Consider the following 55,912-nt stretch of genomic DNA (forward strand, 5'->3'; position numbering starts at 1 on the left):
TCGGGCTCGGCCTGATCAGCGAGATTGGCTTCGATCCGGGCGCGGACTGCCTCGCCCGGCATGTCCAGGTGGAGGATCTTCAGCATCGCAATCGCTCGCCCGGCGACCACGCAGTGCCAGTCCGCCTCCGCGTCGTAGTCGGCGGCGGTCAGGCCGGTCTCCTCCTCGATCTCGCGGACGACGCTGCCGGGGATGTCGAGCGCGCCGTCCCTGACATCGTCGAGGTCGGGCGTGCCCGAAGGGAAATAGATGCGGCCCGCATTGGCCGTATGCTGCCCCATCTCGCCCATCACGAAGGCGCCATCGGTTGCGCGGAGCGCGCCCATGCCGAAGCCGTTGAACACGCCTGCGTCGGGAAAACCCCAGTCGCGCCAGGCGAGGAAGCTGGCAAAGTCTGTCTCGAAATAGGTTGCGGCGAAATGGCCGTCCGAGAACACGGGATCGCGCCCAAGCAAGACGCGGCCGTTCCATATCTGCGGCCGCTCGCGCTGCTTGTCGGCGAAATGCGCATCGATCTCGGCGCGCCGCTCCTGCGCGAACGGCCACGGAAGCGGACGCACGGCAAGATCAAGCGTCGTGACGCGATGAATGACCAACGATGTCATGACGGATCGACTAGCACGCCTTCACGTCAGTTATTTGGCATTCGCTCCGGTCGTCTTCTTGGCCTGGTCGACAAACTTGTTGGTGAAGGTCTTGCTGACGTCGATCTTGGCGTTCGCCACCTCCGGCGAGCCGACGCTGAATACCGCGAGCACCGCGTCGGCGCCCTTCGGGTCCATCTTGCCGGTTTCGGAGAACATCGGGATCGTGTTCTTGAGCGCGGCGAGATAGAGATCCTTGTTCTTGCCGACCATCTCCTCCGGCATCTTCGCCATGACCTCCTCCGGCGAGTGCGAATGGATCCAGGCGAGCGTGCTCAGGATGGCATTGGTGAGCGCCTGCGTCTCCTTCTCGTGGCCGGTAACCCAGGCCGCCGTCGAGTACAGCGCGCCGCCCGGATATTCGCCGCCGAACGTCTCGAGCGTATCCTTTTGGGTGCGGGTGTCGCTGAGGATGCGCAGGTCCTTGTGGCTGCCTTGGAGCACGGTCACGGAGGGGTCGAGCATCACCGCCGCATCGATCTGCCCCTGCTCCATCGCGGCGACGGCGGTGGCGCCGAGGCCGACACCGATCACGGCGGTGCCGGCAGGATCGAGCCCGTTCTTCTTCAGGAGATACTTCAGGAAGAAGTCGGTGGAGGAACCTGGCGCGCTGACGCCGACCTTCTTGCCGGCGAGATCCTTGACCGACTTGATTTCGTTCGTGTGCGAGGGCGCGACCACAAGCACGAGGCCGGGATAGCGGTCATAGACCACGAAGGCCTGCAGTTCCTGCTTCTTGGCCGCCAGATTGACGCAATGGTCGAAATAGCCGGAGACCACGTCGGCGCTGCCGCCGAGCACGGCCTTGAGCGCATCCGAGCCACCCTTGAGATCGACCAATTCGACATTGACCCCGGCCTTCTCGTATTCGCCGAGCTGCTTTGCCAGCACCGTCGGCAGGTAGCACAGGCAGGCACCGCCTCCGACCGCGATGGTCACCTTGCTTTGCGCTGCGGCAAGACCGGTGGTGAGCGTCAGCGCAAGCAGCGCGCCCGCGAGCCGGGCTATCGTGTTCTTCATTGGTTTCCTCCGTTCGGCTGCGGCACCATAGAGCAGCGCGACAGGCTTGAGAAGCGCCGGACGGCGCACTGTGTCCACGGCTCGCATCGATTCATTCAAGCCTTGTCACTTCTAGGCTCGCCCGTCCGCAGCCGCCGGCCGCCACACCAAAAGGCGTCGTTCCACCAGCGTGACGCCCATATCGATCAGGATGACGAAGGCCGACAGCACGAACATCCCGGCGAACACGCCGGCGACGTCGAACACCCCCTCGGCCTGCTGGATCAGATAGCCGAGGCCCGCCGCCGATCCCAGATATTCGCCGACCACGGCGCCGACCACGGCGAAGCCGACGGAAGTGTGCAACGAGGAGAACATCCACGACAATGCGGACGGCCAATAGACGTGCTGCATCAACTGCCGCTCGCTCATGCCGAGCATGCGGCCATTGTCGAGCACGGTGCGACTGACCTCCTTCACGCCCTGGTAGACATTGAAGAACACGATGAAGAACACGAGCGTCACGCCGAGCGCGACCTTTGACCAGATGCCGAGGCCCAGCCACAGCGCGAAGATCGGCGCCAGCACCACCCTCGGCAGCGCGTTGGCCATTTTCACGTAGGGGTCGAACACCGCGGCGACCAGCGGCTGGCGCGCAAACCAGAAGCCGACCAGGACGCCGCCGAGCGAGCCGATCACGAAGGCGAGGATGGATTCCCAGAGCGTGATTGCGAGATGCTTCCAGATCACGCCGCTCGCAAACCACTTCACGATCTGGCTGAACACGTCGACCGGGTTGGAGAAGAAGAACGGCGGCAGGAGGATCTTGCCGAACACGGGCACAGTCGACAATACCTGCCACAGCGCGATGCAGACGATCGCGACCAGGACTTGCAGCGCCAGCAGCGTCACACGCGACATCAGACCGCCTCCGCCGCTTGGGTGGATTGCGCGTAGCCCTTCATCACCTCGTCCTTGAGCACGCTCCAGATCTCGCGATGGAGTGCGTGAAACTCCTTGTCCAGCCGCACCTCGAAGATGTCTCGGGGGCGCGGCAGCGTCACGCGCCAATCGCCGATGATGCGTGAGGACGGCCCCGCCGACATGATCACGACGCGGTCGGCGAGGGCGATCGCCTCTTCGAGGTCATGGGTGACGAACAGCACGGCCTTGCGATCGGCGTTCCAGAGGTCGAGCAGCAGATTGCCCATTACCTGCCGGGTCTGAGCATCGAGCGGCCCGAACGGCTCGTCCATCAGGAGGATTTTTGGATCACGGATCAGGACCTGCGCCAGCGCGACGCGCTTGCGCTGGCCGCCGGAGAGCATGTGCGGATAGCGGCCCGCGAACGCCCCGAGGCCGACCGATGCGAGCCATTTCTGCGCGCGCGGCAGCGCCTCAGTGCGCGGCGTGCCCTTGATCTCGAGCCCGATCGCGACGTTGTCGAGCGCCGTCTTCCAGGGGAACAGCGCATCGGCCTGGAACAGGTAGCCGGCATCGCGATTGAGGCCACCCAGCGGCCGGTCGAATATCTTGACGCTGCCGGCGGCCGGTTTCAAAAGGCCTGCCGCAACGTTGAGCAGCGTGGATTTCCCGCAGCCGGTCGGACCGACGATGGCGACGAACTCGCCCTGCGCCACGGTGAGATGGGCCTTCTCCACCGCGGTATAGACCCGCCCGTCTCCCAGCCGAAATGCAACCTTCGCATTCTCGAGCGCCACCGCCGTGGGCGTTGTCATGTGTGTCCTCCGAACCTCGATCGATGGCTTAGCCTCTCGCGCGGCCAAGTTCAATCAAGCCGCCAGGCGTGGTACGCATAAGGCTCGTCATTCCCTCCCTTCCAGGGCGGGTTAGCGAAGCGAGTCTCGCCAGATGCCCTCCAGGCCCATGATCGGCTATGCGCACGTCACCAAGAGCTTCGGCCCCGTCACCGCCGTGGACGGCGTCTCGCTCGACATCGCCGAGGGCGAGTTGGTGGCTGTTGTCGGCAGCTCGGGCTCGGGCAAGACGACGCTGCTTCGGCTGGCCAACCGGTTGATCGATGCGAATGGTGGCACGATCACGGTCGAGGGCGAGGATATCGGCACGGTCGATCCGGTCGCGCTGCGGCGGCGGATCGGTTACGTTTTCCAGAGCGGCGGGTTGTTCCCGCACTTGAGCGTCGCGGATAACATCGGGATCACGCCGAAACTGCTGGGCGTGTCGGCGCCGGAGATCGCATCGCGCGTCGATGAGCTGATGGGGCTCGTGCAGCTCGACCGCGGCGCCCACCGCGACCGGCTGCCCGAAGCGCTCTCCGGCGGCCAGCGCCAGCGCGTCGGCGTGGCGCGGGCGCTCGCGGCGCGGCCCCGCATCGTGCTGATGGACGAGCCGTTCGGCGCGCTCGACCCGCTGACCCGCGACGCGCTTGGCGATGACTACCGGACCCTGCATCAGAAGCTCGGGCTGACCACCGTCATGATCACCCATGACATGACGGAGGCGATCCTGCTCGCCGACCGCATCGCGGTGATGCGCGGTGGAAAGCTGCTGGCGCAGGGCACGCCAGCCGAGCTTGCCGGCAGCGGCGATGCCTATGTGCTGGAGCTCCTGCGCACGCCGCGGCGCCAGGTCGAGCGGCTAAACGCGCTGTTGCCACACGGCGGTGCGGCATGAGCCTGCTCACAGATCCACGCTGGGGCGAAGCGCTGTCGCATCTGCCCGACTATCTCGGCAACCACGTCCGGGTGAGCCTCGCCGCGCTGGCGCTGGGGCTGATCGTCAGCCTGCCGCTGGCGATCCTGACGCGCAACCGCCCGGCGCCGCGCGGTGTCCTGCTGGCGCTCGCCAGCATCGTGCAGACCGTACCCGGACTGGCGCTGCTGGCGCTGTTCTATCCGCTGCTGCTTGCGGCTGCCGCCGTGACGCTCGCCTGGTTCGGCGTCTCCTTCTCGGCCTTCGGCTTCCTGCCGGCGATGCTGGCCTTGGCGCTCTATTCGATGCTTCCGGTGCTGCGCAACGGCATCACCGGGCTGAACGGCATCGACCCGGCTCTGCTAGAGGCCGCCAAGGGCGTCGGCATGACCGCGCGACAGTCCCTCGTGATGGTCGAGCTGCCGCTGGCGCTGCCGGTGATGATGGCAGGCATCCGCACCGCCGCGGTGTGGGTGATCGGGACGGCGACGCTGTCGACCCCGATCGGACAGACCAGCCTCGGCAACTACATCTTCGCCGGGCTGCAGACCCAGAACTGGGTGTTCGTGTTGTTCGGCTGCTTTGCTTCTGCACTGCTGGCGCTCGCCGTCGACCAACTGCTCGGCCTGATCGAGAGCGGCCTGCACAACCGCAGCCGCCTGCGCGCCGGGCTCGGCGGCGTCGGCCTTGCGGCGCTGGTGGTTGCGACGCTGGTGCCGTCGATGGGGCGCTCCTCTTCGAGCTATGTCGTCGGCGCCAAGACATTCGCCGAGCAATATGTCCTGTCGGCCCTCATGAGGCAGCGCCTCGAGGCCGCAGGCCTGGCTGCGGCCTCGCGCTCCGGCCTCGGCTCGAACGTGATCTTCGAGGCGCTGAGGGCCGGCGACATCGACCTCTATGTCGACTATTCCGGCACGCTCTGGGCCAACCAGTTGCACCGGACGGATATCAAGTCGCGCGGGGAGCTGTTGTCGGAGTTGAAGACGGCGCTTGCGAGAGACAACATCACCCTGCTCGGCGAGCTCGGCTTCGAGAACGCCTATGCGCTGGTGATGCCGAGAAAGCGCGCCGAGGCGCTTCATATCCGCACCATCGCCGATCTCGCCGCGCATGCGCCGGCCATGTCGATCGCCGGCGATTACGAATTCTTCTCACGTCCGGAATGGGCAGCGCTGCAACAGGCTTACGGACTCACCTTCCGCGCCCAGCGCCAGATGCAGCCGGACTTCATGTACGCGGCTGTCGCAAGCGGCGAGGTCGACGTGATCGCCGGCTATACCAGCGACGGACTGATCGCGAAATACGACCTCATCACGCTCGACGATCCCAGGCATGCGATCCCGCCTTACGATGCCATCCTGTTGCTCGCACCGAAGCGCGCCGGGGACGAACGGCTCAAGGCGGCCTTGAAGCCGCTGATCGGCAAGATCGACATCGCTACGATGCGGGACGGAAACCTGCGCGCCAGCGGCAATGATGCGAATTCGTCGCCCGAGGCGGTGGCGAAGTGGCTGTGGGAGAAAGTCGGGACGAAGTAGTGTAGCCCCAAATCCAACTCTCTCCGTTCCCTCCCCCCTTGCGGGGGAGGGAGCCGCAGTGTGCTCAAGGCGCGCTTTCATCGCGGCACACTTCAATCGTGCACACAGCGTCGCAGACGGTCCGCTCCGCGCTCCCTCACGCCCTCACCTCCTGTCGCTGGAACAGCACGTAGCCGAATGCAAACAGCACGATGGTGCCGGCGATCAGGCCGACGGTCTGCGGCCAGGCGATCATGACGCTTTCGCCGAAAGGCAGCGGCGCACCCATGACGGCGCCACGGAGCTGGTCGAGGAAGACCGGGCCGAGCGCGCGCGTGGTCGGCGACAACACCGCGAGCATGGCCTCGCCGAACAGATCGTTGGGCGACAGGCGGAGCAGCTCCTGGGTCCAGACCGTCGTCGCCGGATCGTTCAGGCCAAGCAGCGCGTAACGCGGATCCGCCGGTGCGATCGCCTGCGCGACGGCGGGGGCGAGCATCGGCCAGAGCACGGTCAGGAACAGCCAGATACCGAGCGAGACCAGCGCCGCCGTCGCAGGCGAGCGGAACACGATCGAGAGCAGCATCGCAAGCGACAGCCAGACGCCGGCATAGAAGATCGCCACGACCAGGAACACCAGCGAGCGCGCAATCTCCTCGCCGCCGGGCGGCACGCCGAGGAAGATCAGGCCGAGACCGATCACCAGCAGCCATAATGCGGCGAGGCTGATGCCGATGGTGGCAAGGGCTGCCAAAAACTTCCCCATCAGGAGCGCATCGCGATAGATCGGCTGCGCCAGGATGCGCGACAGCGTCCGCCGGTTGTGCTCGCTGTTGACGGCATCGAAGCCCAGCCCGATCGCCATCAGCGGAATGAGGAATCCGAGCACGGCGACAAAGGACGGCAGCGGCGCCTGATCGATGGTGAAGAGCCGCAGCAGCAGGAAGGGATCTTCGGCGGTGTTCTGGCGCAGGCTGTTAATCGCCTCATACAGCGCGGCGAGCGCCGTGAAGACGATCAAGAGCTCCAGCATCAGCATGCGGATGCTGGAGACGTGATCGGCCAGCTCCTTGACGAACACGGTGGACAGACCCTGGAACGGAGATCCCTCACGCCGCATGACGCACGTCTCCCGTGGGCTGGGCCTGGAAATAGCGTGCGTAGATCGCTTCCAGGCTCGGCTCGTCGACCGACAATTTGCGCAAGGCTCCATCGACGGCGACGACGGCCCGCGCCGCATCCGGCCGCACGTCGCGCTCCGCGGTCATGCGGAAGCGATCGGTGGCGAGCGTCTCGACCTGGGTCACGCCGGGGATCATCGCGAGCCGCCGGGCGATGCCGAGCCCTTCGGCCTCGACTTCGACGACAAAGCTCGCACCGAGCACCTTCACCGCGAGCTCCGGCACCGCACCCATCAGCACGATGCGACCGGCCTTGAACAGCGCAACGCGATCGCAGATGCGCTGCACCTGGTCGAGCATGTGGGACGACAGCAGCACGGTGATGCCTTCGGCCTTCAGCTCCCCGATCAATCCGAGGAATTCCTGGGTCGCCTGCGGGTCGAGCCCGGAGGTCGGCTCGTCCAGGATCGCGATCTCGGCGCGCTTCATGATGATCTCGGCCAGTCCCAGCCGCTGCCGCATGCCGCGCGAGAAAGTCGCGACCCGCCTTGAGGCAACGTCCGCAAGGCCGACGCGCCACAGCGCCTGCTCGATCCGGCGCGCGCGCTCGGTGCGCGCGAGGCCCATCAGCTTGGCGGTGTAGGCGAGGTTCTCGGCGGCGGTGAGCTGGTCATAGAAGCCGACCGCATCAGGCAGATAGCCGGCGCGCCGTTTGACCTTCAGCGGCTCGCGCGCCGGATTGAAGCCGAGCACGCTGACCTCGCCCGATGAAATTTCGGTCAGGCCGAGCATCATCAGGATGGTCGTGGTCTTGCCGGCGCCGTTCGGGCCGAGCAGGCCGAACACCTCGCCTCGGGCGATGTCGAGGTCGATGGCATCAACGACCGCGGTGTTGCCGTAGCGCCTGGTCAGGCTATGCGCGCGGATGACAGGAACGCGCGGCGGACTCTTGGTCTCGCTCTGTTGCTCGCTCATCGCCGTCCGAACCTCGCGACTGCGCCCAGCATCAACAACAGCGCGACGCCGATGACGCCGGCGCCCGCCACGCCCCACACCGTCGAGGTGCCGACGGTGATCCGGAACTGGCTCGAAGCGTTTTCACCCTTCGAGGTGGCGCGGATGGTGGTCTGGTAATCGCCGGCCAGCGACTTTTCGCTGGGCGTGAGCAGCGCCTGCACCTCGCTGTCCTTGCCGGGGACAAGCCGATCGATCGTCGCCGGCTCGAACGTCACCTTCCATCCGCTCGGCGCGGTGCCGGCCAGCGCAATGTTCTCGGCCGGCGCCGTGCCGGTGTTGGTCACGACGATCGGGATCGAGCTCTGCTTTCCCGCGACCGCGCGCGCGCTCAACAGACCGTCGCGGCCGGAGATCTGGAGCTGCGGCTCGCCGACCACATCGAGCGCGAGTTCGGTCGAGGCCGAGGCATCCTCCGCCTTCACCGTCACCTTCACCGGGAAATGTCCGGCGTCGACCGTGCTGGGCGGACGCACTTTCAGCTTGATGTCCTTGGACTGACCGGCATCGATCGGAATCGAGGACAGCTCCTGCGTGCCATAGGCTTCGGTGAACGAGGTCTCGAAATTGGCCGGCGCTTCGGCGGCGAAGCTCGTGACGAGGTTGCGGCCCGAATCGTTCTTGATCGAGAGCGTGTAGTCGAAATTGGATTTCGGGCTGCCGCGCAGCGACGGCAGGCTGGACTTCACGGTCAGCTTTGCGGGCAGCTCCTTGGCGAGCGACACCGCGATCGGAAGCTCGGCGGTCGTGCCCTGCCCCTCGGCCTTGACCGTGAGCGTATGCCCGCTGAGATCGCCGCCGGCGGGAACGTCGAGCCTGAGCTGGAGTGCGACGCTGCCATCGGGCGCCGGCATCGCAGCCCCGACCGGCTGGCCGCCGCCGAGCACCGTCGCGGTCCAACCGCTCGGCACGCCTGCGACCGAAAGCTGGTAGCGCTCCGGCGCGAGACCGTAGTCCTGCAGGCGCAGCGAAATATTGGTGGTGGTCCCCGGCCGCACCGTGACCGCCGGATAGTCGGTCATGAGATAGAGGCCCTTGATGTCATGCGCCGGTTCGGCGGCATGGACGGCGGGGCCGAGCAGCATGAGGGCAAATGCAAGACGCGCAGCATCAAGCGCTCGCATGGATGATACTCCTGCAAGGAAAGGTGGACCAGGACGGACAACGCGCCGCCGAAAAGACGAAGGTGACGGCGGGTCGGATGATGGAAGCAATCGTGACAAAGTTTGGGAAACGAAGCGCCGCGCCAATTACAAGTCGGTGATTTCAGGCGCTTTCGCCTCAGACTTTAGTTTGAAATCAGGCCATGCGGCCGGCAGATTAAAATATCGTAATACGATATAATCCGCAGTGGACGCGAGGGGCTAGAGCCCGTGGATCATGCCGGCGTCGATCAGGAGGCGGTTGAGGCGGCGCGCCTCGGTGCCGCCATTGCAGCCGTAGAAAAGGCCGTTGCAGCGGAGCATGATCTCTTCCTGCTCGGCAAAGGACGGTTCGAGCGGAATGCCGGCGGCCTCCTGGATCACCAGCGGCAGATACGCACCGTCGATCGTGTCCATCACGGCCTTGCTCTTCACCGGCTCGAAGTTGACGGCATCGATCGCGTAGTAGGTCGCGTAAAGACGCGGATCATAGGCGTCGAGCTTCTTGCCGATGCCGCCTTCGTCCAGGCCGGGCTCGAGAATCTGCGGCGCGAATTCCGGCTGATGGTCGCCGTAACGCACGATCAGGAAGGGTTCGCCCGGGAACGTCTTCTTGAGGCCAGCAACGAAGGTCTTGTACTGCTCCGCGCTCATCGCCTGCCGGCGCAGATATTCGTCGATGGCCGGCGTATTGCCCGGCGCTCGCCAGTTCGGCATCAGGTCCGGACGGAAGTGCGTCTCCCAGGGGAAATGATTGGCGCCGAGATAGATGAAGGTGAACAGCGGCTTGTTCGGTGGCCGCTCGCCCATCAACTGAAGCGCCTTGTCGTAGAAGAAACTGTCGGGCTCGACGTCCCTGGCGCCGAGATCCTTCGCATCGTAGAAGCGCTCGATGCCGGTCGTAAGCTGGAAGCTGCGCGCGCTCATGAAGGCGCCGAAGGCCGGATAGAGCGACATGGTATCATAGCCGCAGCGGCGGAGCGCCAGCGGCAGGCCGCGCTCGACGCGGCCGGATGCGAGGCGGGTGACGAAGTAGGCGAACCGGCCGAACGAGCGCGAGGAGAGGCCGGCAAGCACGTTGTACTCGGTGAACCAGCTCGGCCCGCCATTGCTCTCGGCAAGGAAAGTACGCTCCTTGCCGTCATAGGATTTGAAATGGCCGCCATAGCCGGGCGGCACCTTGATGCCTTGCGCGGCACGAATGTCGAAGCTCGATTCATCATGGATCATGATGATGTTCGGCCGCCGGCCCGCGGGATGACAGGCGTCGACCAGCGGCATGTTGAGCCGCTCGCTGGTCGCGCCGGCCGACTCCATGAAGCCGTATTGGACGAAGTCGGACACAGCCGTAACGCCGGAGCGGAAGAACTTCGAGAGATAGCCGTCGTCGTAGTAACCGCGCCAGGCTTCATCGGGATGGCTGACCGAGTAGCCGACCAGTGCTGCGAGACAGGCGAGCTTGCAGGCGAGCGCCGGCAGGCGACGGATGCGGAACGGATCGAGCCACCACAGCGCATACATCAGCGGCAGCGTGACGAGGCCGGCTCCGATCACCGACCAGCGCAGGTTCGGAAAGATCGTGAACAGGAACGCGACGGTGTCGCGGTCGATCATCATCAGGTCGATGAAGTTCACCGTCATCTGCACGACGTCGTGCTTGAGCCGTGACAGCAGCACGAGCACGACGACCAAGGTCAGCGACAAGGCGCCCGACAGCGCGGGGCGCCGTAGCAGCGTGATCCAGAAGAAGTTGAGGATTCCCCAGGCGAGGACGAAGGAGAGCCGCGAGCCGAAATCCGACTCGGTTTCGTACATCAGCGCAAGCGCTGCGAGATGTGGAGCGGCGACCGCCAGCAGGCGCCAGATGCCGAGTGCGGCGACGCTCGCCAATACGGCAGTGGCGGCGGAAGGACCTGGATTGGGCGCGGACGCCATCGACACACGCTGAACACGGTCCGGCGCGGTGATGCCCCCTCTAGCCGGCCTGCTGACCGCCAGGGCGTCCGGCGCAGCCGGAGCGCGCCGTGTCATAAAACTGTAATGGAACGATCAGGGAGAGGCAACGCAGGCAGCCCTGCGACCTTCGCTTAATGTGAACGGGCGGCGAAGGGCCGCATACCTCGCGCGCCCGGACCCACTCTATCCCCCCGCCATCCTCTCACCCTGAGGCGCCCGCGAAGCGAACGTCTCGAAGGGCGAGGCCCGGATCGGCAGTCACGGCCTGCATGGCTCCAGCGGCGATGCGAACAGTGGGCGAAGTAGCTGATCCCGGCCGGCTAGAGCGCTCGCTTTACCGTCGCAGCAGGCCGAGTTGCTTGCCGATGATCTGGTCGAGCGCGCGCTTGGGCAGCGTCGCACCCATCAGGTGTCGCATCGGGTCCGGCGTGATCTGGTATCGCACCTTGGGCCTCGCGGCGGTGAGCGCCTCAAACACGATTTCGGCGATCCGCTCGGCCGGCAGGCCGTTTTCGGCGAGCTTGCCCAATCATGCAGCGGAAAGGGAACCGGGCGCAACGCTGCCCGCCGCTGGGTGAACCGGATGCAGACCCTCGCGCGTCCGCAACCAAGACCAAGAAGCGCGATCGAACGTCAGCTCTTAAGATGATGAGCCGCACAAAGCCGCCTTCGCGCACTTCTTGCGCACGATCACGGCGAAGATGAAGAGTCGAATCCTAGACACTGAAGTCGCTGATCTTTTAGGGATTCTAGAAGTGAGGCAAAGGCCTCGGAAACAGCGCACGACCAAGAATGTGCTTTAAGCGTCAGTTCTTGATCTTGAGGATGCGCTTCAACATCGAAGAATTTGATTGAAGCACCAGCGCTTATGCCGGGAAGGAAGCGCGAGACCGTGGTCTGCGATCTCGCGCCGGTTGTAGTCGCGAAGACTTAAGATTTGGTTTGGCGAGTGAAGCTCTTGTTTCACCCGTCATTCCGGGCCGCGACGCAGTCGCGAACCCGGAATCTGGAGAACGTGGAGCGAGATTCCGGGCGCGCTTCGCGCCCCCGGAACGACGGCGTGGCCGTTAGTTCTTGCTCTTGTCGACCAGCGCGCCCTTCTTGATCCAGGGCATCATGTCACGCAGCTTGGCGCCGACTTCCTCGATCGGGTGGGCGGCGAGCTTGGCGCGGGTCGCCTTGAACGAGGTCTGGTTGACCTTGTTCTCGAGCATCCAGTCGCGCGCGAACTTGCCGCCCTGGATGTCGGCGAGAACGCGCTTCATCTCGGCCTTGGTCTCCGCGGTGACGATGCGCGGCCCGGTGACGTACTCGCCATACTCGGCGGTGTTGGAGATCGAGTAGTTCATGTTGGCGATGCCGCCTTCATAGATCAGGTCGACGATCAGCTTCACCTCGTGGAGGCACTCGAAATAGGCCATCTCCGGCGCGTAGCCGGCCTCGACCAGGGTCTCGTAGCCACCCTTGATCAGCTCGACCAGGCCGCCGCAGAGCACCACCTGCTCGCCGAACAGGTCGGTCTCGCACTCCTCCTTGAAGGTGGTCTCGATGATGCCGGCGCGGCCGCCGCCGATGGCGGAGGCGTAGGACAGGCCGAGGTCATGGGCGTTGCCCGAGACGTCCTTGGCGATCGCGATCAGGCAGGGCACGCCGCCGCCGCGCTGATATTCCGAGCGCACGGTGTGGCCGGGGCCCTTCGGGGCGATCATCAGCACGTCGAGATCGGCGCGCGGGTCGAGCAGGTTGAAATGGACGTTGAGGCCGTGCGCGAAGACCAGCGCTGCGCCCTTCTTCATGTTGTCATGCAGGTGCTCGCGGTAAATGTCGCCCTGGAGCTCGTCCGGGGTCAGCATCATGACGAGGTCGGCCCATTTGGCGGCCTCGGCGACTTCCATCACCTTGAAGCCGGCGTTCTCCGCCTTCTTGGCCGAGGCCGAGCCCTTGCGCAGCGCAATCGCCACCTCCTTGACGCCGGAGTCCTTCAGGTTCAGCGCATGGGCGTGGCCCTGGCTGCCGTAGCCGACGATGGCGACCTTCTTGCCCTTGATCAGGTTCAGGTCGGCGTCGCGATCGTAATAAACACGCATAGTCGTTTCCTCATTGGGGGCCGGAATCGGCCGTTGGTCAGGTCTCGGACGGTGAAATTTGCGGATTTCGGGGGCTGTCTAGAGCATTTTGGGGCCCCTGGGAAACCCGTTTCTGCATGGACAAGTGCGGCATCATGCATCCATGAAGACAGGGTAGAGCGAAGCCAGCAGCAGGACCGCCATCAGGATGTTGAAGGCGCGAACCAGCCGCTCGGAGGTCAGGACCGGCCGCAGTGCGGTCCCGAACAGGGCCCAGACCACCGTCGAGGCCGTGCCCACGAGCAGGCTGATCAGGGTCTGGATGGCGATGTTGAGCGGAAACTGGGCGATGGCGGCATAGGCGGTGATGGTGCCGATCACGATCACCCAGCCCTTGGCGTTGATCCACTGGAACATGGCCGCGCCCCAGAAGGTCATCGGGCCGCGACCGCTCTCCTCGCCCGGCTTGGCCGGCCCGGACAGCGCGATCGCCGCGGCGAGATAGATCAGGTAGGCAGCGCCGGCATATTTCAGGATGATTTGGAGGATCGGATAGGCCAGGAACACGGTGCCGAGCCCGAGACCCACCGCGCCGACCATGAAGGCGAAGCCGATGGTGATGCCGGCGATGTGCGGGATGGTGCGACGGAAGCCGTAGGTCAGCCCCGACGACAACAGCATGATGTTATTCGGCCCCGGCGTGAAGAACATCACGACGGCGAAGATGATGAAGGCATAGAGCAGCGACTGGGACATCTGCGCCTCACGCTGTCTTCGGCAGATTCTGCGGACGCCCGGCCAGCAGCATCACGGCGATGCCGCCGATAACGGTAAACATGCCGGCGAGGCGCAGCGGTCCGAATGTCTCGCCGAATGCGATGCTGGAGGCCGCCGAGCCGACGAACGGCACCAGCAACGCGAACGGTACCACCTGGGCGGCGGGATAATCGCGCAGCAGCCGGCCCCATAGCCAATAGGCGATGCTGGTGGAGATGGCGCCGACCATCAGCAGGCAGACGAGGCCGGTCAGCGACATATGAATCAACGACTGCCAGGTCGGCACCGGCCCGTTGACAACCAGGGCGAGGGCGAACAGCGGCACCGCGGAGGTGAGACACAGCCAGGCGAACAGGTCGAACATCGGCACACCGCGGGCACCACGCAGCAGGAGATTGCCAACGGCGAAACAGATCGGCGAGATCATCAGCACCGCGAAGGCACCGACGCTGAAATCATAGCCGACGGTGCCGCAGATCATCAGAAGGCCCGCCGCGGCGATGCCGACGCCAAGGGCCTGCATCGGCGTCGGCCGCTCGCCGAACGCGATCGCGGCAAAGCCGATGGTGAACAGCGCCTGGCTCTGCACGATGACGCTGGTCAGCCCCACCGGCACGCCATGGGCGATGCCATAGGCCTGGGCAAGGAACTGGCCGAGGAACAGCGTGAAGCTGATCGCGATCAGAAGCGACCAGGCGATCTTCGGCTTACGAACGAACAGGCACGGTACCGCTGCGATGATGAAGCGCATCGCCGTCATCAATTCCGGCGAAAACTCGTCGAGCGCGATCCGGCTCGCCAAGAAGGCAAGGCCCCAGATAATCGCCACCAGGACGGCGATGAGGATGTCGGCCGGCTTCATTGTTCTTGTTCTGCTCTGTCGCGCCGCTGTGTTGTGCTCGTCCAGGCTTATTCGCCGGCCATTACGTAGAAGAATTGGGTTTGCTCAGGAGATAGGTGCCGTGCATGGGGGCGTGGTAGTCGGCCGAGACCAGCGTGAAGCCGACGTCGGTCAGCATCCGCTCCATGACCCAGCCGAAGGTGGAATATTCGTCGCGCATATGCGTTACCACACTCTCGCGCGAGAAATCGTGGTTCTTGATCTGGAAGTCGGCCCATTGCTCGACGTCCCGCTCGAGCGCATCAGGCGTCGAAGCGAAGACGATGTCGCGCAGATAAAAGCTCGCGCCCGGCTTCAGTGCACGATAGATCCGCGATATCGCCACCGCCTTCCAGAAATCCGGCAAATGGTGCAGCGTGAACTCGCTGACGATCAGGTCGTAGGATTCCGGCCGGTAGGAGAAGCTGAGCAGGCCCGCCGATTGCGTCGCGACCTTTACCTTGCGGTCGCGGGCATAGATCTCGGCGAGCGCCAGCATCGCCGGCGAGATGTCGATGGCGTCGACTTCCGCACCCATCAGCGCGGCTTCGGTCGCGAGCACGCCGTTGCCGCAGCCGATGTCGGCGATCCGCCAGCCCCGCTGTACCCCGAGCATTTTCAGCGCGGCGCGCGCGCGCAAATCGGCATCGTCATGACTGTCATAGATCGAAGCCACCGCGGGCTCGATGCCCATCCGGTTCCGCTCGTTGTAGTACCAGTCGCGCGCCAGCATGGTTCACATCCCTTCAGGCCCGCGACCGATCGCGGCAACGCCGGTGCGCGACACCTCGACAAGGCCGAGTGGACGCATCAGGTCGATGAATTGATTGATCTTGTCCGTGTTGCCTGTGATCTCGAACACGAAACTCTCGGTCGTCGCGTCGATCACCCGGGCGCGGAACGCGTCCGCCAGCCTGAGCGCCTCGACCCGGTGCTCGCCCTGCCCACGCACCTTCACCATCGCCAGCTCGCGCTCGATCGAGCGCTTGGTCAAGGTCATGTCGACGACGCGATAGACCGGGATCATGCGGTCGAGCTGATGCTTGATCTGCTCGATCACCATCGGCGTGCCAGTGGTGACGATGGTGATGCGCGAGAGATGCTTCTGGCTCTCGGTCTCCGAGACCGTGAGGCTCTCGATGTTGTAGCCACGCCCCGAGAACAGGCCGATGACGCGCGCGAGCACGCCGGGCTCGTTCTGCACGAGCACCGAGAGCGTGTGCGTCTCGTTGGGATCGTGACGATCCTCGATGAAATAGGCGGATGCGGGCTGGTTCATTGTCGTCCCCTCTATTCTTTCTCGTCATGCCCCGCGAAAGCGGGGCATCCAGTAATCACCGGCGCCAGAGATTCTCACGACCGCCGCGGCGTACTGGATCGTCCGGTCAAGCCGGACGATGACAGCGGAATTCCTGCTGAGTGCTCGGCTCATCATGCAACCACCCTTTGGCTCGCCGTCGACTCCGCCATCACCCACCGCTGGAACAGGTCGAAATCGATATTGCCGCCCGAGAGCACGAGACCCACCCGCTTGCCCCCGAGCTTGCTCTTTTCCTGCAGCGCCGCGGCGAGCGCGGCCGCGCCGGCGCCTTCGGCGAGATTATGCGTGTCGGTCCAGTAGGCGCGGATCGCGGCGGCGACCTCGTCGTCCGTGACCTCTACGATGCGCGCGGCGCCCTTGCGGATCAGCGCCAGCGCCTCCGCATCCGGAATGCGCGTCGCCATGCCGTCGGCCAGCGTGTTGCTGGTTTCGGTCGTCACGATCGTGCCGGCTGCGAACGACAGCGCGTAGGACGGCGCTTCCGTCGACTGCACGCCGACGATCTCGGTCTTCAGGCCTAGGAGGTCGCGGGCCATGATGCAGCCGCAGATGCCGGAGCCCTGCCCGATCGGCACGTAGAGGATGTCGAGATCAGCCGCGGCCCTGAACAGCTCGAGCGCATAGGTCGCCACGCCCAGGACCAGGTCGGCGTGGAACGACGGCACCATGTGCAGGCCGGCGAACTGCGCGCGGCGCTCGGCCTCCTCGCGCGCGGCCTGGAAGTCTTCGCCGTGCTCGACCAGCTCGGCACCGAAGGCTTTCATCGCCCGGTTCTTCTCGACCGAGTTGCCGCGCGGCACGTAGATCACGGCCGGCACGCCGTGCCGGCTTGCCGCGAACGCAAGGCTCTGGCCGTGATTGCCGCGCGTCGCCGAGATGATGCCGGGTGTATTCGGCCGTTCGCGCTTCAGCCGTTCGAGATAGACGAGGCCGCCGCGCACCTTGAAGGCGCCGATCGGCGTATGGTTCTCGTGCTTGACCACGACCGGCGTGCCGAGCCGCTGGCTAAGCAGCGGCCAGGCATGCGCCGGCGTCGCCGGCACCGCCTGTCCCACGATCGCATGTGCGCGCTCGAGCTCGCGGAGATCAAACATATTGGCTTCCCGTCGGCCTTCTCCCATTCTGGTCATCCCCGCGAAAGCGGGGATCCAGAATTCCAGAGACGCCCGAGATCGATCGAGACGCCGCGGCGTACTGGATCGCCCGGTCAAGCCGGGCGATGACAGCGGAATTTGTGTCAGGCCTCATCACACCAGCGCCTTGCCGCCGGCGAACGCGGTCGCCGTGGCTTCGTCGTTCGCCTGCTCCGGCAACAGCATCTCGTTGTGCGCCTTGCCGGAGGGAATCATCGGGAAGCAATTCTCGAGCGCGGCGACGCGGCAGTCGAACAGCACCGGGCGCTTGACCGAGATCATCTCCTTGATGGCTCCGTCGAGATCGGCGGGCTTGTGCGCCCGGATGCCGACGCCGCCATAGGCTTCCGCGAGCTTGACGAAATCCGGCAGCGCTTCGGAGTAGGAATGCGACAGCCGGTTGCCATGGAGGAGCTGCTGCCATTGCCGCACCATGCCCATGTACTGGTTGTTCAGGATGAAGATCTTGATCGGCAGCTCGTACTGGACCGCCGTCGACATCTCCTGGATCGTCATCTGCACCGAGGCATCGCCCGCGATGTCGATGACGAGGCTATCCGGGTGGGCCACCTGCACGCCGACCGCAGCCGGCAGGCCGTAGCCCATGGTGCCGAGACCACCCGAGGTCATCCAGCGGTGCGGTTCCTCGAAGCCGAAGAACTGCGCCGCCCACATCTGGTGCTGGCCGACCTCGGTCGTGATGTAAGTATCCTTGCCGCGCGTCAGTTCGAACAGGCGCTGGATCGCATATTGCGGCAGGATGACGTCGTTGCTCTTCTTGTAGAACAGCGAGTTCCGGGCGCGCCACTGCGCGATCTGCTGCCACCACGCCTTGATGTCGGGCTTCTTGGCCTCAGCCTTGAACACCTGGAGGATGTCGCCGAGGATGTTGCCGCAGTCGCCGATGATCGGCACGTCGACGCGGATGTTTTTGTTGATCGAGGACGGGTCGATGTCGATGTGGATCTTCTTCGAGCCCGGCGAGAACGCATCGACGCGGCCGGTGATGCGGTCATCGAAGCGCGCGCCGACGCACAGCATGACGTCGCAATCATGCATGGTCATGTTGGCTTCGTAAGTGCCGTGCATGCCGAGCATGCCGAGCCAGTTCTTGCCCGACGCCGGATAGGCACCGAGGCCCATCAGCGTCGAAGTGATCGGAAAGCCGGTGACCTCGACCAGCTCGCGCAGCAACTTGGTCGCCTCGGGACCGGAATTGATGACGCCGCCGCCGCTGTAGATCACGGGACGTTTGGCATTGGCGAGCAGCGCGACCGCTTTGCGGATCTGCGTCGCATCGCCCTTCACGCGCGGCGCATACGACCTGTGCACGTCGGACTTGCGCGGCGGATGATAGGTACCGGTCGCGAACTGCACGTCCTTCGGCACGTCGACGAGCACCGGACCGGGGCGGCCGGAGGTCGCGACATAGAAGGCCTCATGCAGCACCTTTGCGAGATCATTGACGTCGCGCACCAGCCAGTTGTGCTTGGTGCTGGGACGGGTGATGCCGACGGTGTCGCACTCCTGGAACGCGTCGTTGCCGATCAGATGGGTCGGCACCTGGCCGGTGATGCAGACCAGAGGGATCGAATCCATCAGCGCGTCGGTGAGCGGCGTCACCATGTTGGTGGCGCCGGGGCCGGAGGTCACCAGCACCACGCCCGGCTTGCCGGTCGAGCGCGCATAGCCTTCGGCGGCGTGGCCGGCGCCCTGCTCGTGGCGGACCAGGATGTGCTGGAGCTCGCTCTGCTGGAAAATCTCGTCATATATCGGAAGCACCGCGCCGCCGGGATAGCCGAAGATGTCCTTGACGCCATGATCGATGAGCGCGCGAACGATCATCGCGGCGCCGGTCATCTGGTTTGGATCGTGGCTCTTGTCGGTCATTGGCTTGCTCCGGATGCGCTGTTGTCAGCGGCTTCTTTCAAGTCTGGTTCGGGAAATAAAAAAGGCCCCGAAGAGGGCCCATGCACACCGCCTGTCTTGTGGATGGCAGCTAGCCACCCCCGGCGGTGTGCCTGGGTACGACGGCGATAAGGAGTACGGTAATAATGTTACGCATGGCAGGCGCTCAACTTCCCAAAGGTTGCGCGAAACATAGCGGCCAAAGCCTGGATGTCAAGGCAAAGCGGCCATTCACGCGCGATTTTGGCAGTGTAGCGGCGTTCTTGCGGTTCGGCGAGAGGTAAATTGTGGCACCGCCAACAATCCTGCGTCATTCCGGGGCGATGCTACGGGTTAGCGCGACGCGCGACGCCGGAGCACCCAGCCAGGAGTTCATCACCACGGTCGCTGATGGGGCGCGCGGGCGGCGTCGTCGCTACAACCGCATGGGGTTTCGGGCTCGCGCTGCGCGGGCCCCCGGCACGACTTCTCTCAATTCCCGTCCCGCGCGGATTTGATGGCCGCGGCGAGCCAGCCCCTCGCCTCCTCCGGCTTCACCCACTCGAATTCCGGGAGCTGGTGCCGGAACCAGGTGAACTGGCGCTTGGCGTAGTGACGCGTGTCGGCGCGGCCGATGCTGGCAGCCTCTTCCAGGCTGAGCTCGCCGCGCAGATGTCTGATTAGCGCCGGCACGCCATGCGCCTTCATGGCGGGCAGCAGCGGATCGAGGCGGCGAGCGGCGAGCCGCTCCACCTCCTTGAGCGCGCCGCCGCCCAACATGGCATCGAAGCGGGCGTCGATGCGGGCGTAGAGTTCGTCGCGTTCGGGCGCGAGAAACACCGCGCGGAAACTGTCCTTGGGCAGCAGCGGCGGATGGCCCTCGTGGTGCCAGTCGAGCAGCGAACGGCCGGTCGCCTCGACCACCTCGAGCGCGCGCGCAATGCGGGTGCGGTCGCGGACCTTCAATCGCTCCGCCGCGCGGGGATCGCGAGCCGCAAGTTCCGCATGCAGGGCCTCAACGCCGTTCCGCTCCAGCCGCGCGCGCACATCCTCGCGCACTTCGGCGGGGATCGGCGGCACCACGGAGAGCCCCGCCGTCAGCGCCTTGAAATAGAGCCCGGTGCCGCCGATGAAGATCGGCAGGCGGCCCTGCGCCTGCGCTTCTTCAAGGACCTTCGCCGCATCGGCCACCCAGGCGCCAGCCGAGAAATTCACGGCCGCGTCGACATGGCCATAGAGGCGGTGCGGAGTGCGCGCCTCGTCGCTCCGCGTGGGCCGCGCCGTGATGATGCGCAGGTCGCGATAGACCTGCATGGAATCGGCATTGATGACGACGCCGCCGCCGGCAAGCGCAAGCTCGAGCGCCAGCGCCGACTTGCCGCTGGCGGTCGGGCCTGCGATAAGCACGGCCTTGCTCGGATGCTCCTCGCTCACGAAAACCTCAAATGTCCCTCGTCGCCACGCTGATCTGCAATCCCGCCAATCCCGCGCTCGACTCCACCATCGTCGACGGCGCCCGCGCCGTGCTGCCCAGGGCAGAACCGGCGCACTGGTTGTTCGACGGGGTCGCGGTCGACATTCCCTTCGGCGCCGACAGTAACCTCGAACGCGACCGTCACGCCATCGAACAGCGGTTGCGCGAAATCCGCGGCGACCTCCCCATCGACATCGTCGTGCAACCGGTCGGCTTCCGGCGCAAGAAGCTTTTTCTGGCCGACATGGATTCCACCATGATCGGCCAGGAATGCATCGATGAGCTCGCCGATCTTGTCGGAGTGAAGGCGCATGTCGCCGGCATCACCGAGCGCGCGATGCGCGGCGAGATCGAGTTCGAGCCGGCGTTGCGCGAGCGCGTCGCGCTGTTGAAGGACCTCCCCGCCAGCGTGGTCGACGAGGTCCTGGCAAAGCGCATCACGGTGACGCCGGGCGGCAGCACGCTGGTCGCGACCATGCGCGCTCATGGCGCCTATACCTGCCTCGTCTCCGGCGGCTTCACGCTGTTCACGCGCGCGGTCGCCGCCAAGATCGGTTTCCAGGAGAACCGCGCCAACGAGCTGGTCGTGCGCGACGGCAAGTTCACCGGCGAGGTGAAGGAACCGATCCTGGGCCGCGCCGCAAAGCTTGCGACGCTGGTGGACTTGATGGAGTCGTTCGATCTCGACGACATCGACTCGCTGGTGGTCGGCGACGGCGCCAACGACCTCGCAATGATCCAGGCGGCGGGGCTGGGGGTTGCCTATCATGCGAAGCCTGCGGTCGCCGCTGGAGCGGCCGCGCGGGTCGACCACGGCGATCTCACCGCGCTCTTGTATGCGCAGGGGTATCGGCGGGACGAGTTTGTGGAAGCCTGACGCCCCCTCCGGCGTCGTCACCCGCGAAGGCGGGTGATCCAGTATTCCAGAGACAGTGCGAGATGTTGAGAGGCCCCGGCGTACTGGATGCCCCGCTTTCGCGGGGCATGACAGTGAGTATGGGGCTGAGCGCCTTCCCTACTGCACGCTCAGCGCGACGAATCGCAGCTCGCCGTCGCCGTTGGAGACGAGCAGCAGCACCGACTTCTTGCCGTCCTTCTTCATCTGGTCGATGCGCTTCTGGACGTCGGCGCCGCTCGACACGGCCTCCTGCGCCACTTCGACGATCACGTCGCCGGCGGAAAGCCGCTTGTCGGCGGCATCCGAGTTGGCGTCGACATTGGTGACGACCACGCCCTTCACGCTGTCCTTGATCTTGTAGCGCGTGCGCAGATCCTTGCTCAGCGTCGCAAGATCGAGGCCGAGCGCCTTCTGCGTCACCGGCTTCTCGGGCGGCGGCTCCTCGGTCTTCACCGCGGCCTGCACCTTTTCCGGATCCTGAAGGCGGCCGAGCGTGACCTTCTTGGTGTCTTCCTGGCCCTTGCGGATGATGACGACGTCGACCTCCTTGCCCACCGCGGTGTCGGCGACGACGCGCGACAGATCCTTCGGGTCCTTGATATCCTTGCCGTCGAACTTGACGACGACGTCGCCCGGCTCGATGCCGGCCGGCTTGGCCGGACCCTTGTCGTCAACGCCGGCGACCAGCGCGCCGCGTGCGGGCTTGATGTTGAGGCTCTCGGCGATCTCGTCCGTCACGCTCTGGATGCGCACACCGAGCCAGCCGCGGCGCAGTTCGCCGAACTGGCGGAGCTGGTCGACCACGCCTGCGACCGTCTTCGACGGCACTGCGAAGCCGATCCCGATCGAGCCGCCGGAGGGCGAGATGATCAGCGTGTTGACGCCGATGACCTCACCCTCGAGGTTGAACAGCGGGCCGCCGGAATTGCCGCGGTTGATGGCGGCGTCGGTCTGGATGTAGCTGTCATAGGGGCCCGAGGAGATATCGCGGTTCTTGGCCGAGACGATGCCTGCGGTCACGGTGCCGCCGAGGCTGAACGGATTGCCGATCGCGACCACCCAGTCGCCGAGACGCAGCTTGTCGGAGTCGCCGAACTTCACCGCAACGAGCGGCTTGGTCGGCTTGAACTTCAGCACGGCGAGGTCGGTCTTCTTGTCGACGCCGACGAGCTCGGCCTTGATCTTGGTGCCGTCGTTGAGAATGACGTTGATCTCGTCGGCATCTGCGATGACGTGGTTGTTGGTCACCACGATACCTGACGTATCGATGATGAAGCCCGAGCCGAGCGAATTGGTCTTGCGCGGCGGCCCGTTGTCGCCGCGCTCGCCGCCCTTGCCGGCACCTGGGCCGCGGCGGTTCTTGAAGAAGTCGTCGAAGAATTCCTCGAAGGGCGAACCGGGCGGAAGTTGCGGCATGGTGTTGCTGCCGCCGCCTTTGGCTTCGACGGTCTGCGAGGTCGAGATATTGACGACCGCGTCGATCACTTTTTCGGCGACATCGGCGATGCCTTCCGGCCCACGTGCGTAGGCCGGCGAGCCGAACGCGCTGAAAGCGCCGATGGCGAGCGCGGCCAGCCCAAGTCGCACGCAATGGCGCAAGCGGGTCGGGGCAATGGTGGCAGCGGTCATTGTGATCTCCAGAGAAAGAATTCGGCTCCAGACTGCGCTCGAACGGGGGGACGGCGCAAGCACGGAGGTTAGCGGGCTTCAAGAGCCGGATAATACGGCGAAAAGCCGACCCAAGGCTTCACTTTGGCGTTGGCGCGGAGCCTAAATGGGACGTCGCATAACCCAGATCAGGATCAACCCGGCCACCGCCGAAGCGATCCCGACTGCTCGCAGGATATGGTCGGGCGTGGCTAGCGCACTCTTCATGGCCTTGCGCATCCAGGCCGGACTTGCCGCGAACAACAAGCCTTCGAGCACGAACAGGATGCCTAAGCCGATGAGGAAGTCGGCGAACGCAATGGACCTCATCGGATTGGAACCTCCCCGCGTGCTGTTCTTGCTTCGACGAAGGGCAGCAGCCGCACCGCCCTTCGGCTTGCTCAGCCTTTAAGGTTTCGCCGGCGCCGGCGCCTCGCCACTCGGCTTGCCGCCCGGACTACTGAAGTACCGGAAGAAATCCGAGTCAGGGCGCAACAGGAATCGGGTGTCGTTGGAACGCAGCCCGTTCTCATATGCCGTCATCGACCGGTAGAAGGCGAAGAAGTCGGCATCCTTGCTGTAGGCCTCGGCAAACAGGCGGTTGCGCTCGGCATCGCCCGCGCCCCGGATCTGCTCGGACTGCGAATTGGCGTCGGCGACGATCACGGTCACCTCGCGGTCGGCCTTGGAGCGAATCTCCTGCGCCTTCTGACCGCCCTGCGCGCGGAACTCGGCAGCTTCGCGCTCACGCTCGGTCTTCATGCGCTGGTACACCGCCTGGCTGTTCTGCTCCGGCAGATCGGCGCGGCGGATCCGGACGTCGACGACCTGGATGCCATAGCCGTCGGCTTCGTGATCGAGCTGGTCGCGGATGCGCAGCATCAGCTTCTCGCGATCGTCACGCACCACGTTGATGAAGCTGACCTCGCCGAGCACGCGGCGCAGCGCTGCGTTGAGCAGCGTGGTGAGCTGGAGGTTGGCGGACTGGATCGAGCCGACGCTCTGATAGAAGCGCAGCGCGTCCTTGATGCGGTAGCGCGCGAAGGCGTCGACCACCAGGCGCTTCTGGTCGGAGGCGATCGCCTCCTGCGATGGATTCTCGAGATCGAGAATCCGCTTGTCGATGTTGATCACCGAATTCCACGGCGCCTTGAAATGCAGGCCGGGCTCGGTGACGACGTCGACGGGTTTGCCGAACTGAAGCACGATAGTTTGCTCGGTCTGCTGCACCGTGAACAGCGACATGTAGGCCACGATCAGGACCAGGAGCAGCCCGAGCAGCGAGACGATGCCTGTAACCGGAGACCTCATCGGGTGCCTCCGCTCGACTGCTGGCCGGCGGTGGGCGCCCGCTTGGGCGTCAGCTCGTTGAGCGGCAGGAAGGGCACGACGCCCTGGCCCGAGGAGCCGCCGTCATAGACCAGCTTTTCCGAGCCGCCGAGCACGCGCTCCATCGTCTCCAGATAGATCCGTTCACGCGTCACGTCGGGCGCCTTCTTGTATTCGTCGTACACCTTCAGGAAGCGCGCACTCTGGCCCTTGGCCTCGGCGACCGCCTGCTCCTTGTATCCTTCGGCGGCCTGCAGGATCTGCGCCGCGCGCCCGCGCGCCTGCGGCACGACCTGGTTGGCATAGGTCTGCGCCTCGTTCTGCAAGCGCTCGGAGTCGGAGCGCGCCGCCTGCACGTCGCGGAAGGCGTCGATCACCTGCGCGGGCGGATCGACCTTCTGCATCTGCACCTGGGTGATGAGGATGCCCGAGCCGTAGCTGTCGAGCGTCCTCTGCATCAGCTCCTGCACGTTCTGTTCCGTGACGTTGCGGGCGCCGGTCAGGATCGGCTGGATCTGCGAGCGGCCGATCACCTCGCGCATCGCGCTCTCGGCAACCGCCTTCACGGTGCCTTCGGGATTCTGGATGTTGAAGAGGAAGTCACCGACACCGTCCGGCTTGATGCGCCAGAGCACGGTGAAATCGACGTCGACGATGTTCTCGTCGCCGGTCAGCATCAGGCTCTCCTCCGGCACGTCGCGGATCGAGCGGCCGCGCCGCGTCGGATCGTCGATCAGCGTCATGCCGATGGAGATGGTGGAGACGCGCAGCGCCTTCGGCAGCAGCACGGTCTCGATCGGATAGGGCAGATGATAGTTGAGGCCCGGCTGCACGGTGCGGACATGCTTGCCGAAGCGCAGCACGACGCCGAGCTCTTCGGACTGCACGCGGAAGAAGCCCGACAGCAGCCAGAACGCGAGGACGATCAGGAGGATCAGCGTAATGCCGACGCCAGAGAAATAGCCGCCGGGCAGAAGCTGCTGCAGGCGGTCCTGGCCGCGCCGCAGAAGGTCTTCCAGATCCGGTGGCCTCGGCCCGACCGGTTGCGGGCCTGAGCCCCATGGCCCTTTCGGACCCGAGCCCCACGGGCCACCGCCCTGATTCTTCCACGGCATTCGACAGTCTCCTCGGCGGGCCGGGACTAGAACTCATCCGGCCGGCATTTGTCCGGTCCGGCTTTATAGGGGACCGGCAGGCCCCTTACAACGCGCCCCTGACTGCCCCCCGAGCTATGCTTGGGCGCGGAAAAGTCAATGTAAACATTGGCGAATGCAGTTAATCTCGGGACCGCCGACGATATGTCACATAGGAGAAGTCGGCGCTGTCGTCGGCTCCCGCCGGATGGCGGACGCGGCTCGTTTCCTCCCACTGCGCCTTGTCGATCTCGAAACAAGTGTCGCCCGCCGGCCGCGCGTGCACCTCGGTGATTTCGAGGCGGTCGGCGCGATCGAGCCATTGCCGATAGATCTCGGCGCCGCCGATCACGGCGATTTCGGCGGCGGAACGCCGCAGGGCATCGCCGCGTGCGACCGCGCCTGCATCCGCCGCCGACGTCGTGACGATGGCACCTCGGGCGCGATAATCCGCATCGCGCGTGATGACGATGTTGGTGCGGTTGGGAAGCGGCCGGCGTAGCGATTCAAAGGTCTTGCGGCCCATGATCACGGGCTTGCCGATCGTGAGCGCCTTGAAGCGCTGCATGTCGGATTTCAGCCGCCAGGGGATCGCGCCACCAGCACCGATGACGCCGTTCTCCGCTATGGCGACGACGAAGACGATCTCCATCACGGCGCCTTCCCTGCAAGCTTTGCCAGCGCAGGCCCGGTGACGCGGCACAGCGTCCAGTCATCCATCATGACGGCCCCGAGCGATTTGTAGAACGCAATCGACGGCGCGTTCCAGTCGAGCACGGTCCATTGCAGGCGCGACCAGCCGTTCTCGACGCATTCCTGCGCCAGATAAACCAGCAGCGCCTTGCCGAGGCCCCTGCCCCGATGCGACGGCCGCACATAGAGATCCTCGAGATAGATGCCGTGGCGGCCGCTGAAAGTGGAGAAGTTGAGGAACCAGACCGCGAAGCCGACCGGTTCGCCCTCCCATTCGGCGATCGCGCAATAGAGCCGCGGATCGTCGCCGAACAGAGCGTCGGCGATCATCGTCTCTGTCGCTTCCACCTCGTGCGAAAGCTTTTCGTATTCGGCGAGCTCGCGGATGAAAGCGAGAATGAGGCCGGCTTCGCCGGAGCGCGCGCGGCGGATATTGAGGGACATCTGCGCTAGACCGCGACTTCCGCTTTAATGTGCGGATGCGGATCGTAGCCGACGAGCTCAAAGTCCTCGTAGCGGAAGGAAAAGATATCCTTCACGTCAGGGTTGATCTTCATCACCGGCAATGGACGTGGTGCGCGCGTTAACTGAAGCCGCGCCTGTTCCAGATGGTTGGAATAGAGATGGGTGTCGCCGAGCGAATGCACGAAGTCGCCGGGCTTCAATCCCGTGACCTGCGCGACCATCATCGTGAGCAGCGCATAGGAGGCGATGTTGAAGGGCACGCCGAGGAACACATCGGCCGAGCGCTGATAGAGCTGGCAGGACAGCTTCCCGTTCGCGACATAGAACTGGAACAGGCAGTGGCACGGCGGCAGCGCCATCTTGTCGACCTCGGCCGGATTCCAGGCCGAGACGATCAGGCGACGCGAGTCGGGGTTGCGCTTAATCGTGTCGACCACGCTCGAGATCTGGTCGATGCTGCGACCGTCCGGCGCAGGCCAGGAGCGCCATTGATGGCCATAGACCGGACCGAGATCGCCATTGGCGTCCGCCCACTCGTCCCAGATAGTGACGCCGTGGTCGTGCAGATATTTGATGTTGGTGTCGCCCTTCAGGAACCACAACAGCTCATGCACGATCGCCTTCAGTGGCAGCCGCTTGGTGGTCAGCATCGGGAAACCGGCGGACAGATTGAAGCGCATCTGGTGGCCGAACACCGACAGCGTGCCGGTGCCGGTCCGGTCTGTTTTCTCGGCGCCGTCTGAAAGAATCCGCTCGAGCAGGTCCTGATACTGGTGCATGGGTCTATGGGCCTTTGGAGGACGGCGAACTTAACGGCCGGTCCCGCGCTGCGACAGCCGCGATTCGCTGTCCGCACTGATTATACCCGGAAAAGTGAGCGTTCCCGCCGCAAACGACAAGGGGCGGAACCGGTGTCCCGCCCCTCGCCTATCGGCTTGATTGTGCTTGTTAAGTTGCCGGTTTGAGCACCGGGCTCCACTTCGCGATCTCGGCTTTGACGAGGGCTGCGAGCGCCTCCGGCGTCCGCTCTGCAGCGCCCGGAATGACGCTGCCGAGCTCGAGCAGGCGCTTGCGCACGGTCTCGTCGTCAAGTGCCTTGGCGGCGGCCGCGTTCAGGCTCGCCAGGATCGCCGGCGAAGTTCCCTTCGGCGCGAACATCGCGTTCCAGGCCTGGGCCTGGAACGTGGGCAGGCCGGCCTCCGCCGTCGTCGGCACGTTCGGCAGCGACGGATTGCGCTCGGCCGTCGCGATTGCGTAAGCCTTGATGGTGCCGGCGTTGATCTGCGGCACGGCGTTGACGATCTGGTCACACATGTAGTCGACCTGGCCCGCCACCAGCGCGTTCATCGCAGGTCCGGTGCCGTTGAAGGGCACGCCGACGGGCTTGACGTCGAGGATGGAGTGCAAGAGCTCGCACGACGCGTGCGAGACGGAGCCGACGCCGGCATGTGCCGCGTTCACCTTCTCCGCGTTCGCCTTCACGTAGGCGACGAATTCCTTCAGGTCCTTCGGCGGGAAGTCCTTGCGCGCCAGGATCAGGATCGGCGTGCCCGCGAGCAGCGCGATCGGCTCGAAGTCCTTCTCGGGATGATAGGCGAGCTTCGGATAGAGCGGCACGGACGCGGCGTGCGTGCCCATGTGGCCGGTGATCAGCGTGTAGCCGTCATTGGCCGCACGCGCGGCACGCGTGGTCGCGGTGGTGCCACCGGCGCCGACTACGTTCTCGATGATGATGCTCTGTCCCAGCGTTTGCGCCATATGCGCAGTGACGATGCGCGAGATCACATCGGTCGGACCGCCGGCAGCGAACGGTACGATCATGGTGATGCTGCGCGTCGGATAGCTCTGCGCTGCGGCCGGTGCGACAAAGGCGCACAGCGACGCGAACGCTGCGACACATGCGCCCGCAAGCGCGCGAATTGAAGTCATCCCGATCCCCTCGGACACGAACAAAAAATGCCGGCCAAGCGGCCGGCATTTTCATTTCACGAAGCTGTCGCGCGAGTCGATTCGACTTCCGAATGCGGCGCGCCGACGCAGGGCGGCCGCGATCAGTTCTCGGACTCCGTGAACACCTCGTCGCGCTTGGCCCGCAATGCAGGCAGCACCGTGAGGACCAGGAGACCGGCAGCGATCGCGAGCAGCACGGCGGACAATGGACGTGTCAGGAAGACGCTCCAGTCGCCGCGCGAGATCAGCAGCGCCCGGCGCAGATTCTCCTCCATCAGCGGACCGAGCACCATGCCGAGCAGCAGCGGCGCCGGCTCGAAATCGTGCTTGATCAGCCAGTAGCCGACCAGGCCAAACACGCCGGCAAGAATGACGTCGACCGGCGCGTTGTTCACGGAGTAGATGCCGATCGCACAGAAGATCACGATCGAGGGGAACATCAGCCGGTAGGGCACGCGCAATAGCCGCACCCAGATTCCGACCAGCGGCAGGTTGATGATGATCAGCATCAAATTGCCGATCCACATCGAGGCGATCATGCCCCAGACGAGGTCCGGCTGCTTCTGCATCACCTGCGGACCCGGCACGATGCCGTGAATGGTCATCGCGCCGACCATCAGCGCCATCACGGCATTCGGCGGGATGCCGAGCGTGAGCAGCGGGATGAACGAGGTCTGTGCCGCCGCGTTGTTGGCACTCTCCGGCGCCGCCACGCCCTCGATCGCGCCGCGGCCGAACCGCGACGGGTTCTTGGCGAGCTTCTTCTCGAGGGTGTAGGCCGCAAACGACGCGATCACCGCGCCGCCGCCGGGCAGGATGCCGAGGATCGAGCCGAGCACGGTGCCGCGCAGGATCGGAGGCGTCGAGTCGGCCAGATCCTTCCTGGTCGGCATCAGGCCGGTGATCTTCTGCTGCACGAGATCGCGGTTCATCTCGGCGCCGTGGTCGAGATTGCGGATGATCTCGGCGAAGCCGAACACGCCCATCGCCACCGTCGCAAAGCCGAGGCCGTCGGCGAGCTCCGGAATGTTAAAGGCCATGCGCGAGGCGCCGGTCTCGATGTCGGAACCGACCATCGACAGCAGGAGGCCCAGCACGATCATCGCGATCGCCTTGAGCACCGAGCCCTTGGCCAGCACCACCGCAAAGATCAGGCCCAGCACCATCAGCGAGAAATACTCGGCCGGGCCGAACGCCAGCGCCAGCTTGGTCAGCGGCGCGCCGAGGATGGCGATCAGCACGGTCGCGACGCAGCCGGCGAAGAACGAGCCGATCGCCGCGATCGCCAGCGCCGGGCCCGCGCGGCCCTGCTTCGCCATCTGATGGCCATCGATGGCCGTGACGACCGATGTCGCCTCACCTGGGATGTTGACCAGGATCGAGGTCGTCGAGCCGCCGTACTGGGCGCCATAGTAGATGCCGGCGAGCATGATCAGCGCGCCGACCGGCGGCAGCCCGAAGGTGATCGGCAGCAGCATTGCCACGGTTGCGATGGTGCCGATGCCCGGCAGCACGCCGACCAGGGTGCCGACGAGGGCGCCGATCAGGCACATCAGGAGATTGATCGGAGAAAACGCGACGACAAAGCCGTGAGCGAGGTTGGCAAAGAGCTCCATCACACCCTCACTGGACCAGGAAACGTGGGAACATCGGCATCGGCAACCCGAGCACGTAGGGGAACAGAAGCGCGCAGCCGAGCGTCAGGCAGGCGCCGACGATGACGGCCTCGAGCAAGCGGGTCTCGTGCGACCCCATCGCCGCAATGAGAAAGCTCGCGAAGGCCGAGACGACTAGGCCAAGCGGCCGAATCGCCAGCGCGAAGAACAGGATCGCGGCCATCACGAACAACGGCCCACGCCAGGAATAGTGAGCCAGCGCCGGCCCCTCGGTCATGAGGCCCGTCAATGCGATGCCGGCAGACAGGGCGACCAGGAGCCCGCCGAACATGCGTGGCGCGGTCCCCGCACCGAAGGAGAAGCCGCGCATGCCCTGCAAGTCGCTCCCTGCCCATAGCGCGAACAAGGCGAGCGCCATCAGGACGATCCCGCCGACGTAATCCTGGGCCGACCTGATCGTCATGAAGAGCGTGAGGATCGCCACCACAAACAGCGGATAGGAATAGATCAGCGCCAACAGCACGTCGGACGACTTCTTGGAGTCGCCGGCGAGTATTGCACTGGGAGCCCCCACCAGTAGCGCGGTGGCGTGGCTGATCACGACTGTCGCCGGACCGCGGCCGGTGCCCCAGCCGAAGATCGTCCCGATCGACCAGACGAATTCGAAGATCTGCGGCGCAATCGCCAGCAGACAAAAGCCGAGCGCCAGCGACGTGTTTCGGGTGGCTGTCGCTGAGTGGCCCATCGTATCGGCCATGCTTGTCTCCTCCGCGACCTGTAAGTCACGAGCGTTGTTGTTCTAAATCGGCTGGAAAGGATCCCCCGCCCGCATCACTGCCTAGCGATTTTCATCACACAATGCCAGCAAAACCCAACAGGCCCCCGGCCAGCAGCAGCCATAGCGGATTGATGCGCGAGAGGGAGGCGATGATCGCAACGGCCGCCGTCAGGAACAGGGCAACGAGGCTGCGATCGGTCGCCTGGGCCAGAATCAAGGCACTTGCCGCCATCAATCCGATCGACAGCGGAACCAGTGCGACCTGGATCAGGCCGGGCCAGCGCGATTGGCTGGGCCGGTTCAGGAGGCGGCTGACATAATAAGCAAGCAGCGCCGTCGGCAGGCACATCGCCAGCGTCGCCACCAGTGCCCCGGGAATGCCGGCAACGGCATAGCCGATCAATGTGACAATCAGGACGTTGGGACCGGGCGAGAGCTGCGCGATCGCATAGGCGTCGGCAAACTGCTTGTCGGTCATCCAGTGATGCACCTCCACCGCGATCCGGTGCATCTCGGGGACGGCCGCGGCGGCACCGCCGACGGCGAACAGCGACATCAGACCAAAGGTGGAGATCAGCGCCCAGATCGGGCTCTCGCTGGTCATGCTGCTACCTTCCGCCGCAGGATGAAGGTCACGGCGACGCTGAGCGGGATCGCGACCAGCAGCACCGCCTGCAACGGCAAGCGGAGCACGCCGATGGCGGCGAACACCGCAAGCATCAGGATGAGCCCGGTGGCGTCCGGCCCCTTGAGCAGCGGGGTCATCATGCGGAAAACGACCGCGATCAAGAGCCCCACCGCGGCGCAGGAGATGCCGGCGAGGCTGCGGCGCAAAAGCTCCAGCTCGCCGAAATGGGCGTACAGGACCGCAAGCACGGTCATGATCAGCGTCGGCGGCAGCAGCAGCCCGGTGAAGGCGGCAATGCCGCCGGCAACCCCGCGCAGCCGCGCGCCGAACACCATCGACAGGTTGACGATGTTGGGGCCGGGCAGGAAATGGCAGAGGGCGAAGGTCTCGTTGAATTCCTCGGCCGTCATCCAGCGGTGCTGGTCGACGATGGCTCGCCGGGCGAACACCAGAACGCCGCCGAAGCCGGCCAGCGACATCCGGGCAAAGGCGACAAACAGCGCCAGCAGGCCGGGTGGAATGCTTCTGGCTGAAAGATCCGGCTCTTGGGCGGCCGGTGATGAATCCGACGACATGGCCGGACTTTAGAATGGGTGCGGCGGTACGGCCAAGACGCTGGGGAACCCTATCCAAAGGGAACAGCGATGTTGTCGCTCGAAACCCCTGTTTTTTGAAACGTTTGCCCCCTATATTGTGGGTGCCGGTTCGCCGGCTATGGAAATAAACGGTCGTCGCAATAAACCATTCGGACCCGGGGGCGGTACCCGGCGCCTCCACCAAAGCCCACCCGGATAGCGGGCTTCCTGCCCGCGCAAAAAAGCGGGTTTTGGCGGGGGCGAAATAGGATCGACGAGGGCGTAAAGGGCGTACTTTTTCCCGGTATTGTTCCGCCGTTATCGGGCTACTGCAATAGTTGCCAACGACAACTTTGCTCCGGTTGCTCAGGCTGCGTAACGCAGTTTGAAAGACCACTCTAAAGTCCTAGTGGGTTAAGCTCCGCTAGGCGGGGTTCGGAGGCACCTGGCAACAGAAGCCTCCACTTGCTTTTCATTTTATTTGTCCCGGCGGGGACTCCTGCTGACCCGTCAGGCGCGGTACCATTCCGGCTTGGCGAGTCGGGCCGGCAGGGCCTGGCTCTCGGGAATGCAACAGGACCACCATGGCAACCGATCATATCCGATACGATGTGCTGGCGCGCGACGCGCTGCGCGGCGTGCTGCGCAAGGTGCTGACCGATGCCGCAGCCCATGGATTGCCGGGCGAGCATCATTTCTTCATCACCTTCGTGTCGAAGGCCGAGGGTGTGAAGCTGTCGCCGCGGCTCTTGGCCCAGTATCCGGAAGAGATGACGATCATCCTCCAGCACCAGTTCTGGGATCTGACCGTGCTCGAGGACCGCTTCGAGGTCGGCCTGTCGTTCGGAGGCATTCCGGAGCGGCTGGTGGTGCCGTTCAGCGCCATCAAGAGCTTCCTCGATCCGTCGGTGAAATTCGGCCTCCAGTTCGACACCTCCGACGTCGCCGAGGATACGCACGCCGGACTTCCGGCGGCCCCGGCTGCATCGGCCGTCTCAGTGGCAACACCTGCCGCCGAGACGGCGGAGACCGTCGATGAGCCGACTCCGCCGAGCCAGGGTGGCGCCGAGGTCGTGCGGCTCGATCGTTTCCGCAAGAAATGATCTAGGACCGGGGCCCGCGGCCGCCACACGCGGCCAAACCGCCTATATAGGTGAGCAACCGCAAGGCCGCGCAGTCTAACGCGGCAGAATGGACATGCTCATGGACAAGACCACCCGCCCCTCGCACCGCGCCGCCACCCGCATCGAGACCGACAGCTTCGGTCCCATCGAGGTCCCCGCCGATCGCTATTGGGGCGCGCAGACCGAACGCTCGCGCCAGAACTTCCGCATCGGCCAGGACCGCATGCCGATCGCGCTCGTGCATGCGCTCGGCATCGTCAAGCTGGCCGCGGCGCAGTCCAACCGCGAGCTCGGGCTGCTCGACCAGCGCCGGGCCAACGCCATCATCCGCGCCGCGCGCGAGGTGATCGACGGCAGCCTCGACGATCACTTTCCACTGGTGGTCTGGCAGACCGGCTCGGGCACGCAGTCCAACATGAACCTCAACGAGGTGATCGCCAACCGCGCCAATGAGCTGCTCGGCGGCGAGCTCGGCGCCAAGAAGCCGGTCCATCCCAACGATCACGTCAACATGAGCCAGTCGTCGAACGACTCGTTCCCGACCGCAATGCATATCGCGGCAGCAAGCCGCATCACCGCCGACCTGATCCCCGCGCTGGGCGAGCTGCACCAGGCGCTGCGCAAGAAGGAGAAGGAGTTCGCCAAGATCGTCAAGATCGGCCGCACCCACACTCAGGACGCGACGCCGCTGACGCTCGGGCAGGAATTCTCCGGCTATGCCGCGCAGGTCGAAAGCGGCATCGCCCGGCTCAAGGTCGCGGTGAAGGATCTCTATCCACTGGCGCAAGGCGGCACCGCGGTGGGCACCGGTCTCAACTCGAAGCCGCGCTTCGCCAAGCTGTTCGCCAAGCATGTGGCCGGCATCACCAAGCTGCCCTTCACCAGCGCCGCGAACAAGTTCGAGGCGCTGGCTTCCAACGACGCCTATGTGCTGGCGCACGGAGCGATCAACTCGGTGGCGACGGGGCTGTTCAAGATCGCCAACGACATCCGCCTGCTCGGCTCCGGCCCGCGCTCGGGACTGGGCGAGCTGATCCTGCCGGAGAATGAGCCCGGCTCCTCGATCATGCCCGGCAAGGTCAACCCGACGCAGTGCGAGGCCATGACCATGGTGTGCTGCCAGGTGTTCGGCAACAACACCGCAATCACGCTCGCCGGCAGCCAGGGCCATTTCGAGCTCAACGTTTACAAGCCGGTGCTCGCCTACAACATGCTGCACTCGATCCGCCTGATGGCCGACGCGGCGCGCTCCTTCACGGAACATTGCGTCAGCGGAATCCGCGCCGACGAAAAGCACATCCGCGAGCTGATGGAGCGGTCGCTGATGCTGGTGACGGCGCTCGCACCGAAGATCGGCTACGACAACGCGGCCAAGGTGGCGAAGACGGCGCATGCGAACGGCACGACATTGAAGGAGGAGGCGCTGCGGCTCGGCTTCGTGTCGGCGGACGAGTTCGACCGTTTGGTGCAGCCGGAGAAGATGACACGGCCGGGGTGATTTCCGAATTCCGATAGCCATCCGTAATGATACGGAGCCCAAAACGGCATATTTGTAGGGGCTTAAAGGGCAGGATTTGATTACCGTCAATGTCTCGGAGAGGAGGGATGCTATCCACCACCTCTCTCACCCTTCCCGGGGCCAAATTGATCGTTTGATGGTCCATCGGGCCGATTGACGAGGACGAGCAAATGACAATCAAATCTTATGCGGCACATTGCTGTGCCCGGTTTCTGAATGTTTCATCCCGCCCGCCGAGGATCGGGTGATGGAGACGCGACATGGGGAACGTCATCAACCTGAACCGCATCAGGAAGCGGGCCGAGCGGGAAGCTTCGGCCAAGCAGGCGGACGCCAACCGAACCAAGTTCGGCCGCACCAAGGCCGAACGCTCAGCGGAAGAGAAACGCAAGGCGCAAGCGAAGGAGCACCTGGACCAGCATCGGATCGACCGCGAGGAACAGCCATGAAATCGCCCGTTGTCAAACGATCGATCGTCGTCGCCGGCCACAAGACCAGCGTCAGTCTGGAAGAGGCGTTCTGGAACGGCATGAAGGAGATTTCCGGCCTCCGCAACATGACGCTGTCCGAGCTCGTGGGCGAGATCGACGGCAATCGCCAGCAGGGTAACCTGTCGTCGGCGATCCGCCTGTTCGTTCTCGACTACTTCAAGAACCGCGCTGCGGCCGTCCCGCCCGAGCACAAGGTCCCGGCTCAGTAAGCGCCAGAAGCGAGCCGGCAGCGTCGCGCCGGCTCGCACTTTATAATCACTCTAAGGTGCAACCCGGGCAGGCCGAGCCGGCTTGACCTCAGTGCCCTGCGTTGAAAATACAGGGCATGAGCGACGACAATGACACGCGCCCGCACCTGCCGCTGGGTCTGGCGCAGCGCGGCTACACCGGCATCATTCAGCACCTTTCCGCCAAGGACGCAGGCTCGGCGCTGCCGGACATCGAGCTGGAGAGCCGCCTGATCGAGCTCGGCTTTGTCGAGGGCGCCCGGGTGGAGATCCTGCACGAGGGCATCGTCGGGCGCGACCCGATCGCCGTTCGCGTCGACAACATCACGATCGCGGTACGCCGTCGCGAAGCCATGGCCATCATCGTCGCGTGATGCGGCCGGACCTTTGATCTCATGGAAGCACCCCTGCTGCATCTCGCCCTGGTGGGCACGCCAAACAGCGGCAAAACCTCGCTGTTCAATGCGCTGACCGGCAGCCGGCAGAAGGTCGCGAACTATCCGGGCGTCACCGTCGAGCGCAAGGAGGGCTTCTTCGTCACCCCGCTCGGGCGCCAGGTCTCGGTGGTGGACCTCCCCGGCACCTATTCGCTGCGCGGCCGCAGCCCGGACGAGGAGATCACCCGCGATTTCGTGCTCGGCAAGGCCTCCGGCGAGCGCATGCCCGATCTCGTGCTGTGCGTGGCCGATTCGACCAACCTGCGGCTGACCATCCGCCTCCTGCTCGAGCTCAAGCGCACCGGCCGGCCGCTGATCCTCGTCCTCAACATGTTCGACATCGCGAGCCGCCGCGGTATCACGGTCGATGTCGCGCGCCTTGCCAAGGAGCTCGGCGTGCCCGTGGTCACCTCGATCGCGGTGCGCAAGGGCGGCACTGCCGAGCTGTTGAAGCTGACCGACGAGATCCCGGCGAAAGTTTCGCCCGAGGCTGAGAACAAGTGGCGCGCGCTCAGCGTCTCTGAACTGCGCGCCACCCAGCGAGAGGCCGACCGGATCATCGCCGACTGCGTCAGCCTGCCGAGCCGGCCCGACACCTGGACCGCGCGGATCGACGCCGTGGTGCTGCACCCCGTCGGCGGCCTGCTGGTGCTCGCGCTGATCCTGTTCGTGATGTTCCAGGCGGTGTTCGCCTGGGCGCAGCCGCTGATGGAGCTGCTCAATTCGGGCTTCGATGCGCTCGGCGAGTTCGTGCACGACACCCTGCCCGCCGGTCTGTTGCAGAGCTTCCTGCAAAACGGCGTGATCTCCGGCGTCGGCAGCGTCATCGTGTTCCTGCCGCAGATCATCATCATCTTCCTGTTCATCCTGCTCTTGGAAGATTTCGGCTACATGGCGCGCGCCGCCTTCCTGATGGACCGCATCATGGGCGGCGCCGGCCTGCACGGCCGCGCCTTCATCCCGCTGTTGTCGAGCTTCGCCTGCGCCATTCCCGGCATCATGGCGACGCGCGTGATCGACAACAAGCGCGACCGGCTGACCACGATCCTGATCGCGCCGCTGATGACCTGCTCGGCGCGCATTCCCGTCTACACGCTGATCATCTCCGCCATCATTCCGGCGAAAGAGGTCTGGGGCTTCATCAATCTGCAGGGCCTCGTGATGTTCGGCCTATACGCGACGGGCATCATCAGCGCGCTTCTGGTCTCGTTCCTGATCAAGTTCTTCATGCTGCGCGACTATGCGCCGGCGCCGTTCATGCTGGAGCTGCCCGACTACAAGATGCCGCGCCTGAAATCGATCGCGATCGGCATCTTCACGCGGGCGAGGATGTTTTTGCAGCGCGCGGGCACCACGATCTTCTCCATGATGGTGCTGATCTGGTTTTTGGCCTCGTTCCCGCAGCCGCCTGCCGGGGCAACCGAACCCGCGATCGACTTCAGCCTGGCTGCGATCATGGGCAAGGCGCTCGCGCCGCTGCTCGCGCCGGTCGGCTTCAACTGGCAGATCGCCGTCGCCCTGATCCCGGGCATGGCAGCACGCGAGGTCGCGGTCGCGGCGCTCGGCACCGTCTATGCGATCGAAGGCGGCAAGGAGGCGGCCGAACAGATCGGCCAGGTTCTGGCGACGAAATGGTCGCTCGCGACCGCGCTGTCGCTGCTGGCCTGGTACATCTTCGCCCCGCAATGCGCATCGACGCTGGCGGTGATCCGGCGCGAGACCGGAAGCTGGACCTGGATGGCGGTGACCTTCGCCTACATGCTGGTGCTCGCCTATGCCGCGAGCCTCGTCACGTACAATGTCGCCGTCGCGCTCGGGGCCGGCTAGTCGTTTTCCGCCGAGCCCTAGCCTCCGCGACGCGTCCCAACAAAAATATCGAAAACAACCCCATGGAAAGTAGCCGAGGGCTACAGGTCATGATGGCTGGCACATCCTGAGGTTGACACGTCGGGCAAAACAGCGGCACCATGCCATCATCGAAGAATTGAGCGCTAGACGCTTCGCGATCGCACCATCCCGAAGATGACTTCGAGCGCTTGATCCAGATCAATCCGCTTCGCGCGGGTGAACCGATATTCGCTGATACAACGTCGCAGGCTGGGCCCAGAGATCGCAGGGGGGCACGGAGCGACCAAAATGCCGCTGGCGGCATATTTCTGGAAGATCGGCGCGCTGTTGCTCGCGCTTTTGTTTGTTGCGGACTTTTATCTGCCCAGGGCGCCGGTCGTTCCGGGCGCGGCTGCGGACCGGCCGGCCATACGCATTCACTCCGAGCAAAAATTGCCCGAGCGGGTGGTCTTGGATACCTCGGCGGCGCCTGTCGTATCGAACATCGACACCGCGACCGCGCTCACCTCCACCCCGCCACCTGCCATCCGCGCAGACACTCCGGCGGTCGCGAATGCATTGGCGATGCTGCCGGATTCGCGTCCACCCGAATCCGCTGACCACAAGCGACAACGCAAACCGCAACACGTCGCGATCCGGCCGAAGCGACACGTGAAGCCGCAGATGGATCCGTGGGCGCGGCAACCACAGTACGCGTGGTTCGGATTCCGGCCCTGGTGATCGGTGCCGGCCGGCCGGCCGATAATCCGGGCGAATGATCATGATCGCTTGACGTCCGTATCGGGAAATTGCGGCAGGCTTGCCGGCATTTCCCGTCGGTGGCGGGGCTCGAGTTTGCAGGCGCTTACCCGTCTGCTACCGGCGGCTATGTTCCAGCATGCCCCCACTCCGCTCCGTACTCCTGGATCTTGACGGAACACTGGTCGATTCCCAGCCGGGCATTGTGGCAAGCAGCATCGCCGCGCTGCGTGCGCTCGGATACGATCCCGGTGACACGCTCGACATCAAGCGCGCCATCGGGCCGCCGCTCGAAGAGATGTTGCAGGCTTTGCTGAGGGCGCGCGGAGACGACCGGCTCGATGAGGCTGTGACGGCCTATCGGCACCATTACAGCGAAAGCGGTCTCTTCGGAAGCGAACCCTACCCCGGGATCAGCGGCGCGCTTGAGGAAATGCAGCGAGCTGGCTTGCGGATCTACCTCGCCACATCGAAGCGTGAAGTCTTCGCCCGGCGCATCCTGGAGAACCTGAAGCTGGCAACATATTTCGACGGCATCTACGGCTCGGTGCCGGGCGGCAAGCTCGATCACAAGCCCGAGCTGCTCGCCCATATCCTGTCTGAACAGGATATATCCGCCTCGCGCAGTCTGATGGTCGGAGATCGCCGGCATGACATCGCCGGAGCGCACGCGATCGATATGCGCGGTCTTGGCGTACTTTGGGGATATGGCAGCCGGGACGAACTCGAAGCGGCCGGCGCAGACCAGTTGGTGGAACGGACGGATGATCTCGCTGGCATGGTTTTATCCATGTTGAACGGATAGCCTCCGTTGCAAGCGGGTGATCCCTCACGGTCAGTGTGATCGTCTCAGGTCTTGCTTGTTGCAATCGGAAGTCGTGGAGCGGCCATGGCAAAGCATCGAATTTACACGACGAGCTTCGCAAGCGTTTACCCGCTCTATGTTGCTAAGGCAGAGAGAAAAGGGCGCACAAAAGCAGAGGTTGATCAGGTCATCTCTTGGCTGACTGTTTATGGGCAGAGGGAGCTTGAGACACAACTGGAGAAACAAACTGATTTTGAAACGTTCTTTGCAAATGCCCCGAGAATCAATCCTGCGCGAGCCCTGATTAAAGGCGTGGTTTGCGGTGTCCGAGTGGAGGATATCAAAGAACCAACTATGCAAGAAATTCGCTACTTGGATAAACTGATCGATGAGTTGGCGCGTGGAAAAGCTATGGATAAAATTCTGCGAAAATGATCCAGGGCGATTGAACCTCCGTCCACTTGGCTTGGCGACGTTGCGCGAATTTGCCGCGGTCCATCCCTTTAGGCGTTCATGCGCACTTAAGTACGTGGTGGAGGGCTAGGGTCCTCATGGTTTCCCGCTTCTAGCCCCAAATCAGATGCGCTCCGGCTTGTCAGATTTGCGCCGGCTTACGAAGACCTTCGCACTCGGATTTGAATCGCCTTCCCGCAACCGACTGCTTATGGTCGGACTATGTCCCGCCTCATGTGTCTATCCATTGCTATCGTTCTGTCGCTGCTGCCGTGTGTCGCGCCAGCGGATCCCGTTCACAAGCGGCCGGCGCCACGCTGGCACGGCTACGGCTTCCTGCCGGGCTATCGTCAGCCGCCGAGCAACAGCCAGCCGCTCTATGCGCAGAAGGACCCGACATGGCGCGTGGCGCGCAACAACCGACGCCCGTGGTACATCGACCCGGTCCCCCGCTATTACTGGTGGGATGGCGACTGGCACTATTTCGGTCGGCCCGGCATTTACAACGGCCGCTACAATGGCGGCAGCTTCGGACCATGCTGGACACGGACGCCGATCGGACCAATCTGGAATTGCGGCTGATCAGCCGATCGCTCGAGGCTGCCTGATTGATTTGACGGCTCGCCTCGCCGCATCGGCGAGGTCCGATGTGCGCTGCGACCTCAGACCTCGAGCCACTCCTGGCGCACCGCGGCGTTGGCCTTGAGCTGGCCCGGCGTGCCTTCGAACACGACGCGGCCATGTCCCATGATGTAGACTCGGTTCGATATCCGCATCGCGATCGAAAGCTTTTGCTCGACGAGCAGAATCGCGACGCCGGCCTGCGCGATGCGGGCAATCAGGTCGCCGACCTGCTGCACGATCAGCGGCGCGAGACCTTCGGTCGGCTCGTCGATCATGATGAGGTCCGGATCGCCCATCAGCGTCCGGCAGGTGGTCAGCATCTGCTTCTCGCCGCCGGACAGCACGCCCGCGGGCGTATCGGCGCGCGCGGCGAGATTGGGAAACAGGTCGAGCATGTCCTGAAGCCGCCATTTGCCGGGACGGCGCGTGTCCTTGATGCCGAGCAGAAGGTTTTGACGAACCGTCAGGCTCGGGAAGATGTCGCGATGTTCGGGAACATAGCCGAGTCCAAGACGGGCGATCCTGTAGCTTGGCAGGCCGGCGATGTCCTTGCCCTTGAAGCGCACCGTTCCTATCGGGCTGACCTCGCCCATGATCGCCTTGACCGTCGTGGAACGGCCCACACCATTGCGGCCGAGCAGACTCACCACCTCGCCGGCAGCGACATCGAGGTCGACACCCTGGAGAATGTGGCTCTTGCCGTAATAGGCGTGAAGATTCCTGACCTCGAGCATCAGTGCGCTTCCTCGCCGAGATAGGCTTCCTTGACCTTCGGATCGCGCCGAATCTCCTCGGGCGTGCCCGACGCGATGATGTGTCCGTAGACCAGCACCGAAATCCGGTCGGCGAGGCCGAAAACGACGCTCATATCATGCTCGACGATCACCAGGGTCCGCCCCTCGGTCAGTCGCCGAATCAGCGACACTGCGCGCTCGGTTTCGGCGTGGCTCATCCCTGCGGTCGGCTCGTCCAGCATGACGACGGTGGCGCCGCTCGCGATGGTGATGCCGATCTCCAGTTCCCGCTGCTCGGCATAGGTCAGGAGCCCCGCCGGAACATCGCGCCGGTGCGTGAGATGGATATCGTCCAGGATCTGGGCGGTCCTTTCCCGCACCTCGGCCAGGCTGTCCACATTCTTCCAGAATGCATAGCGATGCCCGGTCGCCCACAGCACGGCGCAGCGGACGTTCTCCCACACCGTCATGCGGGCGAACACGTTGGTGACCTGGAACGAACGCGACAAGCCGCGCCGGTTGATCTCGAACGGCCGCAGGCCGGAGATCTGCTCGCCGTTCAGCCGGATCTCGCCTGACGTCGGTTTGATATGACCGCTGATCAGATTGAACGTCGTGGATTTCCCCGCGCCGTTCGGCCCGATGATGGCATGCCGCTCGCCTTGCGCGACGCTCAGGTTCAGATCGCGAATGATGCCGACATTGCCGAAGCGCTTCTCGACAGCACGAACTTCAATGGCTGCAGTCATGCCAGATACCCCCGATCACGGGCGACCGTGGCTGCCCGGTCCCACGCTGCGGCGACGCGACGCCAGGTCAATCGCGCGACGATGAAGCCGCCGACGACGAGGACCGCTGCGGTGACCCATGTCACCGGCGATACTGGATTGAACGCAATGGCGAACAGATTGATGGGGTTGCTCGCTCCACCGGAATAGCGTGCGATCGTCTCTATCGTCAGGATGATGCCGCAGGCAAGCGCAACCGTCGGCACGATCGCGACGAGATAGGACGGAATCACGGTCCACAGCGTTCCGGCGCGGATCAACGGACGATGCATCATCAGGAGGCCGGCAATGCCGCCCGGCGAGAACATCACGATGCCGATGAAGATGATGCCGAAATAGAGCTGCCAGACGCTGGTGACGTTGGTCAGCCCGAGCTGGAGATAGGTCACCAGGATCGCGCCGAGGATCGGGCCGAAGAAATAAGCGGTCCCGCCGATGAAAGTCGCGAAGAGAACGAGACCGGACTGGATCGCGCCGAGATAGGCGGAGTTCGCGATCTCGAAATTGATTGCGGCCAATCCGCCGGCGATGCCGGCGAAGAACCCGGCAAAGCAATAGGCGATGTAGCGGACGACGTGCGGATCATAGCCGATGAACTGGACGCGCTCGGGATTGTCGCGGACCGCATTGCTGATCCGCCCCAGCGGGGTCCTGGTGAGCGCATACATCGCGATGGCGGATATCACCAGCCAGAACGCGATCAGGTAGTAGACCTGGAGCTGCGGCCCGAATGTCCAGCCGAACATGTGCGGCAAGGCCGTACGGTCCGTCGTGATGCCGGCTTCGCCGCCGAACACCGAGCGCAGGATCAATGACGAGGACGCCACCAATTCGCCGATGCCGAGCGAGATCATCGCGAACACGGTGCCGGCGCGCTTCGTCATTACCCAGCCGATCACCAACGCGAAGACGAGGCCACCGACCCCACCGAACAACGGGATGAAGGGCAGTGGAATCGGCCAGTCGTGCGCCACCACCGCATTCATCATGTGGCAGGCCGCGAAGCCGCCAAGGCCGTAGTGAACGGCGTGACCGAACGACAACAGGCCGGTCTGGCCGAGCAGGATGTTGTAGGAGAGCGCGAAGACGATCGCGATCCCGATCAGGCTGAAGGAGGTGAGCGATCCACCCGACGGGAAGACCAGCGGCAGCACGATCAGCGCGATCGCGGCGATCAGCCAGACCCCGTAGAAGCGCAGGTTTTCGCCGGCGGACTTTGCCGCGACTTTCGATGTCGACGTCTTCTTGGTGGTCATGACTCGCGCGTCCCCATCAGGCCCATGGGGCGAACGATCAGAATGAGCACCAGGAGGACATAGGGTACGATCGGCGCGACCTGGGCGACTGTGACGTTCCAGACGTCCGAGAGGACGGACGGTCCCGCCGACGGATCGAGCGGGCCAAAGGCGCTGGCCAGCGAGCCGTTCAGCGCCACCGCAAAAGTCTGCACCAGACCGATGACGAGCGAGGCGATGAACGCGCCCGGCAAGGAGCCTAGTCCACCAAAGACGATGACAACGAACAGGATGGGTCCGAGCGAAGCGGCCATATCGGATTGAGTCACCAAAGCCGGACCGGCGATCACGCCGGCAAGACCGGCGAGAGCGCTGCCGACGCCGAACACCAGCATGAACACCCGCCCAACATTGTGACCGAGATGCGCCACCATGTGGGGATGCGTGAGTGCCGCCTGCACGATGAGGCCGACCCGGGTGCGCTTGAGCACGATCAGCAGCGCCACGAAGATCGCGACCGACACCGCCAGCATGAAGATCTTGTAGGCCGGATAGTTGGTCGAGAAGACCGTGAAGGCCGGGAAGTCGAGCAGCGCCGGCACCCGATAGTCGAGCGGGCTCTTGCCCCAGATCATCGACACGATCTCTTCGATCGCGAAGGCGAGACCGAAGGTCAGCAGCAGTTCCGCGACATGGCCGTGCTTGTGCGTGTTGCGCAGGCCATAGCGCTCCACGGCCATGCCGATCGCACCCACGAGCAGCGGCGCGAGCACGAGCGCCGGCCAGAAGCCGATCCACTTCGTGAGCTGAAAGCCGAAGAAGGCGCCGAGCATATAGAAGCTGGCATGGGCGAAGTTGAGCACGCCCATCATGCTGAAGATGACGGTCAACCCGCTCGACAGCAGGAAGAGCAGCATGCCGAACAGCACGCCGTTCAGGGTCGAAATGACAATGAGTTCAAGCACAGCGCACTCGTGGCTATCCAGGGCCGCATGGCCCCGGCGGACATCGTTCAATCGGTCAAACGCATTCCGGTCGCCATCTTCCCGCGACCGATGACGGTCGCGGGAAAGCGACCTGCCCCGTGGTTACGGCCGCTTCATTTTGCAGGTCGTGGAAACCATGGCCTGCGGCGTATCGATCTTGGAGACCAGGTGCCAGCCCCAACCGGTGTTCTCCTCATCGAACGGCTCGTTCGCGGCAAGCTTGCCGAAGGAGGAGATGTAAATCGGTTGGAAGAACTGATGGTCGTCCTTGCGCATGACGCCGGTGCCGCCATCCAGGACCTCGAACTTGAGGTCCTCGAGCGCCGCTGCGACCTTCACGGGGTCGATCGAGTTGGCCTTCTCGGCCGCGGCCTTGAACATGCGCATCTCGTTGACGGCGCGCGGATACCAGAGCGACATGTTGGCCTTGGCGCGGAACGCCTTCTCGAAGTCCATCGCGGCCTGGTTGCCCGAGTTGGCAAAGCCCTCGGTGATCTGGAAGACCTGGTGATCGAGACCGGTCTGCTTGATCGCCGTCGGGCCACCGGCGCCGCCGGCGTAGTAGGTATACCAGTTGACCTTCAGGCCGGCATCGGCGGCGGCCTTGAGCAACAGCGCGATGTCCTGGCCCCAGTTGCCGGTGACGACGCTGTCGGCACCGGACGCCTTGATCTTCGCGATATAGGGCGAGAAGTCCGTGATCTTCAGCAGCGGATGCAGCTCGTCGCCGACGATCTCGATGTCAGGCCGCTTCGCCGCCAGCATCTTGCGCGCATCGCTGCGCACCGACTGGCCGAACGAGTAGTCCTGATTGATCAGGTACACCTTTTTGATCGAGGCGGTGTCCTTCATGTAGCTGGTGAGCGCCTCCATCTTGATGTCCGAGCTGGCATCCCAGCGGAAATGCCAGTAGCTGCACTTCTCGTTGGTCAGGCTCGGATCGACGGCGGCGTAGTTGAAGTACAGGACTTCCTTGCCGGGATTGCGCGTATTGTGCTTGGTAACGAAATCCTCGAGGGCCGCACCGACGGACGAACCGTTGCCTTGCGTGATGTAGTGAACGCCGGCGTCGATCGCCTTCTGGGCCTGCACCAGGCTTTCTTGCGGATTGGTCTTGTTGTCGAGCGGCACGATCTCGACCTTGTGGCCGAGAATGCCGCCCTTGGCGTTGATCTCGTCGGCCAGATACTGGAATGTCTTTAAACCACCCTCACCGACACTGGCACCGCCTCCGGACAGCGGATCGATGTAGCCGATCTTGATGGTGTCCTCGGCCCACGCCGCGTGACCAAACAACGGCGCGACCACGGCAATGGCCAAAGCTAACTTACGCATTCTGTCGTTTCCTCGCTGACTGTCGACTTTAGTCGATGGGTGTATGCGCATATTGCCGCGCAATTTCAACGTCATACTGCGCGAACGGTCGATGCGTGACAAGCCGCGCCAGGACATGGCTTCTTCGGCCACTACGTCAAAAAGTAAAAGCAGATGGTTGTCCGTTTCGCAGAACATTCCGCGAGGAGAAATAGAACGCCAATGTGCGTTTCGCGCTCAGGACGATCGTACCATTCATCGCCCTGGTCTTGAGGCGAAGAGGCCGCCTCACCGAGACGGCCTCTTCCCTTGTGGTCGGCATCAAATCACTTGGCGTAGCCTTATTTGGTGTAGCCTTATTTGGTGTAGCCCTGGCTTGTGCACCACCACATGGCTTCACCCGCTGTCGCGCCATGCTCCACGACGTATTTCCGGCACGCTTCGTAATTGACAGCATAGCGTTTGGCGCACGGGACGGAGGAAATGCTTCCGCTGCTCCAGGAGCATTTGTACTGAGCATTTGCCGTCGACATTGACAGGGTTGCGACAGCGAGACTCACGACGACGAGCGACAAGGTCTTCATGGCTATCTCTCCTGCATTCCTGGGATAGCGAGTGCTATCCCAGGTGGCACGATAGCACGCGTTCGACCGCGCCTGTCCGACGAGTGTCATTCCGCCGAAGCTGAACAGCCATTCAAGAAAGTTCCTGCCTGGTTCCTGCAACGGCTGATCCCAACAGCCGTTGACCCCCGCACGAACGATGCACAGGAGGAACGGATGAATAAGCTCACTTACGCTCTTGCAGCGGTAGCGACGCTTGCGGTCAGTGCCCCGACCATCGCAAATGCAGGCGGCTTCGGCGTCTACGTCGGCGGCGACAGGGACTATTACGGAGACCGCTATGACGGTCCGGGCGTGCGCATCTACGGTCACGACCGCGGCTGGCATCGTGGCTGGTACCATCATGACCGCGACTTCGATCGCGGCGTGGTGATCCGCCGTCACTACTGGGACGAGGACTAAAGGAGTCCCGTCATCGAGCTTGGAAGGCCTCGCGCAAGCGAGGCCTTCCTGTTTTGTGGTGACAGGACGTGCTTATCGGTTCACGCCCGTCAGCAAGGGGCTTTGCGCTCCTAGCGGAAGTACCCCAGCACGAGATCGAGGTCGGAGCGGCCGGCAACGGTGCCGTTGAGCTCGGCGTCGATGACACGACGGCAGGCGTCCACGGCGGCCTGGTCGCCGAGGTCGTTGGCGGCTTCCAGCACGAGCCAGGCCGCGTCCACCGACGCCTTCTCCGGGGCTGCGCCAGCATCGACGGCGAGACCCTTGTTGAGATTCTTGCGGATTGCGGTGCCGAATTGAGGCAACATTGCAAACACTCCCCTCTCGAATTCCGGAATGATGCTCAGTGCATCTGCAGCTCGGCCTGACGACCCGCGGCGGGATCGGCGGCCGCGCTGTTCTTGCGCGACTGGTAGAACTTCAGGATGCTGCGCGACGTCTCGATGTTGAGGCGGCCGAACTCGCGCTCGCTATCGTTGAGGTCCCGCGCCGTGATCAGATGATCCTTGGCGCCGAGAAACAACAGCGCCATGGTGGTGTCCCAGGAGAAATCGAGCGCCTTGCACAGGACCAGGAGCATCTCGCGATTGCGGTCCATCATCGCACGCTCGATCACGTCCACGGGAAGCGACGACAGCAGCGACAGGCCGATCTGCACCTCGTCGAAACGGTGCTGGCGCGCATAGCTCGAGATCGAGTCCTGGTTGAGATTGCCCTGCCGGTACTGCGTCGTCACCACGCGCTTGGCGACGAAATAGCTGCGCGAGGACGGACCGAACTTGGATTGCAGGTCGCCGGTGACCTCGGTCACCGAGCTCTGGATCTGCGCCATCATCTCGGGACGCTCGGTCTCGAGCCGACGGCGGACGTCCTCCGACGCCTTGGCGATGAGCTGCTGGAAGATGTGCCGCGGCACGTCCTTGCGCAGGCCAAGTTGTTCAGCAAGAATCGAATCTCCCTCGGCGCGCCTGACCATGTGGAGCAGGCCCGAACCCGAGAAACGCGCGCCCTCGTTCCTGGCGACGGAGGTCACGACCTCCCGGTTGCCGCGCTTGACCAGCACGTCGGTCACGGCCTCGCCGATCGACTCGCGCTGCGAGATCGCCAGCAGGTGCGACTGGCCCTTGGTCATGGCGTTCTCGATCAGCATCTTCTCGTCGATGCGTGTCGAGTCGCGCAACACGGGGCCGGCCACCTCGATCTCGTCGTCGAAGGCGAGCTGCTCGATCACGTTGAGCGGCGCGTGATCGCACGCCGCCATCAACTCGGAGAGCTGCGTGCGCGCGGCGACCTCGATCTCGTCGGCGAGCCGTCCGATGACCTCGCCGAACATGCTGATCTCGTCGTCGCTGTAGCGGCCGGTGATCAAAAGATCGGTCGCGTGCCACAACGCCCGCGCCCGGCTTTCGTCGGTGCCCCGCGCGATCGCGTCGTCCAGATCCTGCAGAAGCGATTTCGCCCCGTTCATTCGATGACCCCAATTCTTGGCGAGCCGTCTTGCCTCTTGGCAAGCCGCCGAATTCCTCTTCGAACGAGGCTAGCCGTCAAACGCGAGAATTCAGTAAAATCGGCAAAGCAGTTTTGCCGACCAATTTTCAGTAAAATGCGAGGGAAATTCTTCACCGCCGCGCAGGGTTCGTCACTTCTCCCGTAGGGAGAGGTGAACACCGCGGCGCGCGGACTGCATCTAACGCTTCAAGGATTTGACGGTGTCAGGACCAGCGGCGGCTTCGGCTTGGGTCTTGGCGGCGGCGGTCCCGGCGCCGGCCTTATCTCGATCGGCGGCGGCAGCGGCGCGACCTGCTGGCTCGCGAGCGGCGGGTTCGGCGCGGCGGGGGCTGGGTGCGGCACCTTTGGCGTCGGCGCGACCTTCGCCTTCGGCGGAATGCGGCGCGGATCCGGGCCCGGCATTGGCACGTTGACCGGCGTCTGCTCGGGCGCCGCGTCCGGAGAGACCAGCGTGGGAAGCGCGGCGGTGGCCGGCGGCGGCTCGCCGCGTTCGATGGCATCCAGCCGCCGCGTCTCGCGATCGATCGTGCGTACCGCGAGCCACGAGGATAGTGGCGCGAGATCGACGGTGCGGCTCAGCTTGTCCGGGGGACCTGCCGCAAATAGCTGGATCTCCGGCGGAGCGCCGGAGAGCCCAATCATGATCGGTGTCAGGCTGGCGCGAATGTCGGCCTGGTCGGCTGGAATGTCGTAACCGCCCGAGACGATGGCGCGGGCGTTCTTCGCCTCCAACGTCGTCGCACCGACGCGCAGGCGGCCATCGCGGATCGTGAACGGAATTTGCGCCGAGGCGACCGCGATCGGGCCGGCCGACAGCGCGGGCTCGACGAGCTGCCGGAGCCGGTTGTCATCGGTGACCTGGCCGCCGTCGCTGGCGCGGATGGCGATCTCGAAGGCGCGCGGATCGAGGCCGGTGATCTCGGCCGAGTTCAGCGTCACCGTGCCGTTGCCGGCCAGCGCGCCGGTCAGCGCCCCCACGCTGCGGCCCTGGCTCGTCAACGCCACCTGCACCGAGGCGCGCCCCTTCGGCAGCGCGAGGTTGCGATAGCGCAGCATCGTCGCATCGACATTGGTGAGCTCGAGCCGCGCGTTCACCGCAAGACCGTTGGGGCCGTTCCTGGCATCAAGGTTTGCAGACATCTCGCCGCCGCCGATGCTGCCCTTGAGGGCATCGAGCGAGAGCGCCTGGCCGTCGTGCCTGATCGTGCCACTGAACGGGCGCACCTCGATGCCGCCCGGCAAGCTCCCACGCAAGGCCTGGAAGGCAATGCGGCCGCGCCAGTTGCCGAGAAGCCCCGGGCTCAGCGGCTCGCCCGCATCATGAGCGGACGCGCCGAGGGCGACCGCGAGCGCGGGCACGAGATCGAGCGTATCGAGGCCGACCTCGCCGTCGAGGCTTCTGTCCTGGTCCAGCGTCATCGCCAGATGGCCGCGCAGGCGCGAGCCTCCGGCCGTGCTGTCGAGATCGTCGAAGGTCAGCTTGTTGCCGGACAGGCTGACGTGCGAGGACAGGGTGACGTTCTGCGCCGATTTTTCGGCCGGGCTGATCCCGAACAGCGGCGCCAGATTGGCGTTACGCACGCGCAGGCTCGCACTGCCGTTGGATGCCGACCAGTCGAAGCTGCCCTGCGCGTCCGCGTCCAGCCCGCCCGAGAGTTTTGCGCTGAATTGCAGCGGCTTCTGCCAGACGCCACTCAGGCGCCCCTCGAACTGCGATGCCCCGTCGCCCGCGGCCACAGCGCGATCGAGGCCGATCAGCGCGAGCAGCGTCGCGGCCTGCGGCGTCGACACTTTCGAGTCTAGCGTGAAATCGCTGTTGCGCAGCCTGTCGATGTCGATGCCGCTGACCGCCGCCGCCGGAGTCTGCGCGGCAAGCGTCGCGGTGGCCTTGAGTTGCGGCGCATCGAGGTCCAACACCGCGCGCGCGTCGGTCCGGTCGGCATGTTCGGCGTTCTTGTCGAGGCTGAGATTGAGCTTCAGCCGTGTGGCGCCCGGCAAGCCCTCGATGGCATCGAATCGCGCACGGACCACCGGCGCGACCGGCTCGACCAGCGCCGCGAGTTCGCGCAGCGAGTTGGCCGATGATGTCAGCGCAAGGCGGCCAGTCGCATGCGCGCGATCGAAATTGCCGCTCGCCTCCGTGGTCACGCCGCTGGCCTGGCCGAACCGGAGCTGCTCAAGCGTCAGCGAAGTCGGGCTGTAGCCGAGCTTCGCCGTGAACGGGCGCAGCTCCTGGCCGGCCGAGACGGCACGGCCGACATCGAGCGAAAGCTTGGCTTCCTCCGGCCATTCGCCTTGCGGGCCGGCCATCGCACGCACGAAGGCAGATGCCGCGTCGAGATCGAGCCGGTCGGCCTTGAGCTCCGCCTCGATCCGCGATCCCTTGTTCGCGCCGACTTGCGTGAAGGCGATCCGGCCCTCGACGGCGCCGCCTTCGATCTCGGCTTTCAGCCGTTCGATTGCCAGATGGTTGGCGGCAATGGTCACGTCGCCGTTAAGGCGCAGCGGCCTCGTGCTGCGCCGGTTGACGTCGCTGCGGCCCTGGAGCCAGGCCACCAGCACGTCGGGATCGGAGGATTCGACGCTGAGGCGGCCGCTGAAGCGATCGGAGCCGGGAGCGGCACCGTTCAGAGAAAGCTGCGTCATTCCGGGCGCGCGCAGGTCGAGCCGCCGGAAGGTCCAGGATTTTCCGTCGGTCTGCAGCTCGGCCGTGATGTTCTGGAGCGGACGTCCGCCCAGCGTGATCTGCTCGGAGTTGAATTCGATCTGCGCCGGGATCGGCGTCTGCGGGATCGCCGCGAGGCCGGCGCGCAGGACAGGGAGGATGCGCAGCGGCTCGGCATCGTCTTTCCCGGCCAGCTTGTCGGCATCGAGCTGGCGCGCCGAAAGCACCGCGCGCAGCAGTGGCGCCGCACCGAACCTGATATCGCCGACGCCGCCCATCTTCAGCGCATTGTCCTCCGCGCCGAAGCTTGCGTCGATCTGATCGAACTTCGCACCGGCCGGATCGGCCTTGAGCTTGGCGCTGAGCTTCCACGGCGTCGGCCCCGCGTCGCCCGGCTTCTTGGGCGCCGGCACGGCCAGCGTCAGCGCGCCGTCGAATTTCGGCAGCCGGTTCTCGAAGGCGAGCACGCCCTCGAGATCGGCCAGGATGGCGCGCTCGCCGGGATCAATGTTGAGATGGAGGCGGGTGGCGCTGCCGTCGGCGCTCGGACCAGAGGAGATTCGGAACGGATAACGGGTGCGCCCGATGGTGAAATTGCCGTCGCCGCGCACCGAGCCTGCGAGCGAACGCACGTCGCCGGAGAATGCGATGTCGTTCAATTCCAGCGTCGAGCGGCTGGCGGCATCATGCAGGGCGATGCGGCCGGTGAGGTTGAGCCGCTCGATCGCGAGCGAAGCGAGGTTGAAGCTGCCGCTCGCGGTGGATGGCAGGTCGACCCGCCCCTTGGCATCGAGGCCGAGATCGACCGCCATGCCGTTGACCGTGAGCTCGGTGGCGCGCCATTCGCCGCGCATCAGGGAGCCGAGGCTGAACTCGACGTCGAGCTTGTCGGCACGTAGGCGGCCGAGATCGTTGTTACCGCCGAAGGTGACGGAGCGCAGGCGCAGCGTCGGCGCCGGCAGCAGCCGCGCATCCAGCTCGCCAGCCACGCGCACCGGTACGCCGATGATTCGGGTCGCCTCCGCCTCGAACTGGGGCCGGAACTGGTTCCAGTCGACGAAGTAAGGCCCGATCAGCGCGGCCAGCAGCGCAATGATGAAGGCAATCGCTAATCCGAGCAGCGTCGTCTGCACGGGTCTCCCCTCGGGCTAACCGGCGCCCGGGCCACCCCCAAGCCTTACGTCACTGCCTAAACCCGCGCCGGAACAGCCCCTTATATAGGGGGAAGTGTGGCGAAGTCACAGCGACTGTTGCGCGCGGAGGTTAACGCCGGTGGGTGATCAGACCCTCATGGTGAGGAGGCGCGCAAAGCGCCGTCTCGAACCATAGAGGCCCCGCTCCCGCCCGAGGCCATCCTTCGAGACGCCCGCCTTGGGCGGGCTCCTCAGGATGAGGAGTGCTCGTAGAACCAACACCGAAGGCTGTTACCAGCTCGCCGGCAGCCGCTTCAGGCCGCGCAGCACGAAGGTCGGCCGCCATTCCGGGTTCTCGACGTCATCGATCCGCAAATTCGGCAGCCGCCGCAGCAGCGTGGCGATGGCGATCTCGGCCTCGATGCGCGCCAATTGGGCGCCCAGGCAGAAATGGATGCCGCCGCCGAACGACAGCGGCTTGACGTTCGGCCGTGTGATGTCGAGCCGGTCGGGGCTATCTGGATAGACCGCCGGATCGTGGTTGGCCGAGCCGAGCAGGCAAAGCACGGTCTCGCCCTTGGGAATCCGCACGCCGCCGAGATCGTCGATCTCCTCCAGCGTGACACGCCCGGTCATCTGCACCGACGAATCGTAACGCAGGAATTCCTCGATCGCGTTGGTGATCAGCTCCGGCTTCGCCTTGAGCAGCGCGAGCTGATCCGGGTTGCGGTGTAGCGCCAGGAGGCCGTTGCCGATCAGGTTGACGGTGGTCTCGTGACCGGCGCCGAACAGCAGGATGATGTTGGCGGTCAACTCCTCATTGGTGAGCTTGTGACCGTCCTCCTCGGCCTGCACGAGCTGGGTGGTGAGATCGTCGCCGGGATTGCGGCGGCGCAGCTCGAACAATTGCTGGAAATACATCTGCGCCATCAGGTTGCCGGCGTTGCCCTGCTTGATCTCCTCCGGCGAGAGCGGCACGGGATCGAGCAGCCGCCCGCCATCGCGCGAGCTCTTGTAGAAGGCCTCGCGATGATCCTCGGGGATTCCGAGCATGTCGCAGATGATGGTGACCGGCAGGCGGAAGGCGAAATCCTCGATCAGGTCCATGTGGCCGTGATCGATCACCGCATCGATGGCCTGGTCGACGATCTCCTGGATGCGCGGCCGCATGTCCTCGACGCGGCGGGCGGTGAAGGCCTTCACGACCAGGCCGCGCAGGCGGGTGTGATCGGGCGGATCCGCCTGCAGCATCCAGTGGCTCATGCTGCGGAAGACCGGCTCCTCCATGATCTTCTCACCATAGCGCCGCTTGGAGCGTTCGACGTAGTCCTTGCCGAAGCGCTTGTCGCGCATCACGAGACTCACCTCGGCATGGCGGCTGGCGACGAAGGAGCCGAACGACGACACGTGGACCGGATCGGTCGTCCGCAGCCGCTGATAATGCGGATAGGGATCCCGGATGAACTCCGGCGACAGCGGATTGAACAGCGGCCCGCTGCCTGCGGGTTGCACATGCTCGTTCACGGTGACCTCAAATCGGTTGCCGCATGAAACGAATACGCCGGCCGCCTTCCCCGAAATGCTCGGCGTAACCATCCCTGAATCTTCAATTCGATACATTGTTGTATCGAGTTGCATTCTCGCCTAACCTGAGCCGATGTCAAGGGTGCGAACGAGGCCAACCAGGGACGACACGCGCGACAAGCTGTTCGAGGCGGCCGCCCGCGTGTTCGAGCAGGAGGGCATCGGCGGGGCGAGCATCGAGGCGATCGCGGCTGCGGCCGGCTTTACCCGCGGGGCGTTCTATTCAAACTTCAGGGGCAAGGACGAGCTGATCATCGCGATGCTCGAGGACCATGTCGAGCAGTCGATCCGGCGCAATCTCGACATCCTCGCTGAGCATACCGACCTCGATGATTTCATCGCGGCACTCAAGGCGATGGACCGCAGCCGGCAGGACCCGCTCGGCCGCTCGCCGCTCCTGCACATGGAGATGATCCTCTACGTCGCGCGCGCCGAGAAACGCCGCCCCGAGCTCGCCAAGCGCCTGCGCGCACGGCGCAAGCTGATCGCCGACATCGTCGAGGCCACGCTGAAGGGGGATGGCAGAAACGACACGCTCAACCCGTCATGGACGGCGTCCGTCGTGCTGGCGCTGGAAGACGGCTTCCGCCTGCACCGGCTGATCGATCCCGACACCACGCCAGCCGACAGCTTTTTGCGCGCCATTACGGATTTGAGGCGCAGAACGGGATTATCGCCGGACTAGGGTGTGTTCCCAATAGAATCGTCGAGCCAGCTTTACCTCGAAAGCTGACGTTCAAGCGACGTGGGCACAGCAGCATATTCATCACAAACCCGCGTCCGGCTTCGGGCGCGCTCCGACGCCGCTTTCAAGGAGCGGTCTAAGAAAAGACCTGTCATGTCTCAGGAAGCATTTGGTTTCTCGGTAATATGCAATCGCCCTCTGGCAATCAGGATCGCTGGCCGCCTTGGAGCGGTAGGCTTCGTAGTCGGCAAGCGAAGGAAATGAAAACAATGCGATCGCGACGTAGTCCCCGCCTTCATGCGGTAAGAAATAGCCGTGATGCGTGCCGCCGAATTTTTCAACGAGTGGCAGCCACATCTTGGCGTAGGTCTCGAATTCTTTCGCTTTGAAGGGTTCGATCTCATAGCGGAGATAGCAGGTTATCATTTTCAGTCTCCTCATGACGGCCGATTGTACGCCTGCCGTCCCATCACACCATCAGAAGTCAGATCCGTACATTCCTCGGGCGCGGGCCACAACCGAGCCGGCGTCCGGTCGGGGTCACAACCGGCCGACGGAAGATCGCTGATGCGAAGGAGTGCCCTCAACTACCAGACTAGCTGCAGGCGACGGGTCGATTTTCATTCCGGCAGTCCGGCTTGGCGCAATCCTTCCGCGTATCGGGAAACGTTCTCGGACTTTTGATAAGGCCCCAACCCGTCTTTCAAATTGGAAAGAACCAGCGTGGGATTTAGCTCTCGCAGCCTGGCCAATAATTGCCGCGCCTGCCCCATGTGTCCAGCCATCGCGTTGCTTGCGGCAGCGATGCGCAGCGCAGGTTGGAAGTTTGGATTGTCCTGCAATGCCATTGCAGCCCAGCCTGCCGCTTCTTCGTAGCGGCCGGCAAAGAAATGTGCATGCGCGACGCCGCTTCGCATCCCGCCGATCCGTGGATCTAGGGGATCCAGGCGCATAGCACGCGCGAAGCGTTCGATCGCAGCTTCGGGCTCTCCGAGCCAACTTTTCACCCATCCGCCGAAACGCCACGCCTCCGCCAGATTGGAATTCAGCACAAGCGCCCGTTCCATCAAGTCGGCGGCTGCGCCGAGATCGTGAACGACAAACGCTAACGCCCATCCGCTCGCGGCCAGCGCGATCGCATCGTCTCTGCCGAGTTCGATCGCTTTCCGAGTGAGCCGCCCGACCTCGGCTATCTCGTTCGGAGTGACTACAATCCAACCATCAGCCTTAAGGCGGGCGAAGCAGGAGGCGGCACGCCCGTAGGCACAGGCGAAGTCTGGATCAAGCTCGATTGCACGATAGAATAGGCCTAGCGCCTCTTCGTTCGCTTGCTGGCTGGCAAACTGGTACAGCTTGGCCATCCCGCGCAAATAGAAGGCGTAAGCATCCAAACTCTCTGTCCGTTTACGCTTGGTGTGCTCGATCTCCGCCTTTTCCACGGCCGGTGCAATGGCGGCAACAACGCTCTCGGTCACTCGATCCTGCAGATCGAAGATGTCGTCAAATCCGCCATCGATTCGATTGGCCCAGAGATGCCCCCCGGTTCCGGTATCGAGAAGCTGTGCCGTGATCCGTATGCGGTTTGCTGCTTTGCGGATGCTTCCTTCCAGAACATAGCGTACTCCAAGCTCGC

Annotated in this window: 55 protein-coding genes, 1 other RNA gene and 1 pseudogene (2 of these 57 running past the window's edge); 16 read left to right on the plus strand and 41 right to left on the minus strand. The window is 64.4% G+C overall.

Annotated elements, in window-relative coordinates; all coding sequences use genetic code 11:
• The 4 genes from MTX21_RS15955 to MTX21_RS15970 all read right to left on the minus strand — a co-directional run.
• Positions 1–605, minus strand: the 5' portion of a protein-coding gene (locus tag MTX21_RS15955; protein ID WP_280965732.1) for an NUDIX hydrolase. It extends 100 nt beyond the left edge of the window; only the first 605 of its 705 coding nucleotides appear in the window; it begins with the start codon at positions 603–605; its stop codon lies off the left edge, out of view.
• 30 nt (positions 606–635) lie between these two features.
• Complete coding sequence (locus MTX21_RS15960; RefSeq protein ID WP_280965733.1) at positions 636–1,664, minus strand: ABC transporter substrate-binding protein; 1,029 nt, start codon at positions 1,662–1,664, stop codon at positions 636–638.
• A gap of 111 nt (positions 1,665–1,775) precedes the next feature.
• Entirely contained in the window at positions 1,776–2,564 is a 789-nt protein-coding gene (locus MTX21_RS15965; RefSeq protein WP_280965734.1) for an ABC transporter permease, read from the minus strand.
• Positions 2,564–3,382, minus strand: coding sequence for an ABC transporter ATP-binding protein (locus tag MTX21_RS15970; RefSeq protein WP_280965735.1), 819 nt, complete (start codon positions 3,380–3,382; stop codon positions 2,564–2,566). The genes MTX21_RS15965 and MTX21_RS15970 overlap by 1 nt, the downstream gene beginning before the upstream one ends.
• Before the next feature lie 133 nt (positions 3,383–3,515).
• Here MTX21_RS15970 and MTX21_RS15975 point away from each other — a divergent pair, with 133 nt between their 5' ends.
• Entirely contained in the window at positions 3,516–4,298 is a 783-nt protein-coding gene (locus MTX21_RS15975) for an ABC transporter ATP-binding protein (RefSeq protein ID WP_280965736.1), read from the plus strand.
• The gene (locus MTX21_RS15980) at positions 4,295–5,854 is read left to right on the plus strand and encodes a glycine betaine ABC transporter substrate-binding protein (RefSeq protein WP_280965737.1); all 1,560 of its coding nucleotides are present in this window, start codon (positions 4,295–4,297) and stop codon (positions 5,852–5,854) included. Before MTX21_RS15975 ends, MTX21_RS15980 begins: the two co-directional genes overlap by 4 nt.
• A 136-nt stretch (positions 5,855–5,990) precedes the next feature.
• Here the strand turns inward: MTX21_RS15980 and MTX21_RS15985 are convergent, their stop codons facing one another.
• The 13 genes and pseudogenes from MTX21_RS15985 to miaA all read right to left on the minus strand — a co-directional run bounded on the left by MTX21_RS15985 (position 5,991) and on the right by miaA (position 20,564).
• Positions 5,991–6,953 carry an ABC transporter permease gene (locus tag MTX21_RS15985; RefSeq protein WP_280965738.1) on the minus strand — a complete coding sequence of 321 codons (963 nt, stop codon included), beginning with the start codon at positions 6,951–6,953 and terminating at the stop codon, positions 5,991–5,993.
• Complete coding sequence (locus MTX21_RS15990) at positions 6,943–7,929, minus strand: ABC transporter ATP-binding protein (RefSeq protein WP_280965739.1); 987 nt, start codon at positions 7,927–7,929, stop codon at positions 6,943–6,945. Before MTX21_RS15990 ends, MTX21_RS15985 begins: the two co-directional genes overlap by 11 nt.
• Entirely contained in the window at positions 7,926–9,092 is a 1,167-nt protein-coding gene (locus MTX21_RS15995; protein ID WP_280965740.1) for an NEW3 domain-containing protein, read from the minus strand. Before MTX21_RS15995 ends, MTX21_RS15990 begins: the two co-directional genes overlap by 4 nt.
• Before the next feature lie 240 nt (positions 9,093–9,332).
• A complete protein-coding gene (locus MTX21_RS16000) occupies positions 9,333–11,045 on the minus strand; it encodes a sulfatase-like hydrolase/transferase (RefSeq protein ID WP_280965741.1) in 1,713 nt (570 codons plus the stop codon).
• 355 nt (positions 11,046–11,400) lie between these two features.
• A pseudogene (locus tag MTX21_RS16005) lies at positions 11,401–11,574 on the minus strand (oxidoreductase); the annotation flags it as partial.
• Between the two features lie 559 nt (positions 11,575–12,133).
• Positions 12,134–13,153: a ketol-acid reductoisomerase gene (gene ilvC / locus MTX21_RS16010; RefSeq protein ID WP_063705004.1), complete on the minus strand. Its 1,020-nt coding sequence runs from the start codon at positions 13,151–13,153 to the stop codon at positions 12,134–12,136.
• 132 nt (positions 13,154–13,285) lie between these two features.
• Positions 13,286–13,888: a LysE family translocator gene (locus MTX21_RS16015; protein ID WP_280965742.1), complete on the minus strand. Its 603-nt coding sequence runs from the start codon at positions 13,886–13,888 to the stop codon at positions 13,286–13,288.
• A 7-nt stretch (positions 13,889–13,895) separates the two neighbouring features.
• Complete coding sequence (locus MTX21_RS16020; protein ID WP_280965743.1) at positions 13,896–14,771, minus strand: EamA family transporter; 876 nt, start codon at positions 14,769–14,771, stop codon at positions 13,896–13,898.
• 61 nt (positions 14,772–14,832) lie between these two features.
• Entirely contained in the window at positions 14,833–15,522 is a 690-nt protein-coding gene (locus MTX21_RS16025; protein WP_280965744.1) for a class I SAM-dependent methyltransferase, read from the minus strand.
• A gap of 3 nt (positions 15,523–15,525) precedes the next feature.
• Positions 15,526–16,068: an acetolactate synthase small subunit gene (gene ilvN / locus MTX21_RS16030; protein ID WP_014493064.1), complete on the minus strand. Its 543-nt coding sequence runs from the start codon at positions 16,066–16,068 to the stop codon at positions 15,526–15,528.
• 152 nt (positions 16,069–16,220) lie between these two features.
• Positions 16,221–17,204 (minus strand): threonine dehydratase, encoded by a 984-nt coding sequence (locus MTX21_RS16035; RefSeq protein ID WP_280965745.1) that lies wholly within the window; start codon positions 17,202–17,204, stop codon positions 16,221–16,223.
• 153 nt (positions 17,205–17,357) lie between these two features.
• A complete protein-coding gene (locus MTX21_RS16040) occupies positions 17,358–19,133 on the minus strand; it encodes an acetolactate synthase 3 large subunit (protein WP_280965746.1) in 1,776 nt (591 codons plus the stop codon).
• Between the two features lie 489 nt (positions 19,134–19,622).
• Positions 19,623–20,564, minus strand: coding sequence for a tRNA (adenosine(37)-N6)-dimethylallyltransferase MiaA (gene miaA, locus MTX21_RS16045; RefSeq protein ID WP_280965747.1), 942 nt, complete (start codon positions 20,562–20,564; stop codon positions 19,623–19,625).
• Positions 20,565–20,575: 11 nt separating this feature from the next.
• On the opposite strand from miaA, the gene serB reads away from it, so the two are divergent.
• Positions 20,576–21,481, plus strand: a complete 906-nt coding sequence (gene serB / locus MTX21_RS16050) for a phosphoserine phosphatase SerB (protein WP_280965748.1) — start codon at positions 20,576–20,578, stop codon at positions 21,479–21,481.
• Positions 21,482–21,619: 138 nt separating this feature from the next.
• On the opposite strand, the gene MTX21_RS16055 is transcribed toward serB, so the two are convergent.
• The 12 genes from MTX21_RS16055 to MTX21_RS16110 form a co-directional block, all read right to left on the minus strand.
• On the minus strand, positions 21,620–23,131 hold the full coding sequence (locus MTX21_RS16055; protein ID WP_280965749.1) for a Do family serine endopeptidase: 1,512 nt from the start codon (positions 23,129–23,131) through the stop codon (positions 21,620–21,622).
• A gap of 141 nt (positions 23,132–23,272) precedes the next feature.
• On the minus strand, positions 23,273–23,479 hold the full coding sequence (locus MTX21_RS16060) for a DUF2065 domain-containing protein (RefSeq protein WP_279375764.1): 207 nt from the start codon (positions 23,477–23,479) through the stop codon (positions 23,273–23,275).
• Between the two features lie 78 nt (positions 23,480–23,557).
• Positions 23,558–24,460: a protease modulator HflC gene (locus MTX21_RS16065; protein WP_280965750.1), complete on the minus strand. Its 903-nt coding sequence runs from the start codon at positions 24,458–24,460 to the stop codon at positions 23,558–23,560.
• Positions 24,457–25,593 carry an FtsH protease activity modulator HflK gene (hflK, locus tag MTX21_RS16070; RefSeq protein ID WP_280965751.1) on the minus strand — a complete coding sequence of 379 codons (1,137 nt, stop codon included), beginning with the start codon at positions 25,591–25,593 and terminating at the stop codon, positions 24,457–24,459. The genes MTX21_RS16065 and hflK overlap by 4 nt, the downstream gene beginning before the upstream one ends.
• 160 nt (positions 25,594–25,753) lie before the next feature.
• Complete coding sequence (locus tag MTX21_RS16075; protein WP_280971073.1) at positions 25,754–26,263, minus strand: dihydrofolate reductase; 510 nt, start codon at positions 26,261–26,263, stop codon at positions 25,754–25,756.
• Positions 26,263–26,748: a GNAT family N-acetyltransferase gene (locus MTX21_RS16080; RefSeq protein WP_280965752.1), complete on the minus strand. Its 486-nt coding sequence runs from the start codon at positions 26,746–26,748 to the stop codon at positions 26,263–26,265. The genes MTX21_RS16075 and MTX21_RS16080 overlap by 1 nt, the downstream gene beginning before the upstream one ends.
• Positions 26,749–26,753: 5 nt before the next feature.
• Positions 26,754–27,548, minus strand: a complete 795-nt coding sequence (locus tag MTX21_RS16085) for a thymidylate synthase (protein ID WP_280965753.1) — start codon at positions 27,546–27,548, stop codon at positions 26,754–26,756.
• 169 nt (positions 27,549–27,717) lie between these two features.
• The gene (locus MTX21_RS16090; RefSeq protein WP_280965754.1) at positions 27,718–28,698 is read right to left on the minus strand and encodes a tripartite tricarboxylate transporter substrate-binding protein; all 981 of its coding nucleotides are present in this window, start codon (positions 28,696–28,698) and stop codon (positions 27,718–27,720) included.
• A gap of 122 nt (positions 28,699–28,820) precedes the next feature.
• Complete coding sequence (locus MTX21_RS16095; protein ID WP_280965755.1) at positions 28,821–30,335, minus strand: tripartite tricarboxylate transporter permease; 1,515 nt, start codon at positions 30,333–30,335, stop codon at positions 28,821–28,823.
• A gap of 7 nt (positions 30,336–30,342) precedes the next feature.
• The gene (locus MTX21_RS16100; RefSeq protein ID WP_280965756.1) at positions 30,343–31,092 is read right to left on the minus strand and encodes a tripartite tricarboxylate transporter TctB family protein; all 750 of its coding nucleotides are present in this window, start codon (positions 31,090–31,092) and stop codon (positions 30,343–30,345) included.
• Between the two features lie 94 nt (positions 31,093–31,186).
• Positions 31,187–31,717 carry a chromate transporter gene (locus MTX21_RS16105; RefSeq protein ID WP_280965757.1) on the minus strand — a complete coding sequence of 177 codons (531 nt, stop codon included), beginning with the start codon at positions 31,715–31,717 and terminating at the stop codon, positions 31,187–31,189.
• On the minus strand, positions 31,714–32,316 hold the full coding sequence (locus tag MTX21_RS16110; protein ID WP_280965758.1) for a chromate transporter: 603 nt from the start codon (positions 32,314–32,316) through the stop codon (positions 31,714–31,716). Before MTX21_RS16110 ends, MTX21_RS16105 begins: the two co-directional genes overlap by 4 nt.
• A gap of 85 nt (positions 32,317–32,401) precedes the next feature.
• Here MTX21_RS16110 and ssrA point away from each other — a divergent pair.
• The 11 genes from ssrA (at position 32,402) to MTX21_RS16165 (ending at position 40,540) form a co-directional block, all read left to right on the plus strand.
• Positions 32,402–32,782: a transfer-messenger RNA gene (gene ssrA, locus MTX21_RS16115) on the plus strand.
• 118 nt (positions 32,783–32,900) lie between these two features.
• Positions 32,901–33,419, plus strand: a complete 519-nt coding sequence (locus MTX21_RS16120; RefSeq protein WP_280965759.1) for a ClpXP protease specificity-enhancing factor SspB — start codon at positions 32,901–32,903, stop codon at positions 33,417–33,419.
• An 88-nt stretch (positions 33,420–33,507) separates the two neighbouring features.
• A complete protein-coding gene (gene fumC / locus MTX21_RS16125) occupies positions 33,508–34,938 on the plus strand; it encodes a class II fumarate hydratase (protein ID WP_280965760.1) in 1,431 nt (476 codons plus the stop codon).
• Between the two features lie 281 nt (positions 34,939–35,219).
• On the plus strand, positions 35,220–35,408 hold the full coding sequence (locus MTX21_RS16130) for a DUF4169 family protein (protein ID WP_280965761.1): 189 nt from the start codon (positions 35,220–35,222) through the stop codon (positions 35,406–35,408).
• Positions 35,405–35,659: a ribbon-helix-helix domain-containing protein gene (locus MTX21_RS16135; RefSeq protein WP_280965762.1), complete on the plus strand. Its 255-nt coding sequence runs from the start codon at positions 35,405–35,407 to the stop codon at positions 35,657–35,659. Before MTX21_RS16130 ends, MTX21_RS16135 begins: the two co-directional genes overlap by 4 nt.
• A 116-nt stretch (positions 35,660–35,775) precedes the next feature.
• Positions 35,776–36,051 (plus strand): FeoA family protein, encoded by a 276-nt coding sequence (locus MTX21_RS16140; RefSeq protein ID WP_280965763.1) that lies wholly within the window; start codon positions 35,776–35,778, stop codon positions 36,049–36,051.
• Between the two features lie 21 nt (positions 36,052–36,072).
• The gene (locus tag MTX21_RS16145; protein WP_280965764.1) at positions 36,073–37,941 is read left to right on the plus strand and encodes a ferrous iron transporter B; all 1,869 of its coding nucleotides are present in this window, start codon (positions 36,073–36,075) and stop codon (positions 37,939–37,941) included.
• A 309-nt stretch (positions 37,942–38,250) separates the two neighbouring features.
• Positions 38,251–38,682, plus strand: a complete 432-nt coding sequence (locus MTX21_RS16150) for a hypothetical protein (protein WP_280965765.1) — start codon at positions 38,251–38,253, stop codon at positions 38,680–38,682.
• A 157-nt stretch (positions 38,683–38,839) separates the two neighbouring features.
• Positions 38,840–39,505 carry an HAD hydrolase-like protein gene (locus tag MTX21_RS16155; protein WP_280965766.1) on the plus strand — a complete coding sequence of 222 codons (666 nt, stop codon included), beginning with the start codon at positions 38,840–38,842 and terminating at the stop codon, positions 39,503–39,505.
• Between the two features lie 84 nt (positions 39,506–39,589).
• Positions 39,590–39,940, plus strand: a complete 351-nt coding sequence (locus MTX21_RS16160) for a DUF2200 domain-containing protein (protein WP_280965767.1) — start codon at positions 39,590–39,592, stop codon at positions 39,938–39,940.
• 240 nt (positions 39,941–40,180) lie between these two features.
• Positions 40,181–40,540 carry a hypothetical protein gene (locus MTX21_RS16165; protein ID WP_280965768.1) on the plus strand — a complete coding sequence of 120 codons (360 nt, stop codon included), beginning with the start codon at positions 40,181–40,183 and terminating at the stop codon, positions 40,538–40,540.
• Positions 40,541–40,620: 80 nt separating this feature from the next.
• On the opposite strand, the gene MTX21_RS16170 is transcribed toward MTX21_RS16165, so the two are convergent.
• From MTX21_RS16170 to MTX21_RS16195, 6 genes are all read right to left on the minus strand, one after another.
• On the minus strand, positions 40,621–41,316 hold the full coding sequence (locus MTX21_RS16170; protein WP_280965769.1) for an ABC transporter ATP-binding protein: 696 nt from the start codon (positions 41,314–41,316) through the stop codon (positions 40,621–40,623).
• Positions 41,316–42,065 carry an ABC transporter ATP-binding protein gene (locus MTX21_RS16175; RefSeq protein WP_280965770.1) on the minus strand — a complete coding sequence of 250 codons (750 nt, stop codon included), beginning with the start codon at positions 42,063–42,065 and terminating at the stop codon, positions 41,316–41,318. Before MTX21_RS16175 ends, MTX21_RS16170 begins: the two co-directional genes overlap by 1 nt.
• Positions 42,062–43,360, minus strand: a complete 1,299-nt coding sequence (locus MTX21_RS16180) for a branched-chain amino acid ABC transporter permease (RefSeq protein WP_280965771.1) — start codon at positions 43,358–43,360, stop codon at positions 42,062–42,064. Before MTX21_RS16180 ends, MTX21_RS16175 begins: the two co-directional genes overlap by 4 nt.
• Complete coding sequence (locus MTX21_RS16185) at positions 43,357–44,304, minus strand: branched-chain amino acid ABC transporter permease (protein ID WP_280965772.1); 948 nt, start codon at positions 44,302–44,304, stop codon at positions 43,357–43,359. Before MTX21_RS16185 ends, MTX21_RS16180 begins: the two co-directional genes overlap by 4 nt.
• A gap of 123 nt (positions 44,305–44,427) precedes the next feature.
• Positions 44,428–45,660, minus strand: coding sequence for a branched-chain amino acid ABC transporter substrate-binding protein (locus tag MTX21_RS16190; protein ID WP_280965773.1), 1,233 nt, complete (start codon positions 45,658–45,660; stop codon positions 44,428–44,430).
• 335 nt (positions 45,661–45,995) lie between these two features.
• Positions 45,996–46,223 (minus strand): hypothetical protein, encoded by a 228-nt coding sequence (locus tag MTX21_RS16195; RefSeq protein WP_280965774.1) that lies wholly within the window; start codon positions 46,221–46,223, stop codon positions 45,996–45,998.
• 195 nt (positions 46,224–46,418) lie between these two features.
• Between MTX21_RS16195 and MTX21_RS16200 the strand changes: the two genes are divergently transcribed.
• Positions 46,419–46,664, plus strand: a complete 246-nt coding sequence (locus MTX21_RS16200; protein WP_280965775.1) for a hypothetical protein — start codon at positions 46,419–46,421, stop codon at positions 46,662–46,664.
• A 110-nt stretch (positions 46,665–46,774) separates the two neighbouring features.
• On the opposite strand, the gene MTX21_RS16205 is transcribed toward MTX21_RS16200, so the two are convergent.
• The 4 genes from MTX21_RS16205 to MTX21_RS16220 all read right to left on the minus strand — a co-directional run bounded on the left by MTX21_RS16205 (position 46,775) and on the right by MTX21_RS16220 (position 53,534).
• The gene (locus MTX21_RS16205) at positions 46,775–47,011 is read right to left on the minus strand and encodes a hypothetical protein (protein WP_280965776.1); all 237 of its coding nucleotides are present in this window, start codon (positions 47,009–47,011) and stop codon (positions 46,775–46,777) included.
• 35 nt (positions 47,012–47,046) lie between these two features.
• Complete coding sequence (locus MTX21_RS16210; protein ID WP_280965777.1) at positions 47,047–48,171, minus strand: DUF2336 domain-containing protein; 1,125 nt, start codon at positions 48,169–48,171, stop codon at positions 47,047–47,049.
• Positions 48,172–48,398: 227 nt separating this feature from the next.
• Positions 48,399–52,010 carry an AsmA-like C-terminal region-containing protein gene (locus tag MTX21_RS16215; protein ID WP_280965778.1) on the minus strand — a complete coding sequence of 1,204 codons (3,612 nt, stop codon included), beginning with the start codon at positions 52,008–52,010 and terminating at the stop codon, positions 48,399–48,401.
• Between the two features lie 291 nt (positions 52,011–52,301).
• Positions 52,302–53,534, minus strand: a complete 1,233-nt coding sequence (locus tag MTX21_RS16220) for a cytochrome P450 (RefSeq protein ID WP_280965779.1) — start codon at positions 53,532–53,534, stop codon at positions 52,302–52,304.
• A 133-nt stretch (positions 53,535–53,667) separates the two neighbouring features.
• On the opposite strand from MTX21_RS16220, the gene MTX21_RS16225 reads away from it, so the two are divergent.
• The gene (locus MTX21_RS16225) at positions 53,668–54,279 is read left to right on the plus strand and encodes a TetR/AcrR family transcriptional regulator (protein ID WP_280965780.1); all 612 of its coding nucleotides are present in this window, start codon (positions 53,668–53,670) and stop codon (positions 54,277–54,279) included.
• A gap of 81 nt (positions 54,280–54,360) precedes the next feature.
• Here MTX21_RS16225 and MTX21_RS16230 read toward each other — a convergent pair whose 3' ends face one another.
• Positions 54,361–54,705, minus strand: a complete 345-nt coding sequence (locus tag MTX21_RS16230) for an NIPSNAP family protein (RefSeq protein ID WP_280965781.1) — start codon at positions 54,703–54,705, stop codon at positions 54,361–54,363.
• A gap of 194 nt (positions 54,706–54,899) precedes the next feature.
• Positions 54,900–55,912, minus strand: the 3' portion of a protein-coding gene (locus MTX21_RS16235) for a winged helix-turn-helix domain-containing tetratricopeptide repeat protein (RefSeq protein WP_280971074.1). Its footprint extends 562 nt past the window's final position; only the last 1,013 of its 1,575 coding nucleotides appear in the window; its start codon lies off the right edge, out of view; its stop codon occupies positions 54,900–54,902.

Source organism: Bradyrhizobium sp. ISRA430, assembly GCF_029909975.1.
GTDB lineage: Bacteria > Pseudomonadota > Alphaproteobacteria > Rhizobiales > Xanthobacteraceae > Bradyrhizobium.

Excerpts from the sequence above, each read along its gene's own strand:
- MTX21_RS15960 (WP_280965733.1), bottom strand. The coding sequence starts at position 1,664 with ATGAAGAACACGATAGCCCGGCTCGCGGGCGCGCTGCTTGCGCTGACG.
- MTX21_RS15965 (WP_280965734.1), bottom strand. The coding sequence starts at position 2,564 with ATGTCGCGTGTGACGCTGCTGGCGCTGCAAGTCCTGGTCGCGATCGTC.
- MTX21_RS15970 (WP_280965735.1), bottom strand. The coding sequence starts at position 3,382 with ATGACAACGCCCACGGCGGTGGCGCTCGAGAATGCGAAGGTTGCATTT.
- MTX21_RS15975 (WP_280965736.1), top strand. The coding sequence starts at position 3,516 with ATGCCCTCCAGGCCCATGATCGGCTATGCGCACGTCACCAAGAGCTTC.
- MTX21_RS15980 (WP_280965737.1), top strand. The coding sequence starts at position 4,295 with ATGAGCCTGCTCACAGATCCACGCTGGGGCGAAGCGCTGTCGCATCTG.
- MTX21_RS15985 (WP_280965738.1), bottom strand. The coding sequence starts at position 6,953 with ATGCGGCGTGAGGGATCTCCGTTCCAGGGTCTGTCCACCGTGTTCGTC.
- MTX21_RS15990 (WP_280965739.1), bottom strand. The coding sequence starts at position 7,929 with ATGAGCGAGCAACAGAGCGAGACCAAGAGTCCGCCGCGCGTTCCTGTC.
- MTX21_RS15995 (WP_280965740.1), bottom strand. The coding sequence starts at position 9,092 with ATGCGAGCGCTTGATGCTGCGCGTCTTGCATTTGCCCTCATGCTGCTC.
- MTX21_RS16000 (WP_280965741.1), bottom strand. The coding sequence starts at position 11,045 with ATGGCGTCCGCGCCCAATCCAGGTCCTTCCGCCGCCACTGCCGTATTG.
- ilvC (WP_063705004.1), bottom strand. The coding sequence starts at position 13,153 with ATGCGTGTTTATTACGATCGCGACGCCGACCTGAACCTGATCAAGGGC.
- MTX21_RS16015 (WP_280965742.1), bottom strand. The coding sequence starts at position 13,888 with ATGTCCCAGTCGCTGCTCTATGCCTTCATCATCTTCGCCGTCGTGATG.
- MTX21_RS16020 (WP_280965743.1), bottom strand. The coding sequence starts at position 14,771 with ATGAAGCCGGCCGACATCCTCATCGCCGTCCTGGTGGCGATTATCTGG.
- MTX21_RS16025 (WP_280965744.1), bottom strand. The coding sequence starts at position 15,522 with ATGCTGGCGCGCGACTGGTACTACAACGAGCGGAACCGGATGGGCATC.
- ilvN (WP_014493064.1), bottom strand. The coding sequence starts at position 16,068 with ATGAACCAGCCCGCATCCGCCTATTTCATCGAGGATCGTCACGATCCC.
- MTX21_RS16035 (WP_280965745.1), bottom strand. The coding sequence starts at position 17,204 with ATGTTTGATCTCCGCGAGCTCGAGCGCGCACATGCGATCGTGGGACAG.
- MTX21_RS16040 (WP_280965746.1), bottom strand. The coding sequence starts at position 19,133 with ATGACCGACAAGAGCCACGATCCAAACCAGATGACCGGCGCCGCGATG.
- serB (WP_280965748.1), top strand. The coding sequence starts at position 20,576 with ATGTCCCTCGTCGCCACGCTGATCTGCAATCCCGCCAATCCCGCGCTC.
- MTX21_RS16055 (WP_280965749.1), bottom strand. The coding sequence starts at position 23,131 with ATGACCGCTGCCACCATTGCCCCGACCCGCTTGCGCCATTGCGTGCGA.
- MTX21_RS16060 (WP_279375764.1), bottom strand. The coding sequence starts at position 23,479 with ATGAGGTCCATTGCGTTCGCCGACTTCCTCATCGGCTTAGGCATCCTG.
- MTX21_RS16065 (WP_280965750.1), bottom strand. The coding sequence starts at position 24,460 with ATGAGGTCTCCGGTTACAGGCATCGTCTCGCTGCTCGGGCTGCTCCTG.
- hflK (WP_280965751.1), bottom strand. The coding sequence starts at position 25,593 with ATGCCGTGGAAGAATCAGGGCGGTGGCCCGTGGGGCTCGGGTCCGAAA.
- MTX21_RS16075 (WP_280971073.1), bottom strand. The coding sequence starts at position 26,263 with ATGGAGATCGTCTTCGTCGTCGCCATAGCGGAGAACGGCGTCATCGGT.
- MTX21_RS16080 (WP_280965752.1), bottom strand. The coding sequence starts at position 26,748 with ATGTCCCTCAATATCCGCCGCGCGCGCTCCGGCGAAGCCGGCCTCATT.
- MTX21_RS16085 (WP_280965753.1), bottom strand. The coding sequence starts at position 27,548 with ATGCACCAGTATCAGGACCTGCTCGAGCGGATTCTTTCAGACGGCGCC.
- MTX21_RS16090 (WP_280965754.1), bottom strand. The coding sequence starts at position 28,698 with ATGACTTCAATTCGCGCGCTTGCGGGCGCATGTGTCGCAGCGTTCGCG.
- MTX21_RS16095 (WP_280965755.1), bottom strand. The coding sequence starts at position 30,335 with ATGGAGCTCTTTGCCAACCTCGCTCACGGCTTTGTCGTCGCGTTTTCT.
- MTX21_RS16100 (WP_280965756.1), bottom strand. The coding sequence starts at position 31,092 with ATGGCCGATACGATGGGCCACTCAGCGACAGCCACCCGAAACACGTCG.
- MTX21_RS16105 (WP_280965757.1), bottom strand. The coding sequence starts at position 31,717 with ATGACCAGCGAGAGCCCGATCTGGGCGCTGATCTCCACCTTTGGTCTG.
- MTX21_RS16110 (WP_280965758.1), bottom strand. The coding sequence starts at position 32,316 with ATGTCGTCGGATTCATCACCGGCCGCCCAAGAGCCGGATCTTTCAGCC.
- MTX21_RS16120 (WP_280965759.1), top strand. The coding sequence starts at position 32,901 with ATGGCAACCGATCATATCCGATACGATGTGCTGGCGCGCGACGCGCTG.
- fumC (WP_280965760.1), top strand. The coding sequence starts at position 33,508 with ATGGACATGCTCATGGACAAGACCACCCGCCCCTCGCACCGCGCCGCC.
- MTX21_RS16130 (WP_280965761.1), top strand. The coding sequence starts at position 35,220 with ATGGGGAACGTCATCAACCTGAACCGCATCAGGAAGCGGGCCGAGCGG.
- MTX21_RS16135 (WP_280965762.1), top strand. The coding sequence starts at position 35,405 with ATGAAATCGCCCGTTGTCAAACGATCGATCGTCGTCGCCGGCCACAAG.
- MTX21_RS16140 (WP_280965763.1), top strand. The coding sequence starts at position 35,776 with ATGAGCGACGACAATGACACGCGCCCGCACCTGCCGCTGGGTCTGGCG.
- MTX21_RS16145 (WP_280965764.1), top strand. The coding sequence starts at position 36,073 with ATGGAAGCACCCCTGCTGCATCTCGCCCTGGTGGGCACGCCAAACAGC.
- MTX21_RS16150 (WP_280965765.1), top strand. The coding sequence starts at position 38,251 with ATGCCGCTGGCGGCATATTTCTGGAAGATCGGCGCGCTGTTGCTCGCG.
- MTX21_RS16155 (WP_280965766.1), top strand. The coding sequence starts at position 38,840 with ATGCCCCCACTCCGCTCCGTACTCCTGGATCTTGACGGAACACTGGTC.
- MTX21_RS16160 (WP_280965767.1), top strand. The coding sequence starts at position 39,590 with ATGGCAAAGCATCGAATTTACACGACGAGCTTCGCAAGCGTTTACCCG.
- MTX21_RS16165 (WP_280965768.1), top strand. The coding sequence starts at position 40,181 with ATGTCCCGCCTCATGTGTCTATCCATTGCTATCGTTCTGTCGCTGCTG.
- MTX21_RS16170 (WP_280965769.1), bottom strand. The coding sequence starts at position 41,316 with ATGCTCGAGGTCAGGAATCTTCACGCCTATTACGGCAAGAGCCACATT.
- MTX21_RS16175 (WP_280965770.1), bottom strand. The coding sequence starts at position 42,065 with ATGACTGCAGCCATTGAAGTTCGTGCTGTCGAGAAGCGCTTCGGCAAT.
- MTX21_RS16180 (WP_280965771.1), bottom strand. The coding sequence starts at position 43,360 with ATGACCACCAAGAAGACGTCGACATCGAAAGTCGCGGCAAAGTCCGCC.
- MTX21_RS16190 (WP_280965773.1), bottom strand. The coding sequence starts at position 45,660 with ATGCGTAAGTTAGCTTTGGCCATTGCCGTGGTCGCGCCGTTGTTTGGT.
- MTX21_RS16195 (WP_280965774.1), bottom strand. The coding sequence starts at position 46,223 with ATGAAGACCTTGTCGCTCGTCGTCGTGAGTCTCGCTGTCGCAACCCTG.
- MTX21_RS16200 (WP_280965775.1), top strand. The coding sequence starts at position 46,419 with ATGAATAAGCTCACTTACGCTCTTGCAGCGGTAGCGACGCTTGCGGTC.
- MTX21_RS16205 (WP_280965776.1), bottom strand. The coding sequence starts at position 47,011 with ATGTTGCCTCAATTCGGCACCGCAATCCGCAAGAATCTCAACAAGGGT.
- MTX21_RS16210 (WP_280965777.1), bottom strand. The coding sequence starts at position 48,171 with ATGAACGGGGCGAAATCGCTTCTGCAGGATCTGGACGACGCGATCGCG.
- MTX21_RS16225 (WP_280965780.1), top strand. The coding sequence starts at position 53,668 with ATGTCAAGGGTGCGAACGAGGCCAACCAGGGACGACACGCGCGACAAG.
- MTX21_RS16230 (WP_280965781.1), bottom strand. The coding sequence starts at position 54,705 with ATGATAACCTGCTATCTCCGCTATGAGATCGAACCCTTCAAAGCGAAA.